Annotated in this window: 48 protein-coding genes; 33 read left to right on the top strand and 15 right to left on the bottom strand. The window is 68.8% G+C overall.

The features are described from left to right. Positions 1–46: 46 nt before the first annotated feature. From AC07XP_RS22850 to AC07XP_RS22830, 5 genes are all read left to right on the top strand, one after another. Complete coding sequence (locus AC07XP_RS22850; RefSeq protein ID WP_139140389.1) at positions 47–790, top strand: enoyl-CoA hydratase/isomerase family protein; 744 nt, start codon at positions 47–49, stop codon at positions 788–790. Then, positions 787–2,604, top strand: coding sequence for an acyclic terpene utilization AtuA family protein (locus AC07XP_RS22845; RefSeq protein WP_495265945.1), 1,818 nt, complete (start codon positions 787–789; stop codon positions 2,602–2,604). The genes AC07XP_RS22850 and AC07XP_RS22845 overlap by 4 nt, the downstream gene beginning before the upstream one ends. An 86-nt stretch (positions 2,605–2,690) precedes the next feature. Next, positions 2,691–3,794 (top strand): alkene reductase, encoded by a 1,104-nt coding sequence (locus AC07XP_RS22840; protein ID WP_307696841.1) that lies wholly within the window; start codon positions 2,691–2,693, stop codon positions 3,792–3,794. A gap of 78 nt (positions 3,795–3,872) precedes the next feature. Further along, a complete protein-coding gene (locus tag AC07XP_RS22835; RefSeq protein ID WP_493194838.1) occupies positions 3,873–4,358 on the top strand; it encodes a RidA family protein in 486 nt (161 codons plus the stop codon). Then, positions 4,355–4,831 carry a GNAT family N-acetyltransferase gene (locus tag AC07XP_RS22830; RefSeq protein ID WP_495265944.1) on the top strand — a complete coding sequence of 159 codons (477 nt, stop codon included), beginning with the start codon at positions 4,355–4,357 and terminating at the stop codon, positions 4,829–4,831. The genes AC07XP_RS22835 and AC07XP_RS22830 overlap by 4 nt, the downstream gene beginning before the upstream one ends. A gap of 4 nt (positions 4,832–4,835) precedes the next feature. Here the strand turns inward: AC07XP_RS22830 and AC07XP_RS22825 are convergent, their stop codons facing one another. Next, positions 4,836–6,221 carry a sensor histidine kinase gene (locus AC07XP_RS22825; protein WP_495265943.1) on the bottom strand — a complete coding sequence of 462 codons (1,386 nt, stop codon included), beginning with the start codon at positions 6,219–6,221 and terminating at the stop codon, positions 4,836–4,838. A gap of 8 nt (positions 6,222–6,229) precedes the next feature. After that, positions 6,230–6,919, bottom strand: a complete 690-nt coding sequence (locus AC07XP_RS22820) for a response regulator transcription factor (RefSeq protein ID WP_056574813.1) — start codon at positions 6,917–6,919, stop codon at positions 6,230–6,232. Positions 6,920–7,034: 115 nt separating this feature from the next. Here AC07XP_RS22820 and AC07XP_RS22815 point away from each other — a divergent pair, with 115 nt between their 5' ends. The 4 genes from AC07XP_RS22815 (at position 7,035) to AC07XP_RS22800 (ending at position 10,099) form a co-directional block, all read left to right on the top strand. Next, a complete protein-coding gene (locus AC07XP_RS22815; RefSeq protein WP_495265942.1) occupies positions 7,035–7,916 on the top strand; it encodes an alpha/beta hydrolase in 882 nt (293 codons plus the stop codon). 17 nt (positions 7,917–7,933) lie between these two features. Continuing rightward, positions 7,934–8,221: a phosphopantetheine-binding protein gene (locus AC07XP_RS22810; protein WP_095948423.1), complete on the top strand. Its 288-nt coding sequence runs from the start codon at positions 7,934–7,936 to the stop codon at positions 8,219–8,221. Continuing rightward, entirely contained in the window at positions 8,218–9,510 is a 1,293-nt protein-coding gene (locus AC07XP_RS22805; protein ID WP_495265941.1) for a beta-ketoacyl-[acyl-carrier-protein] synthase family protein, read from the top strand. Before AC07XP_RS22810 ends, AC07XP_RS22805 begins: the two co-directional genes overlap by 4 nt. 100 nt (positions 9,511–9,610) lie before the next feature. Next, positions 9,611–10,099: a GNAT family N-acetyltransferase gene (locus AC07XP_RS22800; RefSeq protein ID WP_495265940.1), complete on the top strand. Its 489-nt coding sequence runs from the start codon at positions 9,611–9,613 to the stop codon at positions 10,097–10,099. A gap of 12 nt (positions 10,100–10,111) precedes the next feature. Here the strand turns inward: AC07XP_RS22800 and AC07XP_RS22795 are convergent, their stop codons facing one another. Beyond that, positions 10,112–12,373 carry a heavy metal translocating P-type ATPase gene (locus AC07XP_RS22795; protein WP_495265939.1) on the bottom strand — a complete coding sequence of 754 codons (2,262 nt, stop codon included), beginning with the start codon at positions 12,371–12,373 and terminating at the stop codon, positions 10,112–10,114. A 161-nt stretch (positions 12,374–12,534) separates the two neighbouring features. On the opposite strand from AC07XP_RS22795, the gene AC07XP_RS22790 reads away from it, so the two are divergent. Both AC07XP_RS22790 and cueR read left to right on the top strand, forming a co-directional pair. Beyond that, a complete protein-coding gene (locus AC07XP_RS22790) occupies positions 12,535–12,729 on the top strand; it encodes a heavy-metal-associated domain-containing protein (RefSeq protein WP_062473802.1) in 195 nt (64 codons plus the stop codon). Further along, positions 12,729–13,148: a Cu(I)-responsive transcriptional regulator gene (cueR, locus tag AC07XP_RS22785; protein WP_062473804.1), complete on the top strand. Its 420-nt coding sequence runs from the start codon at positions 12,729–12,731 to the stop codon at positions 13,146–13,148. Before AC07XP_RS22790 ends, cueR begins: the two co-directional genes overlap by 1 nt. A gap of 113 nt (positions 13,149–13,261) precedes the next feature. On the opposite strand, the gene AC07XP_RS22780 is transcribed toward cueR, so the two are convergent. After that, positions 13,262–14,209 carry a YcjF family protein gene (locus tag AC07XP_RS22780; RefSeq protein ID WP_095948419.1) on the bottom strand — a complete coding sequence of 316 codons (948 nt, stop codon included), beginning with the start codon at positions 14,207–14,209 and terminating at the stop codon, positions 13,262–13,264. Between the two features lie 569 nt (positions 14,210–14,778). On the opposite strand from AC07XP_RS22780, the gene creB reads away from it, so the two are divergent. Together creB and creC are read left to right on the top strand one after the other, a co-directional pair. Continuing rightward, positions 14,779–15,573 (top strand): two-component system response regulator CreB, encoded by a 795-nt coding sequence (creB, locus tag AC07XP_RS22775; RefSeq protein ID WP_495265938.1) that lies wholly within the window; start codon positions 14,779–14,781, stop codon positions 15,571–15,573. After that, positions 15,570–17,012 carry a two-component system sensor histidine kinase CreC gene (gene creC / locus AC07XP_RS22770; protein WP_062473809.1) on the top strand — a complete coding sequence of 481 codons (1,443 nt, stop codon included), beginning with the start codon at positions 15,570–15,572 and terminating at the stop codon, positions 17,010–17,012. Before creB ends, creC begins: the two co-directional genes overlap by 4 nt. On the opposite strand, the gene AC07XP_RS22765 is transcribed toward creC, so the two are convergent. The 4 genes from AC07XP_RS22765 to creD all read right to left on the bottom strand — a co-directional run bounded on the left by AC07XP_RS22765 (position 17,006) and on the right by creD (position 22,882). Continuing rightward, the gene (locus AC07XP_RS22765; protein ID WP_062473812.1) at positions 17,006–17,611 is read right to left on the bottom strand and encodes a hypothetical protein; all 606 of its coding nucleotides are present in this window, start codon (positions 17,609–17,611) and stop codon (positions 17,006–17,008) included. The genes creC and AC07XP_RS22765 overlap by 7 nt on opposite strands. 99 nt (positions 17,612–17,710) lie before the next feature. Continuing rightward, the gene (locus AC07XP_RS22760) at positions 17,711–20,104 is read right to left on the bottom strand and encodes a penicillin-binding protein 1A (RefSeq protein WP_307582474.1); all 2,394 of its coding nucleotides are present in this window, start codon (positions 20,102–20,104) and stop codon (positions 17,711–17,713) included. Between the two features lie 10 nt (positions 20,105–20,114). Then, a complete protein-coding gene (locus AC07XP_RS22755) occupies positions 20,115–21,407 on the bottom strand; it encodes a glycoside hydrolase family 3 N-terminal domain-containing protein (protein ID WP_495265937.1) in 1,293 nt (430 codons plus the stop codon). Then, positions 21,404–22,882, bottom strand: a complete 1,479-nt coding sequence (creD, locus tag AC07XP_RS22750) for a cell envelope integrity protein CreD (protein ID WP_495265936.1) — start codon at positions 22,880–22,882, stop codon at positions 21,404–21,406. The genes AC07XP_RS22755 and creD overlap by 4 nt, the downstream gene beginning before the upstream one ends. Positions 22,883–23,098: 216 nt before the next feature. On the opposite strand from creD, the gene AC07XP_RS22745 reads away from it, so the two are divergent. The 8 genes from AC07XP_RS22745 to AC07XP_RS22710 all read left to right on the top strand — a co-directional run bounded on the left by AC07XP_RS22745 (position 23,099) and on the right by AC07XP_RS22710 (position 31,565). Next, complete coding sequence (locus tag AC07XP_RS22745; protein WP_495265935.1) at positions 23,099–25,171, top strand: VIT and vWA domain-containing protein; 2,073 nt, start codon at positions 23,099–23,101, stop codon at positions 25,169–25,171. Positions 25,172–25,188: 17 nt separating this feature from the next. After that, positions 25,189–26,121: an exosortase Q gene (gene xrtQ / locus AC07XP_RS22740; RefSeq protein WP_495265934.1), complete on the top strand. Its 933-nt coding sequence runs from the start codon at positions 25,189–25,191 to the stop codon at positions 26,119–26,121. Next, on the top strand, positions 26,102–26,671 hold the full coding sequence (locus AC07XP_RS22735; RefSeq protein WP_495265933.1) for a hypothetical protein: 570 nt from the start codon (positions 26,102–26,104) through the stop codon (positions 26,669–26,671). Before xrtQ ends, AC07XP_RS22735 begins: the two co-directional genes overlap by 20 nt. A gap of 13 nt (positions 26,672–26,684) precedes the next feature. Then, a complete protein-coding gene (locus AC07XP_RS22730; RefSeq protein ID WP_495265932.1) occupies positions 26,685–27,953 on the top strand; it encodes a biosynthetic peptidoglycan transglycosylase in 1,269 nt (422 codons plus the stop codon). Between the two features lie 2 nt (positions 27,954–27,955). Next, positions 27,956–28,720 carry a GNAT family N-acetyltransferase gene (locus tag AC07XP_RS22725; RefSeq protein WP_495265946.1) on the top strand — a complete coding sequence of 255 codons (765 nt, stop codon included), beginning with the start codon at positions 27,956–27,958 and terminating at the stop codon, positions 28,718–28,720. Between the two features lie 72 nt (positions 28,721–28,792). Further along, positions 28,793–29,686, top strand: coding sequence for a pirin family protein (locus tag AC07XP_RS22720; protein ID WP_062480448.1), 894 nt, complete (start codon positions 28,793–28,795; stop codon positions 29,684–29,686). Positions 29,687–29,763: 77 nt separating this feature from the next. Further along, positions 29,764–30,837, top strand: a complete 1,074-nt coding sequence (locus tag AC07XP_RS22715; protein ID WP_095948407.1) for a flavodoxin family protein — start codon at positions 29,764–29,766, stop codon at positions 30,835–30,837. Positions 30,838–30,986: 149 nt separating this feature from the next. Beyond that, positions 30,987–31,565: a Spy/CpxP family protein refolding chaperone gene (locus AC07XP_RS22710; RefSeq protein ID WP_369645728.1), complete on the top strand. Its 579-nt coding sequence runs from the start codon at positions 30,987–30,989 to the stop codon at positions 31,563–31,565. Between the two features lie 104 nt (positions 31,566–31,669). Here the strand turns inward: AC07XP_RS22710 and AC07XP_RS22705 are convergent, their stop codons facing one another. Next, positions 31,670–32,044: a serine/threonine protein kinase gene (locus AC07XP_RS22705; RefSeq protein ID WP_307695332.1), complete on the bottom strand. Its 375-nt coding sequence runs from the start codon at positions 32,042–32,044 to the stop codon at positions 31,670–31,672. Positions 32,045–32,253: 209 nt separating this feature from the next. On the opposite strand from AC07XP_RS22705, the gene AC07XP_RS22700 reads away from it, so the two are divergent. From AC07XP_RS22700 to AC07XP_RS22685, 4 genes are all read left to right on the top strand, one after another. Beyond that, positions 32,254–33,051, top strand: coding sequence for an endonuclease/exonuclease/phosphatase family protein (locus AC07XP_RS22700; RefSeq protein ID WP_062480435.1), 798 nt, complete (start codon positions 32,254–32,256; stop codon positions 33,049–33,051). 14 nt (positions 33,052–33,065) lie between these two features. After that, positions 33,066–34,343, top strand: a complete 1,278-nt coding sequence (gene clsB / locus AC07XP_RS22695; RefSeq protein ID WP_159274228.1) for a cardiolipin synthase ClsB — start codon at positions 33,066–33,068, stop codon at positions 34,341–34,343. Next, positions 34,340–35,317: a lysylphosphatidylglycerol synthase domain-containing protein gene (locus AC07XP_RS22690; protein WP_495265931.1), complete on the top strand. Its 978-nt coding sequence runs from the start codon at positions 34,340–34,342 to the stop codon at positions 35,315–35,317. The genes clsB and AC07XP_RS22690 overlap by 4 nt, the downstream gene beginning before the upstream one ends. A 117-nt stretch (positions 35,318–35,434) precedes the next feature. Continuing rightward, complete coding sequence (locus AC07XP_RS22685; RefSeq protein WP_307582449.1) at positions 35,435–35,935, top strand: polyhydroxyalkanoate granule-associated phasin; 501 nt, start codon at positions 35,435–35,437, stop codon at positions 35,933–35,935. 12 nt (positions 35,936–35,947) lie between these two features. On the opposite strand, the gene AC07XP_RS22680 is transcribed toward AC07XP_RS22685, so the two are convergent. The 3 genes from AC07XP_RS22680 to AC07XP_RS22670 form a co-directional block, all read right to left on the bottom strand. Beyond that, on the bottom strand, positions 35,948–37,144 hold the full coding sequence (locus tag AC07XP_RS22680) for a metallophosphoesterase (protein WP_495265930.1): 1,197 nt from the start codon (positions 37,142–37,144) through the stop codon (positions 35,948–35,950). A gap of 184 nt (positions 37,145–37,328) precedes the next feature. Continuing rightward, positions 37,329–37,841, bottom strand: coding sequence for a hypothetical protein (locus AC07XP_RS22675; RefSeq protein WP_369630742.1), 513 nt, complete (start codon positions 37,839–37,841; stop codon positions 37,329–37,331). A gap of 112 nt (positions 37,842–37,953) precedes the next feature. Beyond that, on the bottom strand, positions 37,954–38,478 hold the full coding sequence (locus AC07XP_RS22670) for a hypothetical protein (RefSeq protein WP_070063968.1): 525 nt from the start codon (positions 38,476–38,478) through the stop codon (positions 37,954–37,956). 408 nt (positions 38,479–38,886) lie between these two features. Between AC07XP_RS22670 and AC07XP_RS22665 the strand changes: the two genes are divergently transcribed. Then, positions 38,887–40,050, top strand: coding sequence for an ABC transporter substrate-binding protein (locus tag AC07XP_RS22665; protein ID WP_495265929.1), 1,164 nt, complete (start codon positions 38,887–38,889; stop codon positions 40,048–40,050). 85 nt (positions 40,051–40,135) lie between these two features. Here AC07XP_RS22665 and gyrB read toward each other — a convergent pair whose 3' ends face one another. The 3 genes from gyrB to dnaA form a co-directional block, all read right to left on the bottom strand. Next, positions 40,136–42,757 (bottom strand): DNA topoisomerase (ATP-hydrolyzing) subunit B, encoded by a 2,622-nt coding sequence (gene gyrB / locus AC07XP_RS22660; RefSeq protein WP_062480420.1) that lies wholly within the window; start codon positions 42,755–42,757, stop codon positions 40,136–40,138. 134 nt (positions 42,758–42,891) lie between these two features. Then, entirely contained in the window at positions 42,892–43,998 is a 1,107-nt protein-coding gene (gene dnaN, locus AC07XP_RS22655) for a DNA polymerase III subunit beta (RefSeq protein WP_495265928.1), read from the bottom strand. Between the two features lie 89 nt (positions 43,999–44,087). Continuing rightward, positions 44,088–45,467, bottom strand: a complete 1,380-nt coding sequence (gene dnaA / locus AC07XP_RS22650; RefSeq protein WP_062480418.1) for a chromosomal replication initiator protein DnaA — start codon at positions 45,465–45,467, stop codon at positions 44,088–44,090. A 308-nt stretch (positions 45,468–45,775) separates the two neighbouring features. Between dnaA and rpmH the strand changes: the two genes are divergently transcribed. The 7 genes from rpmH to AC07XP_RS22615 all read left to right on the top strand — a co-directional run. Next, the gene (gene rpmH, locus AC07XP_RS22645) at positions 45,776–45,910 is read left to right on the top strand and encodes a 50S ribosomal protein L34 (RefSeq protein WP_007834827.1); all 135 of its coding nucleotides are present in this window, start codon (positions 45,776–45,778) and stop codon (positions 45,908–45,910) included. Positions 45,911–46,011: 101 nt separating this feature from the next. After that, positions 46,012–46,434: a ribonuclease P protein component gene (locus tag AC07XP_RS22640; protein ID WP_062480416.1), complete on the top strand. Its 423-nt coding sequence runs from the start codon at positions 46,012–46,014 to the stop codon at positions 46,432–46,434. Further along, entirely contained in the window at positions 46,431–46,718 is a 288-nt protein-coding gene (yidD, locus tag AC07XP_RS22635; RefSeq protein ID WP_056574909.1) for a membrane protein insertion efficiency factor YidD, read from the top strand. The genes AC07XP_RS22640 and yidD overlap by 4 nt, the downstream gene beginning before the upstream one ends. Next, complete coding sequence (gene yidC, locus AC07XP_RS22630) at positions 46,715–48,397, top strand: membrane protein insertase YidC (RefSeq protein WP_095948401.1); 1,683 nt, start codon at positions 46,715–46,717, stop codon at positions 48,395–48,397. Before yidD ends, yidC begins: the two co-directional genes overlap by 4 nt. A 74-nt stretch (positions 48,398–48,471) precedes the next feature. Further along, positions 48,472–49,884 carry a tRNA uridine-5-carboxymethylaminomethyl(34) synthesis GTPase MnmE gene (mnmE, locus tag AC07XP_RS22625; RefSeq protein WP_495265927.1) on the top strand — a complete coding sequence of 471 codons (1,413 nt, stop codon included), beginning with the start codon at positions 48,472–48,474 and terminating at the stop codon, positions 49,882–49,884. Between the two features lie 101 nt (positions 49,885–49,985). Further along, positions 49,986–50,447, top strand: coding sequence for a Crp/Fnr family transcriptional regulator (locus AC07XP_RS22620; RefSeq protein ID WP_095948399.1), 462 nt, complete (start codon positions 49,986–49,988; stop codon positions 50,445–50,447). Between the two features lie 96 nt (positions 50,448–50,543). Next, positions 50,544–50,787, top strand: a 244-nt coding sequence (locus tag AC07XP_RS22615) for a zinc ribbon domain-containing protein (protein ID WP_495265926.1), incomplete at its 3' end; no start/stop codon positions are given.

The following is a 50,787-nucleotide window of genomic DNA, read 5'->3' as shown; positions in this document are numbered from 1 at the left end:
CCCTTCTTCCCCCTCTTCCCCTTTCTCCGTCGAGCTGCGCGAAGAGATGCGCGGGCCCGTCATGTGGCTCACCATCGATCGCCAGGAACGCCGCAACGCCATCAACGCGGCCGTGCTCGAGGGCCTGTCCGATGCGCTGGCCCGCGCCAACCGCGACACCGCCGTGCGCGCCGTGGTCCTCACCGGCGCCGGCACGCGCGCCTTCTGCGCCGGCGCCGACCTGCAAAGCGGCACCTCGTTCAAGTTCGACTACGCCGCGCCCTATCAGGGCATCGCCAACCTCTTTCGCCAGGCGCGGCAATCGACCGTGCCGCTGATCGCGCGCGTCAACGGCGCCTGCATGGCGGGCGGCATGGGCCTCATGGCGATGTGCGACCTGGCCGTGGCCAGCCGCCAGGCCGTGTTCGGCCTGCCCGAGGTGAAGGTCGGCGTGTTTCCCGCGCAGGTGCTCAGCGTGCTCGGCGGCCTGCTGCCACGCCGCGTGCTGGCCGAGATGTGCATCACCGGCGAACCGATCGACGCGGCCCAGGCGCTCGAGCTGAAGCTCGTCAACCGCGTGAGCGACGACGTCGACGACAGCGTCGACTGGCTGCTGGGCCGCCTGCTCGACAAGTCGCCCGCCGCCATCCGCCGCGGCTTGTACACGATGAAGAAGATCGAGGCCATGGCTTTCGAGGAGTCGATGGCCTTCACCGAAAGCCAGATCGGCCTGTTCGCGCTCACCGAAGACGCGGCCGAAGGCCAGCTCGCCTTCCGCGAGAAGCGCAAGCCGCAATGGAGCGGACGATGAACAGCAGCAACAGCAATCGCGTCGTCCGCATCGGCGGCGCCTCCGGCTTCTGGGGCGACAGCAGCGTGGGCGCGCCGCAGCTCGTGGCCAGCGGGCAGATCGACTACCTCGTGTTCGACTACCTCGCCGAGCTCACCATGTCGATCCTCGCGGGCGCACGGCTCAAGAAGCCCGAGCTGGGCTACGCGACCGACTTCGTCTCCGTCGCGATGAAGGCCGTGCTGAAAGACGTCGTGAAACAGGGCATCCGCGTCGTGAGCAACGCGGGCGGCGTCAACCCGCAAGGCTGCGCCGATGCGCTCGCGGCACTGGCCGCCGAGCAAGGCGTCTCGCTGAAGATCGCCGTGGTGAGCGGTGACGACGTGTCGCCGCTGCTGCCCGAGCTGCGCGCCTCGCAACCGCCCGTGCGCGAACTGCAGAGCGGCGCGCCGCTGCCCGAGCGCGTGCTCAGCGCCAACGCCTACCTGGGCGCGCGCCCGGTCCAGGCCGCGCTCGACGCGGGCGCGCAGGTCGTCATCACCGGCCGCTGCGTCGACTCGGCCGTCACGCTCGGCGTGCTGATGCATGAATTCCAATGGCAGCCCGGCGACCACGACCTGCTCGCCGCGGGCAGCCTCGCGGGCCACATCATCGAGTGCGGCTGCCAGGCCACCGGCGGCCTGCACACCGACTGGGACACCGTGCCCGACTGGCCGAACATCGGCTACCCCATCGTCGAATGCGCCGCCGACGGCAGCTTCGTCGTCACCAAGCCCGCGGGCACCGGCGGCAAGCTCACGCCCGCCGTGGTCGGCGAGCAGATGCTCTACGAAATCGGCGACCCCGCCGCCTACCTGCTGCCCGACGTGGTGGCCGACTTCACGCAGGTGCGCATCGAACAGGCGGGCGAACACCGCGTGCGCGTGCACGGCGCGCGCGGCCGCGCACCCACCGGTAGCTACAAGGTCTGCGCCACCTACGTCGACGGCTTCAAGACCGCGGCGCAACTCACGATCGTCGGCTTCGACGCGGTGGCCAAGGCGCGGCGCACCGGCGAAGCGATCCTCGCGCGCACCGGCGCCCTCTTCGCGCAACAGGGCCTCGGGCCCTACAGCGGCACGCAACTCGAAGTGCTCGGCGCCGAGTCCTGCTACGGCCCTCATGCGCAGACGCAGGCACAGCAGATCCGCGAGGCCGTGCTGCGGCTCGCCGTGACGCATCCGCGCAAGGACGCGCTGGAGCTGTTCGCGCGCGAGGTCGCGCCGGCCGGCACCTCGTGGGCGCCCGGCACCACGGGCGCGGGCGGCGGGCGCGCCTCGGTGTCGCCGTCGATCCGGCAGTACGCGTTCCTGCTCGACAAGGCGCGCGTGAGCCCGCAGGTGCGCGTCGATGGGCAGACCGTCAATGTGCCCGCGACGCACGCCACCAGCGACGACCCGCCCGCCGTGCGCACCAACGATGCACTGCCTCTTGCCACGCCCGGCGACGACGCCATCGAGGTCCCGCTGATCCGCCTCGCGTGGGCCCGCAGCGGCGACAAGGGCGACACCTCGAACATCGGCGTCATCGCGCGCCATCCCGAGCTGCTGCCGCTGCTGCGCGCGCAACTCACCGAGGCGCGCGTGGCCGCATGGCTCGCGCACCTGGTGCAGGGCCGCGTCACGCGCCACGAGGTGCCCGGCATCCACGCCTTCAACTTCGTCTGCGAACAGGCGCTGGGCGGCGGCGGCATGGCCTCGCTGCGCAACGACCCGCTCGGCAAGGGCATGGGACAGATCCTGCTGGCGCTGCCCGTGCGCGTGAGCCCGGCGCTGCTGGCGCGGCTGCTTCCTTAGCACCAATCGGGACAACCGTGTGACAGCAGGGTTGAGACGGGCGGCTTAGCCTTGCGCCTGTTTCAACTCTGCCCCCTCAATCCACGATGTCCACCCTTTTCGACCCCGTCCAGGCCGGCGACCTCCAGCTCGCCAACCGCATCGTGATGGCGCCGCTCACGCGCAACCGCTCGCCCAACGCGATCCCGCCCGACATCGCCGCCACCTACTACGCCCAGCGCGCCAGCGCCGGCCTGCTCATCACCGAAGCCACCGCCATCAGCCACCAGGGCCAGGGCTACGCCGACGTGCCCGGCCTCTACGGCACCGAGCAGCTCGACGCCTGGAAGCGCGTGACCGACGCCGTGCACGCCGAGGGCGGCAAGATCGTCGTGCAGCTGTGGCACGTGGGCCGCGTCTCGCACACCGAACTGCAACCCGGTGGCGGCAAGCCCGTCGCGCCCTCGGCCATCACCGCCAAGACCAAGACTGTGCTCATCAAGGACGGCGTGCCCACCTTCGTTGAAACGTCCGAGCCGCGCGCGCTCGACGCGGCCGAACTGCCCGGCATCGTCCACGCCTATGCCGCGGCCGCACGCAACGCCGTCGAGACCGCGGGCTTCGACGGCGTCGAGCTGCACGGCGCCAACGGCTACCTGCTCGACCAGTTCCTGAAAGACGGCAGCAACAAGCGCACCGACGACTACGGCGGCTCCATCAAGAACCGCGCGCGCCTGCTGCTCGAATCCACGCGCGCCGTGGTCGACGCGGTCGGCGGCGGCAAGACCGGCATCCGCCTGTCGCCCGTCACGCCCGCCAACGACGTGCACGACAGCGACCCGCAGCCGCTGTTCACCTACGTCGTGCAGCAGCTCGCGCCGCTGAACCTGGCCTACATCCACATCATCGAAGGCGCCACCGGCGGCCCGCGCGAGATCGCCGACCGCCCCTTCGACTACGAAGCCCTCAAGGCTGCCTACCGCGCCGCAGGCGGCAAGGCCGCCTGGATGGTCAACAACGGCTACGACCGCCCCCTGGCCGAAGAAGCCGTGAAGGAAGGCGACGACCTCGTGGCCTTCGGCAAGCCCTTCATCTCGAACCCCGACCTGGTGCGCCGCCTGCGCGAGCACGCGCCGCTGAACGAGCTGGACAAGGCGACGATGTATGGGGGCGGGGTGAAGGGGTATACGGACTATCCGGCGTTGGGCTGAGCCCACGGCGGCCCCTGAGGGCCATGGCAAGATGCGGCGGACCTCTTCATCAACGTCCGCCTGCAGGAGCGCAACGCCATGGCCCGCATCGAACAACGGCTTGCAGCACTCGGCCTCGTGCTGCCGCCACCGGTCACGCCCCCACCCGGCGTGGTCCTCCCCTTCCAGTTCGTCCGCCTCATCGGCCGGCGCGCGATCGTCTCAGGCCACGGCCCGCTCACGGCCGATGGCCGCATCGCTGCGCCGCTGGGCAAGCTCGGCGCAGAGCTGACAGTCGACCAAGGCTACGCCGCCGCGCGCCTCACCGGCCTCGCGATGCTCGGCAGCCTGCAGCGCGCGCTCGGCGACCTGGACCGCATCACCGCATGGACGCGCGTGTTCGGCATGGTGGCCTCGGCGCCCGGCTTTCAGCAGCAGCCGGCGGTCATCAACGGGTTTTCCGACCTGATCCTTGAGCTCTTCGGTCCCGAGGTCGGCGCGCATGCGCGCAGCGCCGTGGGCATGGCCGAGCTGCCTTTCGGCATCCCGGTCGAGATCGAGGGCGAGGTCGAGTTCGACGCGTGAGCGACAACGCTGCACCCTGGCATCTGCGTCGCGCCACCGACGACGACGTGGCGGCTGTCACCGCATGCGCGGTCGAGGCCTTCCGCACCTACATCCCGCGCCTGGGCCTTACGCCGCGACCGATGACGCGCGACTACGCGCAGGCCATCGCGCACCTGCAGGTGTGGGTGGCCGAGCGGCCGGAGCAACAGATCGGCGCGGCGCTGTTGCTCGACGTGACCGACGAAGGCTTCCTCATCGACGTGATCGCGGTTCACCCCGACCACCAGGGCAGCGGCGCGGGCCGCGCCTTGCTCGAACTGGCCGAGCGCGAAGCGCTGCGCCAGGGCCACGCATCGATCTACCTGTTCACGAACGAAAAGATGACCGAGAACCTCGCGCTCTACCAGCGCATCGGCTATGTCGAGTTCCGGCGCGAATCCCTCGACGGGCGCACACGCGTCTATCTGCGCAAGCCACTGACACGCGCGTGAACGGTCAGGCGTCGTCCCCGAAGGTCACGCTCACGCGCAGGCCCGTAGGCTCCGCGGCGTCGAGCCGCAACTCGGCGCCCAGCAGCTCGGCATAGCGCGCCACGATCGACAGCCCCAGCCCTGCACCCTGCCCCAGCTTCTGGCCCGCGGGCCCTTGCGCCCAGCGTTGCATGAGGTCGCGCTGCGCCTCGAGCGGAATGCCGGGTCCGTCGTCGATCACGCTCAGCGTGCGGCCCGCGAGTTCGACGGTAATCGTGCGGCCGCCGTAGCGCAGCGCGTTGTCGATCAGGTTGTCGAGGATGCCCTCCACCAGCGCTTCGTTTGCAAGCACCGTCACGCCGTCGTCGAGGCCACGCGCCCCCAGGTCGACGCCGCGCGCATCGGCGCGCGCCAGGTGGCGCAGCACGGTCTGCTCGGCCAGCATGTCGAGCGACACGGGCGTGCGCTGCAGGTCGGTGCGCGCCTCGTCGGCCAGCGCGAGCGCAAGCAGCTGGTCGATCAGGTGGCTCGCACGCGCCTGCCGTTCGGACACACGCGTCAGCTGTTCGCGCCACACCTCGGTGTCGTGCTGCGCGAGCCCGTACTCGGCCAGCGCGCGAATGCCCGCGAGGGGCGTGCGCAACTCGTGCGCCACGTTGCCCACGAACTCGCGTTGCGCGCGCACGCTGTGGCGCAGCCGGTCGAACAGCGCGTTGACGGCATCGCCCAGGCGTTGCAATTCTTTCGAGGTCTGCGCCACGGTCACCGGCGAGAGGTCGCGCACGTCGCGGGTGTCGAGTGCACGCTGCAGCTCGCCGAGCGGTCGCAAGTCGCGTCGGATGCCATGCCAGAGCCACACGGCCAGCAGCACGAGCAGCAGCACCTGCGGCGCCATGGCATAGAACAGCAGTCGCTGCACCAGTGCGGCGCGGCTCAGCGTGGTTTGCGCCACGATCACGCGGTAGGGCATGTGCAGGCCGGGCTCGGCGTCGTGGTCGAGCACCACCGCGCGCAGCACGTTCCCGTCGTAATCGATATCGGAAAAACGGTAGCGCGAACCTTCGTCGGGCAACGGCGCCTTCAGGTCGCCCCTGCCGGAGATGAGCGTGCCGTCGAGCCGCTGCACCGAGAAGTAGACCTTGTCGGTCTGGTCGAACAGCACGGTTGCCACTTCGCGCGGCGTGAGCAGCAGCTCGATGCCGCGTTCGCCGGCCTGCACGTTGGCCGACAGCGCATAGGCGTCGTCGAGCATGCCGCGGTCGAAGGCCTGCTCGGAGAAGTAGTTGGCGATGACCAGCGCGATCACCGCACCGGCCATCCAGGTGAGCGCCAGCGGCACCAGCACGTTGCGCAGCACGCGCCGCGTGAGCGAAGGTGCAGTGCGCGTGACCGGTGGGGTGGCCTCGCTCACGGGCGGCCTCACACCTCGGCTTCGAGCAGGTAGCCGATGCCGCGCAAGGTGCGGATGCCCGCGCCCGAGCCGAGCAGCTTCTTGCGCAGGCGCGAGATGAAGGCCTCGAGCGCGTTGTCGCCCAGCGATTCGTCAAAGCCCGAGAGCTTGTCCGACAGCGCCCGCTTGCTCACGGTGCGGCCCGGCGGGCTCATGAGTTCCCACAGCACCTCGAACTCGCGCGCCGGCAGATCGAGCGGTGCGTTCGCGACCGCGAAACGCCGCGCCTTGCGGTCGAGCTTGAGCTGGCCGAGCACCACGATGTCTTCGGTGCCCTTGGCGCGCCGCACCAGCGCGCGCAGGCGCGCCTCCACCTCGGCGAGGTCGAAGGGCTTGCCCAGGTAGTCGTCAGCGCCCGCGTCAAGCCCGGCGATGCGTTCTTCGGTGCGACCGCGCGCCGTGAGCACGAGCACCGGCGTGCGGTCGCCGCGCGCACGCGCCTGTCGCAAGGCCGTGAGGCCGCTCGCCAGGCCGCTGGTGGGGCTGGCGGTGGCGGGCAGGTTGAGGTCGAGCAGCACGGCATCGAAGGGCTGCACGCGCCACAGGTGGTCGGCATCTTCGACGTTGGTCGACACGTCGACCCGGTGGCCCGCGTCGGCGAGGCTGCGCAGCATCACGTCGCGCAGCACGGTGTCATCTTCCACAAGCAGGATTCGCATGGTGAGTGAATGAGTGGTGGGTGGATTTGTGGGTCTGCCCTGGCGATGGACGCGTCAGCGGCCGGTCAGTCGCTCACCGCGATAAACGCGACATGAGCATACGACACACCTTCCGATGAGTGCACGCGATCCCTCCGATCCCTTGAGCCTGGTGTCCCCCGCCGTGCAGCGCACCGCGGTGGTTCTGCTGCATGGTTTATGCAGCACGCCTGACGAGCTGCTGACCGTGCAATCGACCCTGCAGCGCCACGGGTATGCGGTGCAGCCGCTGTGCATCTCCGGCTACTCGTTCGACGCCGCCGCGCCGCTGCAGCAGGCTGTGCCTTTCGAACGCTGGCTCGACACCCTCGAGGCGCACGTGAAGGCGCTGCGGTGCACGCACGACCGCGTGATGCTGGTCGGCATCTCGGCCGGCGCCTCGCTGGCCCTGGGCGGCGCCATCCGCTGCGGGCGCGAGGTGGACGCGCTGGTGCTCATGTCGACCACGCTGCGCTTCGACGGCTGGGCCGTGCCGCGCACGCGCTTTCTGCTGCCGCTGGCCTTCTACACGCCGCTGGGCCGCCTCTGGCAGTACCGCGAACGCCCGCCCTACGGCGTGAAGAACGAGCGCGTGCGCACCTGGATCGAGCGCGAGCTGCGCCATCGCCAGGTCTCGCGCGCCGGCAGCGCGGTGATCGGCGTGGGCCACCTGCGCGAGCACGACCGGCTGATCCGCCACGTGCGACGGCGCCTGAACGACGTGCAGTGCGAGCAGGTGCTGGCGCTGCATGCGCGCGAGGACGAGGTGGCCAGCCTGTCCAACCTCGACCTGCTCGTGCGCGGGCTGCGCTGCGCCTCGCTGCGCACCGTGGTCCTGAACAACAGCTACCACATGATCAGCATCGACAACGACCGCCAGCAGGTCGTGCGCGAGACCCTCGCCTTCGCCGAGACCGTGGCCCACGGCCCGGTGCCCGAACCCGTGTTCCGCGTCCGCGGACTTGCTCTTCACGCCTGAAAGAAAGGAACCTCCTCATGTCTTCCTCTCCCACCTTCAACAGCATCGCCACCATCCTCGAGACCGACTTCCGCGTCGCGCGCACGGCCATCTCGCCGGCCACCGCGCTGTCGGACCTCGGCCTCGATTCGCTGGCGCTCATGGAGTTCGTCTTCGCGGTGGAAGACGCCTTTCACCTGCGCATTCCCGAAGACCGGCTCGACCCGCGCGAAGCCGGCATCACGCTGCAGCGGCTGTGCGAGGTGATCGACGCCGAGGGCGAGGCCGCCGCCGCACGCGCGGAACCCATGGCAGCCGCCGCATGAGCAGCGGCGCCGCCCATGCCGTGCTGGCGGCCACCGCCACGGCCCACACCGCCGCCGCGCCCGTGCACGTGAGCGGGCTCGGTTTCATCACGCCGCTCGGACGCAGCATCGAGGCCTTCGACGACGCGCTGTTCGCCGGTCGCTCCGCGGTGCGCGCGCAGACCCTCGAGATTCCCGGCATGGACCCGATGGCCATCGCCGCCGCCACCTGCGATTTCGACGCCAGCAGCGTGCGCAGCGCCTCGCGCCTGCCGCTGGACCGCGGCACCGCGATGGCCCTGGCCGCCGCGCAGGACGCCGCGGCCGATGCCGGTCTGGACCTCGACGCCATCGACCGCGACCGCCTCGGCGTCTTCTGGGGCAGCGGCCTGGCCGGCGCCGGCACTTTCGACGCCACCACGCGCGCGCTCTACGGCGAACAGCGCCGCATGCGCCCCACCACCGTGCTCACCGTGATGCCCAACGCCGCGGTCGCCGAACTGGCGCTGCACTTCGGCGCGCGCGGCGCGGCGCTGGCCTATGCCTGCGCCTGTGCTTCGTCCGCAGTGGCCATCGGCGAAGCCATGCGCGCCATCCGCGGCGGCTGGATCGACATCGCCATCGTCGGCGGCCACGACGCCATGCTCACGCCCGGCGTGATGGCCAGCTGGCACGCAATGCGCGTCATGGCGCCGCCGCCGGCCGATGCGCCCGCCTCCGCCTGCCGACCGTTCTCGGCCGACCGCGCGGGCTTTGCCATCGGCGAGGGCGCGGCGGCGCTGGTGCTCGAATCGGAGGCGCATGCACGGGCACGCGGCGCCGGCGCGCAGCCCTTCGTTCTCAGTGGCTACGCCAGCAATTGCGACGGCACGCACATCACCAACCCTGACTCTGCCGGCCAGGTGCGCGCGATGCGTGCGGCGCTGCGCGACGCCGGGCTCGTGCCGTCGGACATCGGCCACATCAGCGCCCACGGCACGGCCACGAGCGCGGGCGATGCCGCCGAGGCCGCGTCGATCGGCGAACTGTTCGGCAACGCCGCGCCCGTCAGCGCGACCAAGGCGATCCACGGCCATGTGCTCGGCGGCGGCGGCGCCATCGAACTCGTGGCCGCGCTGCGCGCACTGGCCCGTGAGACCCTGCCGCCCATTGCCCATCTGCAGACGCCGGATGCGGCGTTCGCCAACGTGGACTTCGTGCGCGGCGCGGCACGCGAGGCGCGCGGGCTGCGCCATGTGCTGTCGAATTCTTTCGCCTTCGGCGGCACCAACGCGGTGATCGTGGCGAGCCGGCGCTTCCCGGAGGGTTGAACTTCGGGGGAGGAAAAAAGCGGGGCGGTTGTCAGCACCGCCTTGCCATGGCTATGCTCGGCCGCATCCATCCTTGCGGACCTCATAGAAGAAGCGCGACATGCCCCTGCACCGCCTCGCCACCCCCTCCGATTTCGACGCCGTCTTCGATCTCTACATGCATGAGCGGGTCGTGCCCTACCTGGGCTACGACCCGATGCCGCGCGACGACTTTCGCCCGATCTTCCAGGGCTTGCTCGACAGCGGTGCGTTCTTCATCTTCGACGTCGATGGCCAGGTCGCCGGCTTCTATCGCGTCACGCGCTACCCGGGCCGTGCGCAGCATGTGGCGAGCCTGGGCACGCTCGCGGTCGATCCCACATTGCATGGCCGCGGTGTCGCGCAGACCATGGTGAGCGACGTGCTCGCGCGGCTGAAGGCCGAAGGCGTTCGCCGCGTCGAGCTGATGGCCGAGAGCGACAACGCCACGGCCCTGCGTTTCTATGCCCGGCTGGGCTTCGTGCAGGAAGGCACGCTGCGCCAGTTCTACCGCCGGGCCGGTGAAGCGGACTTCATCGACGAGCACCTGATGGCGCTGCTGTTCGACTGATCCGCTGTCGGATCAATGTTGTTGGTGCTTCGGCTTCCAGCGCCGCAGCAACAGCGCATTCGCCATCACGCTCACGCTCGACAGCGCCATCGCCGCGCCGGCCACCACCGGGCTCAGCAAACCGAAGGCCGCGAGCGGGATGCCGGCCACGTTGTAGGCGAAGGCCCAGAACAGGTTCTGCCGGATCTTCGCCACCGTACGGCCTGAGAGCTCGAGCGCTTCGGCCACGAGCGCGAGGTCGCCGCGCATCAGCGTGATGCCGGCCGCTTCCATCGCCACGTCGGTGCCGCCGCCCGACGGCGCCATCGCGATGCCCACGTCGGCCGCGGCCAGTGCAGGCGCATCGTTCGCGCCGTCGCCGACCATCGCGACCACGTGGCCGTTCTTGCGCAGCGCGCTCACCTGCTCGGCCTTGTCGGCCGGCAGCACGTCGGCGCGCACGTCCTCGGCCGGAATGCCAAGCCGCGCGGCCATCGCCTGTGCCGCGCGCAGGTTGTCGCCCGAAATCATCACCACGCGCAGGCCGCGCCCGCGCAAGGTGCGGATCGCTTCGGCAGCCTGCGGCTTCGGCTCGTCGGCGAAGGCCAGCAGCGCCTGCACATGCGCGGAGCCGGCGTCGTCGAAGCGCAGCAGCGCGGACACCGTGGCACCCTGCGACTGCAGGCGTTCGATGTCGGCCTCGGCCGGCATCGCGTCGAGCTCACGGCACCAGCGCAGGCTCGCGATGGCCCAGGTCGCGCCGTTCACTTCGCCGCGCACGCCGCGCCCCGGCATCGCCTGCATCGCACCGAGCGGCGGCGCCTGCACGCCGCGTTCGGCAGCGGCAGACAGCACGGCGCGTGCGAGCGGATGCTCGCTGCCGCCTTGCAGGCTGGCGGCCGTGGCGAGCAGGTCGTTCTCCTTCGCCAGCGCACCGGCCGCGGGCAGCAACGCCGTGAGCACCGGACGGCCCACGGTCAGCGTGCCCGTCTTGTCGAAGGCGACGGTGTCGACGCGGTGCGCAATTTCCAGGGCCCGTGCGTCCTTGATGAGGATGCCGTGCTTCGCGGCCACGCCCGTGCCCGCCATCACCGCGACCGGCGTCGCGAGGCCCAGCGCACACGGACAAGCGATCACGAGCACCGCCACCGCATGGATCAGCGCGGTCTCGACGCCGGCACCCGCGACCATCCAGCCCGCGAAGGTGACGAGCGCAATCACCAGCACCACCGGCACGAACACCGCCGCCACCTGGTCGACCATGCGCTGGATCGGCGCCTTCGCGGCCTGCGCGTCCTCGACCAGCCGGATGATGCGGGCCAGCACGCTCTCGGCGCCGACCGCGCGCACTTCGATCACCATGCGGCCGTCGCCGTTCACGGCGCCGCCGGTCAGCATGTCGCCGGGGTTCTTGGCCACGGGCAGCGGTTCGCCGGTGAGCATCGATTCGTCGACTTCGGACTGCCCTTCGAGCACGCGCGCATCGGCCGGCACGCGTTCGCCGGGGCGCACGGCGAGGCGGTCGCCGACCATCACGTCGGCCAGCGGCACGTCGCTTTCCTTGCCGCGTGCGTTGATCAGGTGCGCCACTTCGGGCCGCAGCTGCTGCAGCGCGCGGATCGCCGAGGTGGCCTGGCGCTTGGCGCGCGCCTCGAGCCACTTGCCCAGCAGCACCAGCGTGATCACCACCGCCGAGGCTTCGAAGTACAGGTGCGGCACCATGCCGTGCCCCGCATGCTCGCCGGTGGCGGCGCGCCACCACAGCCACAGCGACAGGCCGAAGGCCGCGCTGGTGCCCAGCGCCACCAGCAGGTCCATGTTGCCGGTGCGGGCCCTGGCTGCATGCCAGCCCGCGCGGTAGAAGCGCGCGCCGAGCCAGAACTGCACCGGCGTCGCCAGCAGCAGCTGCACCCAGGGCGGCAGCATCCAGCTCTGGCCGACCAGGTCGCCCAGCATCGGCGCCATCAACGGGATCGACAGCGCCAGGCCGATGGCCACGGGCATGAAGCCGTGCCAGGGCGACAGCGCGGCGGCCTCGTCCTGCGCGGTGCTTTCGGCGCGCGGCTCGTAGCCGGCGGCGCGCACGGCGCGGCGCAGCAGCAGGGCCATGTCCTCGCCGCCGGTGGCCACGATGCGGGCCGACTCGGTCGCGAGGTTGACGCTCACGTTCTGCACGCCGGGCACGTTCTTGAGCGCGCGCTCCACGCGCATCACGCACGAGGCGCAGGTCATGCCGCCGACCGAGAGGTCCAGCGTGGCGGCGGCCGCGGAAGGTTGAGGCTGAATGTGTTCCATGGTCCCGAGGCTAAAGCCTGACACCATGGCAAGGTCAAGCGCGGTGGCTTCAAAGCCCTTGGCTGGACGTTGACATCGTGAGAGGGTTGAAACTGGCGTTGTCCCCGATTCGGGTGTTCAATCCTTCCACCCTTCATTCATTCCGACAAGGAGCAACGACGATGAGCCAGAAATTCCAGGTCTCCGGCATGAGCTGCAACCACTGCGTGGAGGCGGTGCAGGACGCAGTGCAGACGGTCGACCCGCACGCGCAGGTCACGGTCGATCTCGAAACCGGTCATGTGGACGTGTTGAGCCAGCAGCCGCGCCAGGACATCGTGGTCGCGATCGAGAACGCCGGCTACACCGTTCAATGATGACGGCGACCTCCGCCCACGGCCGCCAGGTCGCCATCGGCGAGGCCGCGCGGCTGTCGGGCGTGTCGGCGCGCATGGTGCGCCACTACGAAGGCCTGGGCCTGCTGCCCGCGGTGGCGCGCACCGAGAGCGGCTACCGCCAGTACAACGACGCCGACATCCACACGCTGCGCTTCATCAAGCGCTCGCGCGATCTCGGGTTCTCGATGGAAGAAATCGCCGAACTGGTCGGCCTGTGGCACAACCGCCGCCGCGCCAGCTCGAGCGTCAAGCGCATCGCGCAAAAGCACCTGGGGGAACTGGAACAGCGCATCGCCGACATGCAGTCGATGCGCAGCACGCTCGCGCACCTCGTGCATTGCTGCCACGGCGATGCGCGGCCGGATTGCCCCATCCTCGACGACCTGAGCCAGGTCTAGAGTCCAGGTACTCCCCCAGGCTTCGCGCACTTCGTGCCGCTGCGCCAACCCCCTCGCCGGGGGCTATACCGGTGGCCCGGCAAAGCCGGTTCCACGGTATCCCTGGAAAAAAATCAGGCGTTTTTAACCAGCGAGAGGACCTGGCTCGTGTCCAGCGTGCGCGCGCGTTCCTGGATCGCCGGCAGGTACTGCGTCTGCAGGCCCTGCCCTTCCTTCACCACGCTGGAGAACGCGTCCTTCAGCATCTGCGTGGAGAGCGTGCGCCCGCCCGCGTAGTAGCGCTTGGCCACGTGGCCCAGCGCATAGGTCGACGCGAAGCTCATGCCCGAGCTCACGGCCTGCTTGCCCAGACCGCCCAGCAGACCGCCGCCGACCTTGCCCAGCAGGCCGCCGAGCAGCTTGCGCCCCGCCTGCTCCAGGTACTGCGAGGTCAGGCCCACGCCCACGGTGGCCAGGAAATCCTTGATGTGGCCGGTGTCCAGCTGGTAGCCGTGCGCCTGCCCGATGCGGTAGACCAGCTTCATCTGCAGCGGAATGATCGCCATGGTCGACAGCGTCTCGGGCAGCAGCTCGAGCGCGCCGTTGAGGATGGCGGCGTTGAGGATCGCGCGGTCGAGCTCGGTGCTGTCGGGCGCCTGCGGCGCCGCGGGGGTTGCCGCGGTCGCGCTCGTCGCCACCGCCGCCGGCACCGCGGCGGCGATGTCTTCCGCCCGCTGCGAGAACTGCGCCGCCGAGGCGTCCAGGCCGAGCGAGCTGCGCACGTCCATCAGGAAGAGCCGCTCCGGCTCCGACTGCACGCCGTCGGCGTCGCACATGCACACCGCCATCTCGTACGCCAGCTGGCGCGACTCGGCGCTTTTCAGCTCGCCGGCCACCGAGGCCAGCGACACCCGCTTCATCAGCACGTCCTGGTAGATCGTCGGCAGGTTCACGCCGTCGGCCTGCGACAGGCCCTCGGCAATGCGCTTGATCTCGGCACGCTCGCGCTCGTGCTTTTCGCCATCGACGAAGGCCGCCAGCAGGCTCAAGGTGACGATCGCTTTTGTTTCAGAAGGTGTCATGTTCGAGTTTTTTCGTCATGTGAAGGAGCCGATTGGGTCCGCGCAGCGCCCGAAGGTTCCTCCACGCGTTCTCCCCACAAAACTGGGGCAACTCTGTGGATAACCCCGGCACTGCTCTGTAGGGGTGTTGCAAGTCGTTGATTTACAAAGGAAATTTACAACCTGCTCAATTAACAGGCAATGAATTTCTCGACCCGAAAACCGCCTTTCGCAGAATTCCGGAAGGCTGTCAAAGGACAACTCTGGGGAGAGTTTTTGCACAAGCCATCGGTTATCCACAGGGCCGGCGGGTTACCCCAGGTTGTCCAAGTTGCGGGTACACCACGGAAGCGCGGGTGCGCACAGTGACGCGGGCATGACAAGTCGTTGTCACGTCAAGGAAAAAGCGACCTTTCCACAGACCGGTGCGACCCTTATCTACTACTACTAATTTGAATAAGAAGAATAAGAAGACAGGAAGAGGAAAAGCCGCGCCCGAAAAAAAAGGCCGCGAAAGGCCGCGCCGGTCGCCGGCGCCTCGGGCGGAAAACCGGGCACGGGTCGTCCGTGGCCCTCGCTAACATCGCCGGATGAGCTTCAAACCCCGGATCCTGATTGCCGAAGACGAATCGGGCATCGCCGACACGCTCCAGTACGTTTTGAGCAGCGACGGTTTCCAGCCGATCTGGTGCGCCACGGCCGAAGAAGCCATCGCGCAGTTCGCGCAGGAGCGCCCCGCCCTCGCGATCCTGGACATCGGATTGCCCGACCTGAACGGCTTCGAGCTCTTCAAACGCCTCCAGGCGCTGAACCAGTCGATGGGCGGCCCAGAGGTACCGATGGTGTTTTTGACGGCCCGCAGCGACGAAATAGACCGCGTGGTGGGCCTCGAGCTGGGTGCGGACGACTACATTGCCAAGCCGTTTTCACCCCGTGAGCTGGTCGCCCGCGTGCGCACCATCCTGCGGCGCAGCGCCAGAAACGGCCCAGGAAGCCCGCCAACGGCCGCAGCGCCGATTCATGGGGTACCCCATCAAAATGCGCCGGGGCCGCCTTCAGCGGCGCCACAGACCCCCGCAACCCCCTTTGCGCTCGACAGCGAGCGCATGCAGATCCGGTACTACGGACGGCTGCTCGAACTCTCGCGCTACGAGTACGGCCTGCTGAAACTCATGGTCCAGCGCCCGGGGCGCGTGTTCACGCGCGACGAACTGCTGCAACTCGTCTGGGACGACGCCAGCGACAGCTTCGACCGCACGGTCGACGCGCACATCAAGACGCTGCGCGCCAAGCTCAAGACCATCGCGCCGGAGGTGGAGCCGATCCGCACCTTGCGCGGCACCGGCTACGCGCTGCACGAAGATCTGCCCGCCAGCAGGGAATGACCCGCCGGACCCGGATCTTCATCGGCATCCTGCTGATCTACACGGCGGGCATCGCCTTCCTGCTGTACCGCGTCGTTTCCGACATCGACCCGCGTTACCGCGAGTCGGCCGAGGAATCCTTGGTCGAGACCTCGCAGCTCATGGCCAGCCTGGTCGAGCAGGACGTGATCGCCGGCGCCATCAACACGGCGCGGCTGGAGCCGCTCTTTCGCAGCGTCTACACGCGCGAGTTCTCGGCCCAGATCTACAACCTGCACAAGAGCCGGGTCGAACTGCGCGTGTACGTCACCGATCGCACCGGCCGCGTGATGTTCGATTCGCTCGGCCGCCACCTGGGCAACGACTACTCGCAGTGGAGCGACGTGAAGCGCACGCTCGGCGGCCTGTACGGCGCGCGCACCTCGCGCGACGTCGACGGCGACCCGCGCACCTCGGTGATGTACGTCGGCGCACCCATCCGCTGGAACGACGAGATCGTCGGCGTCGTCAGCGTCGGCAAGCCGGTGCAGAGCTTCGGCCAGTTCGTCGAAGACGCGCGCGTGCGCACCATCTGGGTCGGCGTGGGTTCGGCACTGGCGCTGCTGCTGCTCACCGTGATCGTCTCGGTCTGGCTGGTGCGGCCCTTCGGCCTGATCCGCGACTACTGGACCTGGGTGCGCGCACAGCGCAGCCTGAGCCTGTCGCGCATGGCGCGGCGCGCGGTCGATGCGGTGCGCACCGGCTTCGGCGAAATGCGCGACGCGCTCACCGGACGCAACTACGTGGCCGACTACGTGCAGACCTTCACGCACGAAGTGAAGAGCCCGCTCTCGGCGATCCGCGGCGCGGCCGAGCTCCTGCAGGAGCCGCAGATGCCGCACGACCAGCGCGAGCGTTTCCTGAAGAACATCGAACGCGAAACCCAGCGCATCCAGGAAATCGTCGACCGCATGATGGAGCTCACTGCGCTCGAGACGCGGCGCACGCTCGACCGCACCGAACCGGTGGCGCTGGGCCCGCTCATCGAAGACATTGCCGCCAGCGCGCAACCCGCCGCGTCGCGACGCAACATCCGGTTGATCGTGAATATTCGAGAGCCTGCGCGTGTCGAGGGCGATCCGTTTTTGCTGCGCCGCGCGATCAGCAACCTGCTCGACAACGCGCTCGATTTTTCACCGCCCGACAGCGAGGTGCTGCTGACGCTGGAAACCACCTCGCGCCTGGCGCGCATCAACGTGCGCGACCACGGCCCGGGCATTCCGGACTACGCGCAGGAAAAAGTCTTCGAGAAGTTCTATTCGCTCGCCCGGCCGCACAGCCAGAAGAAGAGCACGGGGCTGGGCCTGGCGTTCGTGAAGGAAATCGCGACCCTGCACCGCGGTCGCATCGACCTGGGCAATGCGACGCGCGGCGGCGCCGTGGCGACGCTCACGCTGCCGCTGCTGTCAACGCATCACTGACCCACGAGCGCGCGGTAGGCCTCGCGCGTCTCGGGGCTCACAGCGTCGAGCAGCTGCTCGTACGAAGTCTGGTGCCGCGCCAGCATGCGTGCCGAGGCCACGGCCTTCGACTTGCAGAACCAGTGGCAGGTGTGCTGCATCAGGAACAGCTCGGCCGACATCGTGAAGGCCTTCGATTTCGGCGAGCGGCCCGCCGCATTTTTCGCCACGCCCGCGATGCCGCGCGCATGAATGCGCAGTGCTTCGCGCAGGTCGAAGCTCGCGGAAGGGAACAGCGTGGTGGCGAACGGCAAGGCCACCGGCAGGCGGCTCACGCGCGTGTCGGCTTCGGGTTCGCGCGCCAGCTCGGCGGCGAAGGTCTCGAACTGGCCCGCGAGCTTTTCCTCGGTGGCGTCGAGCAGGTGCCAGATCTGCTGGCGGCGCTCGGCGTCGTCTTCGCCGAGGCAGCGCAGGTAGCCCTGGGTCAGGCTCTCCATCAGCTTCTCGATCTGGTAGCGGCCCAGATGGCGACCGAGCAGCGCGATGCGCTGGCGCTGTTCCTTGGACTTGAGGATGTAGAAGCCGGCGGCGATCAGGGCCACCAGGGTGAGGATTTCCATGGATGCGAAAAAAGGGAGAGACAAAAAAAGAAGCGGGGGCCGCGGCACCGAGTGTAGGCACCGCGCGTCCCCCGCGTCTTTGGGTGATCTCGCCGCTGGCTAGCGGAAGAAATCGAGGATGCGGTTGCGTTCCTCGGGCGGTGGCGGCGCACCCACCGGCGCGCCCGTCAGCACTTCCACCGGCTGTATCGGCTGCTCGGCGCTTTCCAGGCCCAGGCTCGCCACATTGTGGCCCGGCGTGAAGTCGTCGAAGTACCACTCGCCGTCGACGTTGACCACGCCGGGCGGTTCGGCCGGCAGGGTCACGGGCACGCCGCGCAGCGCCGACTGCATGTAGCCGATCCAGATCGGCAGGCTCAGGCTGCCGCCGGTCTCGCCGCGCACGCCGAGCTGGCGCGGCGTGTCGTAGCCGACCCAGGCGATGCCCACGCGCGTGGGCTGGAAGCCCGCGAACCAGGTGTCGAAGGAGTCGTTGGTGGTGCCGGTCTTGCCGTACAGGTCGTCGCGTTTGAGCGCCTGGTAGGCCTTGAAGCCGGAGCCGCCCTTGACCACGCTCTGCAGCAGCGATTCCATGATGAAGGCGTTGCGCGCGGGAATGGCGCGGCGGCTTTCGTCGAGCACCGGGGGCTCGGTTTCCATCAGCACCTTGTCCTTGAGGTCGGTGACGCGCGTTACGAGGTACGGGTTCACGCGGTAGCCGCCGTTGGCGAACACCGAGTAACCCACCGCCATCTGCATCGGCGTGACCGAGCCGGCGCCCAGGCCCATCGGCAGGTTGGCCGGGTGCTTGTCCTTGTCGAAGCCGAACTTGGTGACCCAGTCTTGCGCGTAGGGCGCGCCGATCGACTGCAGCACGCGCAGCGTGACCAGGTTCTTCGACTTCATGAGCGCGTTGCGCAGCGGCATCGGGCCTTCGAAGCCGCCGTCGAAGTTCTTCGGGTCCCAGGGCTGGCCGCCGTTGGCGGCGGCATCGAACACCAGCGGCGCGTCGTTCACCACGGTGGCGGGCGTGAAGCCCTTTTCGAGCGCGGCCGAGTAGATGAAGGGCTTGAAGCTCGAGCCCGGCTGGCGCCAGGCCTGCGAGACGTGGTTGAACTTGTTCTTGCCGAAGTCGAAACCGCCGACCAGCGCCGTGATGGCGCCGGTGCGCGGGTCCATGCCGATGAAGGCGCCCTCCACTTCGGGCAGCTGCGTGATTTCCCAGGTGTTCTTGGGCGTCTTCGCGACGCGGATCACGGCGCCGCGGCGGATCTTGATGTTCGGCGGCGCCTTCGCGGCCAGGCCGGACTGCGCGGGCTTGAGGCCCTCGCCGGAGATCTCGAAGGCTTCGCCGTTGGCGCGCACCGCGGTCACTTCTTTCGCGCTGGCTTCCAGCACCACGGCCGAGATCACGTCGCCGTTGTCGGGGTGCTCGGCCAGGGCTTCGTCGACGGCCTCGTCGATTTCCTTTTGGCCGCTGGCCGGCAGGTCGACGAACTTCTCGGGGCCGCGGTACACCTGACGGCGCTCGTAATCCATGATGCCCTTGCGCAGCGACTTGTACGCTGCCGCCTGGTCGGCCGCCACCAGCGAGGTGTAGACCTTCATGCCGCTGGTGTAGATGCTGTCGCCGTACTGCGCGTACATCATCTGGCGCACGGTCTCTGCCACGTACTCGGCATGCAGGCGGTTCGGGTCGGCGGCGTCGCGCAGGTGCAGCTCTTCCTTCTTGGCTTCGGCCGCCTGTTCGGCGGTGATGAAGCCGGTCTCGTGCATGCGGTCGATCACGTAGAGCTGGCGCGCCCGCGCGCGACGCGGGTTGGCCACCGGGTTGTTGGCGCCGGGCGCCTTCGGCAGGCCGGCCAGCATGGCGGCCTCGGCGATGGTCACCTGCTGCAGCGGCTTGCCGAAGTAGGCCTCGGACGCGGCGGCGAAACCGTAGGCGCGGTTGCCCAGGTAGATCTGGTTCAGGTAGATCTCGAGGATCTGGTCTTTGCTGAGCTGCTGCTCGAGCCGGAAGGCCAGCACGATCTCCGAGGCCTTGCGGCTGAGCGTGCGCTCCGAGCTCAGGTAGACGTTGCGCGCCACCTGCATCGTGATGGTCGAGGCGCCCTGCTTGCGCCCGCCCTTGAAGCTGGCCACGGCCGCGCGCGCGAAGCCCTTGTAGTCCACGCCGCCGTGGTCGTAGAAGCGCGCGTCTTCCACGGCCAGCACAGCGTCCTTCATGACCTTCGGAATGTTGGCGAAGGGCGTGAGGTTGCGGCGCTCCTCGCCGAACTCGCCGATCAGCGAGCCCTCGGCCGTGTACACCCGCAGCGGCAGCTTGGGCCGGTAGTCGGCCAGCTCGGAAATGTCGGGCAGCTTCGGGTAGATGGCGACCACCCCCACGATGGCGGCGCCCAGCAGTGCAACGGCGCCGGCACCGGCCGCGATGGCGCTCCAGCCGGCGATGCGTTTCCACGGGAGCTGGCGCAGCGCACCGGCGGGTTGGGAAGGGCGAGGTTCTTGGGACATGGGATGGGGGCTAGCGAAGAGGTTGGAGCCGTGGCGCGCGCGGGCGTTCCGTCACCCGGGGATCGAGCGCGCCGCGCCGCACGCCTTCCAGCGCGCAGTGCATGGCATCGAAATACTTGTCGTGGTCGTAGGCGATGAGCAGCAGGTCCACCCCGGCGTCGAGTGCGCCCAGCGTGGCGTTGCAAAGACCTCGGTTGTAGGCCCCGCCCATCGTGAGGTCGTCGGTGACGAGCAGGCCCTGAAAGCCCCATTCGCCTCGAATCACCTGCCGCACGATTTTGCGTGAGAAAGAGACCGGCGCGTCCGCGTCGAGTTCCCGAAGGATGACATGGCCGAGCATGATCGCGGCATCCGAATGTTTCGACACGTCTTGAAACGGCTTCCAGTCGTGCGCGGCCAGCCGGGCCACGGGCGTGCGCAGTTCGGCACCCATGTGGTGCGTGTCCTCGGTCACGCCGGCCAGGCCGGGAAAGTGCTTGAGCGTGCCGCGCACGCCAGCTGATTCAAGGCCTTGCTCGTAAGCGAGCGCCACCTGCGCGGTGACGTCGGGGTCGCTGGAAATGGCGCGTTCCTCGATGCGGGTGTGCAGGTCCCAGCGGCCCGGGGCGCGGCCGGGGCGCAGGTCGACCACCGGGCTGAAGTTCAGCGTGATGCCCAGCGCGGCGAGCGCCCCGCCCTGCTGCGCGCCGTAGGCGCGGGCACGTTGCAACAGTTCGTGTGCGGGCACGTCGGCCTCCAGCAGGCTGGCGAGTGCCGGCTGGCGGGGCACCATCGGCGACAGGCGCGAGACGCCGCCGCCTTCCTGGTCGGTCGCCACCACCAGCGGCGGCAGACCGGCCGCCAGCCGTAGCGCCTGCAGGCTGGCAATTTCCGCGCGCAAGGTGTCGGCGCTGCGGCCCTTCACATTGCGGCCGGTGACGAAGATGCCGCCGATCAGGCCCCGGCGGGCCAGCTCGCGCAGGTCGTTCGCGTCGTCGTAGCCGACGATGAAGCGCGCGCCCAGTGCCTGCGCCACCGGGCCCGAGGCCGCGTTCACTTCCAGCCGGTGCTGGCGCGAGGCCAGCTCGTGGCCCAGCGCCGTCAGCGTCGCGCCCACCGTCAGGGCCAGCGCCACGACACGGCGCGCACCACGCGCGCTGCGCCAGGCGATCGCGGCGGCGGCGCACAGCGCGGCGAGCAGCAGCGGGAGCTCTTCATAGCGCAGGAAGCGCAGGTGCGGGTCCTTGAGGTGCCAGGCCCAGGCGCACAGCACGGCCAGCAGCAGCCAGCCGAGCACGCCGGGGATGGCGCGCAGCAGTCTCATGCGTCCACCGTGGCCGCCGGGGTGGCCGGGGCGGGTTCGCTGCGACGCGACAGTGCATACCAGTCGACCTTGCGCGTCACGAGCATCAGCGCGGCCAGCATGCCGAAAATCAGCAGCGCGCCCAGCAGCAGCGCATTGCTTTCCGAGGCCAGCAGGCCGTAGAGCGCGCCGTACAGCAGCGCCACGAAAGCAGCGAACGACAGGCCGCGGCGCCAGCCTTCGAGCACCGCGCTGAAGTACACGGCCAGCAGCGCCACGCTGGCAGCGGCCGCGCCTGCATAGGCCATCCAGAAGGCGAACTTCTCCGACAGCGCGAGCAGCAGCAAGAAGAACAGCGCGATCGACAGGCCCACCAGCCCGTACTGCACCGGATGCAGGCGCAGCTTGCGGAACAGCTCGAACATGAAGGCCGCCATCAGCACCAGGCCGATGAAGAGCGCGCCGTACTTGCCGGCGCGCGTGCTCATCGAATACACGTTGACGGGCTGTGCGAGCGACACGTCGAAGGTCTGCAGCGGGCCCGAGGCATGGCGTGGCGGGGGCGCGGTGCGCACGACGGCCGCCGCGGCGTTCTGCGCGGCATCGCCTTCACCGGCCCACAGGCCGGCGCGCACCTGTTCGCGCGCCGTGGTCACGAGCGAGGACACGCGCCAGTGCGCGTCGAAGCCCTGCGGCGTCACCTCGCGCTGCGTGGCCAGGAAGCGACCGCCGAAGCTGGGGTGCGCCCACGGCGAACGCAGGTGCGCGGTGGTTTCCTCGGCGATCGGCACCATCGAGAGCGTGTCCTGGCCCACCAGCGAGAGCTTCATGTCGAAGGCCAGCGGCTTGCCCGTCTGCCAGGCGGCGAGCGCGGCGCCCGTGAGCGACGCATGGATGCCGTCGGCGTACGTGGCGTTGTCGGGCAGGCCGGGCACGCGCTGGCGAAAGCGCAGCGCCTCGCCGTTGACGGTGAGCGCGGGCGAGCCGTCGAGGCCGCGCAGGTCGCTCACGTGGAAGGCGACGAACGGCGGGCGGAACTCGATCGACGAGCCGCTTTCGCTGTGCGGCACGGCCTGCGGGTCGAAGCCCGCGAAGCCGCCGCCGAGCGCGGCCGTGAGCGTGTAGAACGGAATGCGGAAGATGCCGCGGTAGCGCTCCTGCGGCGCCATGTCGCCCTCGATGTGCAGCTTGTCGGGGAACACGGCGTGCACCATCTCCTTGCTCTGCGGGGCCTGCCCGATCACCTTGCCCTGCGCGTCGCGCAGCGGCTCCATCCAGCGCTCCACGTACGGCACCAGCAGCAGCGGGCCGACCATGGCCTGCGGCCCGGCATAGGACTCGGCCAGTTCGCGCGCGGCCTCCTGCTGGCTTTCGCCGCGGGCGCGGTTCAGGTCGTCGATCCGTGCCAGCGGAATGCACAGCACCAGCAGCAGGAAGAACAGGCCGGCCACCTTGACCAGCACCGAAGCCTGCAGGGCCTTCAACAGTTGAAGCATGGGTTTCTCCCCTCTTTTCCGGGTTTTTTCGTGATGAGGCGCCGATGCTCTCCGGCCGATCCGAAGACCGTATGAAGCCGCCGCGCCGCGCACTTCACACAGACTTCACACAGCGGCGCCTCCGGTTGTGGCGACTTCAACGCGCCTTCCAACTGCCTTCTCGCACGCTCACGACAGTGAGGGCCGTGCAAGTTCGCACGCAGAAGGACACCCGCCATGGACACCCCCACCACCCCACGCCCCGGCCGTTGGCTCTGGCTCGCCACCGTGAGCCTGGCCACCGTGGGTTTCATCGCCATGGGCGCCCGCCCGGTCCACGCGCAGGAAGCGCCCGCCGGTCCGCGCCTGAAGACCGAGAGCCCGTATTTCTTCGTCAAGAGCGATGACCCCTCGGTCGACCGCCTGCCGCTGAAGGGCACCGAGGTCTCGGTCAAGATTTCGGGCGTGATCGCCGACGTGACGGTCACGCAGACCTACCGCAACGAAGGCCAGCGCGCCATCGAGGCGAAGTACGTGTTCCCCGGTTCCACCAAGGCGGCGGTGAGCGGCCTGAACGTGCGCCTGGCCGACCGCCTGATCACGGCGCAGATCCGCGAGAAGCAGCAGGCGAAGATCGAATACGACGCCGCGAAGAAGGAAGGCAAGACCGCCGCGCTGCTCGAGCAGCACCTGCCCAACGTGTTCCAGATGAACGTCGCCAACATCCTGCCGGGCGACGACGTGAAGGTGGAGCTGCGCTACACCGAGCTGCTGGTGCCGCAGTCGGGCAACTACCAGTTCGTGTTCCCGACCGTGGTCGGCCCGCGCTACAACTCGCCGCAGTCGCAGAACGCGCAGGCCCAATGGCCGGCGCAGCCCACGCTGCGCGCCGGCGTGGCACCGAGCACCAGCTTCAAGCTCACGGCGAGCATCGACACGCCGATGGGCCTGAAGGAAATCCGCTCCGCCACGCACACCATCGACGTGAAGAAGCGCGACGAAGACCAGCACGCCGACATCACGCTCGGTGCCGACGGCCGCCCCGCCGACAACCGCGACTTCGTGCTCGACTACCGCCTGGCGGGCGAGAAGATCGAATCGGGCCTGATGCTCTACAAGGGCCAGGGAGACAACGCCGAGAACTTCTTCCTCGCCATGGTCGAGCCGCCCAAGGCCGTGACCGCCAGCGCCATCTCGCCGCGCGACTACATCTTCGTGGTCGACATCTCGGGCTCGATGCACGGCTTTCCGCTGGACACCGCCAAGACCGTGCTCGAGCGCCTGATCGGCGGCCTGCGCCCCAGCGACACCTTCAACGTGCTGCTGTTCTCGGGCAGCAACAAGATGCTGTCGCCGCAGTCGGTGCCGGCCACGCGCGCCAACATCGAGCAGGCGCTCGCCACGATCAAGAACTACAGCGGCAGCGGCAGCACCGAGCTGATCCCCGCGCTCAAGCGCGTGTACGCCGAGCCCAAGGCCGCGAACGTGTCGCGCACCGTGGTGGTGGTGACCGACGGCTACGTGACGGTCGAGCGCGAAGCCTTCGAGCTGGTGCGCAACAACCTGTCGAAGGCCAACGTGTTCGCCTTCGGCATCGGCTCGTCGGTGAACCGCAGCCTCATGGAAGGCATTGCACGCGCCGGCATGGGCGAGCCCTTCATCATCACCGACCCGGTGCAGGCACCCGAGCAGGCCGCGCGCTTTCGCCGCATGGTGGAGTCGCCCGTGCTCACGAACGTGAAGGCCACCTTCGGCGGCCTGGACGTGTACGACGTGGAGCCGCAGGCGCTGCCCGACGTGCTGGGCGAGCGCCCGGTGATCGTGTTCGGCAAGTGGCGCCCGGATTCGAATGGACAGCCCAAGGGCCGCGTGATCATCGAAGGCCAGGCCGCCACCGGCCCGTACCGCGAGGAAGTGCGCATCACGCCGCAGACGCGCCAGGACACCGCCGCGCTGCGCACGCTGTGGGCACGCCACCGCATCCAGAGCCTGAGCGACCAGGAAGCGCTCGAAGGCAGCGCGGCCTTCAAGGACCGCATCACCGAGCTGGGCCTGAAGTACAGCCTGCTCACGCAGTACACCAGCTTCATCGCGGTGGACAAGGTGGTGCGCAACGTCGCGCCGCAGAACAGCGTGGACGTGAACCAGCCGCTGCCGATGCCCCAGGGCGTGAGCGACCTGGCGCTGGGCGCCGAGGTGCCGAGCACGCCGGAGCCGGAAACGCTGGGCGCGATCGCCGTCGTGCTGTCGATGCTGGCCATGCTGCGCCGCCGCGCGCGCCGCAACGACCCGCGCCGCTTCACGGCTTGAACACAGGACGCACGACCATGTCTCTGGCAACCCTGGCCCACCACCATCCGCGCGTCGTGGACTGGGCCATCCGCATCGACCGCACGCCGGCCTTCGGCTGGCTCGCGCTGCAGTGCGCCGCGCTCGCGCCCACCTGGGCCTGGATGGCGCGCCGCCTGCAGGACGGTTCCGACGATCCGCTGGGCCTCGTGGCGCTGGTCGCCCTGGCCGCGCTCGCCTGGCAGTGCCGGCGCGAGCTGCGCGCCTCGCCGCGCCTGGGCTGGCTGGCGCTGGCCGGCGTGGGCACCGTGCTCGCCACGCTGCTGCGCACGGGCGGGGGTGGCCTGCCCGCGCTGCCGCCGCTGGCCTCGGGCCTGGTGGCGGTGCTCTCGCTCGCGGCCGGGCTGCTTGCCTTCCTGCCGCGCGGCGTGGCGGCGCTGCCGGTGGCCGGGCTGTCGGTGCTGGCGCTGCCGCTGCTGTCGTCGCTGCAGTTCTACGCCGGCTACCCGCTGCGCGTGGTGACGGCCGAAGCCAGCCGCTGGCTGCTCGCGCCGGGCTTCGAGGTGGCGCGCGAAGGCGCCACGCTGATGGTCGACGGGCGCCTGGTGATCGTCGACGCGCCCTGCTCGGGCGTGCAGATGGTGTGGCTGGGCTATTTCACGGCCTGCGCGGTCGCACTGTGGGCGCGGCGCAGCGACCGCGCCTTCCTGCGCCGCCTGCCGGCCGTCGGCCTGCTGGTGCTGGCCGGCAACATCGTGCGCAACAGCGTGCTGATCGCTTTTGAAGGCGCCGGCCACGCGCTCGCGCCGTGGGCGCACAACGCGCTGGGGCTGGTGCTGCTGGCCGTGGTGTGCGGCGCCATCGCGCGCCTGATGGTGCCGGCGCGCGCTGTACCGCGCATCGACCTCGAACGCCCGCTGCCGGGCCTGATCACCGCCGAAGGAGGCCGCCGTGTCGATACCGTTCGTTGAGCGCTGGTTCGCCAACCATTTCATCAACCGCGTGGGGCACAAGAGCGCCTTCGCGCTGGCGATGCTGCTGTGCGTGCTCTGGTCGGCCGCCGCGGCGCTGAGCGCGCCGACGGCCGAAGCCGATGCCGTGGCTTCCCACGAATGGCCCAGCCAGTGGGACGGCGTGCCGCTGCGCCCGCTGGCGCTGAGCGAGGTCGAGCAGCGCTTTGCCGATCGCTTCCCGGGCGCCATCGGCCGCATGACCGACGGCCCGCAGACGCTGGTGATGCGCGCCGTGAACCGGCCCACGCGCATGCTGCATCCGGCCGCCGACTGCTACCGCGCGCTGGGCTACCGCATCGAACAGGCGCGGCTGGAACGCGACGCGCAAGCGCGGATGTGGCGCTGTTTTGTGGCGCAACGGCACGGTACGGCAAATTTCCGCGTCTGCGAGCGCATCGTCGACGCCCAAGGCACGGCTTTCACCGACACTTCGGCTTGGTACTGGGCGGCGGCCAGCGGCCAGTCGCACGGTCCGTGGCAAGCTGTCACCGTGGCAAGACCGATGTGATGAGAACGTGTTTGTGAAGAAGACCCTGCGATTCGTGCTTTTCGGGCTGCTGGCCCTCGTCCTGACCGCCCTGGTGGCCATCTTCCTGATCGCCAAGATCGCCCTTGCGCCGGCGGCGGGCGAATGGAGCACCACGGTGAAGGCCGGCCCGCTCTCGTTCGAGATCGGCGTGCCCACCGCGGTGCGCCTGGCCACTTCGTCCTGGTTCGCGCCGCGGCTGGACGGCCACGCGCTCGACACCCGCTTCGGCACCGTGCATTTCACCTGGGACGAGAAAACCGGCCAGCAGCAGATGCGCTGCGCGCCGTGCAGCGCCGACGTGCCTGCGCTCGGCACGCAGCCGATCAAGGTCGAGCGGCTGGTGGCCACCGTGCGGCGCGACGGCAACACGCTGGCCGGCACCTTCGAGGCCACGCCCCAGGCGGCGGACAGCAACGCCCTGCTCCAGGGCACCTGGACCGGCCGCCTCGCGCCGAAGAACCTGCAGCTGGACGTCCGCGTGCAGGACGCGCCCATCGCCCGCTGGTATGCCGTGCTGGTGCCTGCGCTGCCCGAGCTGCAGCGCGCCCGCATCGGCGGCACGCTGGCGCTGCAGGCGCAGCTGCTGCTGCCCGACGCCACCTTCGCGGTGCAGCCGACCATCGGCCAGTTCACCGTCGAAGGGCTGGGCACCGAGGCCATGCTGGGCGCGCGCACCAGCTGCGGCCCGTCGGGCAAGCTGGCCAACGACAGCTGGCTGGCGCGCGCCGTCATCGCGGCGGAAGACCAGCGCTTCTTCAGCCACGCCGGCTACGACCTGACCGAAATCCTCGCCTCGATCGACCACAACCAGAAGCCCGGCCAGACCCGGCGCGGCGGCAGCACGCTCACGCAGCAGCTGGCCAAGCTGCTGGTCACCGGCAGCGACCGCACGGCCGAGCGCAAGCTGCGCGAGCTGCTCTATGCGGTCGAGATGGAGCAGACGCTGGGCAAGGCCCGCATCCTGCAGCTGTACCTCGACAACGCCCCGTGGGGCGGCAACCTCTGTGGCGGCGAGGCTGCGGCGCGGCGCTACTTCAAGCGCAGCGCGCGCACGCTCGAACCGGCGCAGGCGGTCTGGCTCGCGGCCATGCTGCACAAGCCGCAGGCCGTGCTCGAGCAATGGCGGCGCGACGGCCACATCGATGCCGACCGCACCAAGTGGGTGGCCGAGAGCGTGCGCGGCATCAGCCGCAACCAGCGCGAGGCCCTGCTCAAGAGCGTGGCCGCCGCCAAGTACGCGCCACCGGAGGCCGTGCAGTGACGATGAACGTGGCCCCGCCCGACATCGAGGCCATCGAACGCGCCACCGTTGCCGCGGTGGCCCCCGAGGCCTGCGAGGAACTCGACGGCTGGCTGCTGCCCTTCGACCGCGGCACCGTCAAGCGCGCCCGCTCGGCCGTGCCGCTGCACCGCGACCCGGTGGAAGCCGCCACGCTCGACCGCATCGAGGACCGGTATGACAGCCGCCAGGTCGCGCCCGCGCTGCGGCTGGCCGACGCCGCCTGCTTCGACACGCTGCGCGCCGAACTCGCGCGCCGGCACTACATGGCCGACAGCCCGACCTGCGTGCAGATCGGCTCGGCGCGGCGCATGCGCGACCTCGTCGCGGCGGACGCGCGGCTGGCCGACGTCGACGCGACGCCCGATCCGGACTGGGCCGCGCTGTTCCTGGGCGAAGGCTTCGACCCGGTCGACGGCGTGCACCGCGTGCGTTCGCTGTCGCGCGCCACGGGCTCGCTCTTTGCCAGCGTGCGCGAAAACGGCGCCACCGTGGCCGCCGGCGCCATGGCCTTCGGCCACGGCTGGGCCAGCGTGCATGGCATGCGCACCGAACAGTCGCAGCGCGGGCGCGGCCTGGCCGGGCGCGTGCTCGCCGGCCTGGCGCAGGCGGCGCTGGCACGCGGCGTCGAACGGGTGTTCCTGCAGGTCGATGCGCAGAACCAGCCGGCGCTGGCGCTGTACCGCCGCGCGGGCTTCGAGACGCGCTGGCAGTACTGCTACTGGCAGCGCCAGCAGTGGCCGCGCTGAGCTGAACGGCATCCGGCCGGCGGGCACCCCCACCGGTGGCGCGGTCGGGGCTTTGGTGCCACCATGGGCGGCATGACGAACGTTCATGCCCACCACCACCCCACCGATCCCGTCGCCACCCCGCGCGGCATCGACCACATCGTGGCCGGTGTTTCCACCAGTGACGGCGACGGCGTCAAACTCACCCGCGTGCTGCAGCAGCCGCTGCAGAAGCGGCTCGACCCCTACCTGATGCTCGATGCCTTCGGCAGCGACAACCCGGGCGACTACATCGGCGGCTTTCCGAACCACCCGCACCGGGGCTTCGAGACGGTCACCTACATGATTGCCGGGCGCATGCGCCACCGCGACAGCGCGGGCCACGAAGGCCTGCTCGAGAACGGCGGCGTGCAGTGGATGACGGCCGGCCGCGGCCTCGTGCACAGCGAGCTGCCCGAGCAGGAAGAAGGCCTGATGGAAGGCTTTCAACTCTGGCTCAACCTGCCCGCCAAGGACAAGATGCGCGAGCCCTGGTACCGCGACATCCGCAGCAGCGAGATCCCCGAGTTCACCACCGCCAGCGGCGCGCACGTGCGCGTGATCGCCGGCACCAGCCACGGCGTCGTGGGCGCGGAGCAGCGCGCGCACACCCACCCGCTGTACCTGGACATCACGCTGCCGCCCGGCGCCGAGTTCGCGCAGCCGCTGCCGCCCGACCACAACGCGCTGGTCTACGTGTTCCGCGAATCGCTGTGGATCGCGGGCAGCGAGGTGCCGACGCGGCGCATGGCCATCCTCGCGAACGACCCCGGCAGCGACGGCACGGTGCTGCGCGCCGGCGCCAGCAACCACAGCCCGGCGCGCGCGCTGCTCATCGCGGGCCGTCCGCTGAACGAGCCCATCGCGCAGTACGGGCCCTTCGTGATGAACACGCCCGAGCAGATCAAGCAGGCGGTGCACGACTTCCAGAACGGGAAACTCGGCTGAGCCTGTAGTCGCCCGCCTACCGCAAGTCGGCGTCGCGTGCGGTTCGCGCCGGCCGGTGCGCGGCCTAGATTGCGGTCATGCCTCCCACGATACGCAAGGGACAGGCGCCGCCGATGCTGCAGCGCGCCGAGTTCCACGACCGCTTCATGCAGAGCTTCCACGACCCGGCGTTCCGGGCCGAGACCGAGGCGCTGCGTCGCCTGGAAGACATCGCCTGGCAAGCCTACGACGAAGGCCGCAAGGCGCCCGTCACGCGCCGCGCCGGGCCTGGCTATGCCGACCCCGACTACGAGCTCTCGGTCGACTGGCTCGACGCCCGCGCGCGCATCGACGCGGCGCAGGACGCCTGGGGCCGGCCCGAGACGCGCTCGCGCGTGCTGCTCGTCAACGGCTCGCCGCGCAACGACGGCACCTGTCCCGGTGAAATCTCCAAGACCTGGCGCCTCACGCAGTGCGCGCGCGAGGTGCTCGAAGGCGGCGGCATCGAGGTCGACGTGCTCGACCTGAGCCGACTCACGTCGGACTACGGCCGCCACATCCACCCGTGCAAGGGCTGCGTCTCCACCGCGATGCCGCTGTGCCACTGGCCCTGCAGCTGCTACCCCAACCACGCGCTGCGCCAGACCGGCGACTGGATGAACGAGATCTACGAACGCTGGGTGGCCGCGCATGGCGTGATCGTGCTCACGCCCACGCACTGGTACCAGGCCGCGAGCCCGCTGAAGCTCATGATCGACCGCCTCGTGTGCGCCGACGGCGGCAACCCCGACCCCACCAGCACGCACGGCAAGAAGCCCGACGAGGCCAAGGCGCTGGAGCTCGAAGGCTGGGGCTACCCCAAGCACCTGGAAGGCCGCGTCTACGGCGTGGTGGTGCACGGCGACGTGGCCGGCCCCGAGGGCCTGCGCCGCAACCTCACGGACTGGCTCGACTGGATGGGCCTGGTCGACGCGGGCGCGCAGGCGCGGCTGGACCGCTACATCGGCTACTACGCGCCCTACGCCACCAGCCACGAGGCGCTCGACGCCGATGCCGACGTGCAGGAAGAGGTGCGCAACGTTGCGCGCGCCGTGGTGCTCGCGGTGGCCGCGCTGCGCGCCGGCAAGCTGCAGGTGCCCGACCGCGGCTTGAAGGCGCCCCGGCCCAAATAAGTCACGCTGCAGGCCACGGGCCCGCGCTGCGGTTCATGCTTCTTTACGCACGCTCACGTTCGGCTCACGGACGCGTTACAGAGGCGCTCCACACTTCGTCTCACCCGCTGCCCTTTGGTGGCGGACTTCTTCGAAAGGAAGCGACTCTCATGATCTCTCTTCGCCAACGCATCGTCTGGGCCAGCCTGCTGGGTTCGGCCGCCCTCGCCTCTTCGGGTGCCTTCGCTCAGGCGCCGGCCGCCACCGCGCCGTCGAGCGCCGCACCCACGGCCGCCACGGCCCCCGCCGATGCCACCGCCGCACCCAAGGCGCAGCACAAGCGCATGGACCCGGCCCAGCGCATGGAGCGCATGAAGGAGCACCGTGCCAAGCGCCTGGCCGCGCTGAAGGACAAGCTCAAGCTCACCAGCGCCCAGGAAGGCGCGTGGAGCAGCTTCACCGAGGCCAGCCAGCCGCCGGCCGGTGCCGCCCGCCCGCAGCGCATGGACCGCGCCGAGTTCGCCAAGCTGACCACGCCCCAGCGCCTGGAGCACATGCAGGCCCGCCAGGCCGAGCGCAGCGCCCGGTTCGCCAAGCGCGCCGAAGCGACCAAGACCTTCTACGCCGCGCTGACGCCCGAGCAGCAGAAGACCTTCGACGCCGAGACCGCGAAGTTCGCGGGCCACGGCCATCGCTTCCATCGCGGTGGGCATGAAGGCCACCACGGTGCAGCGCCTGCCAAGAGCTGACGACCGGGCGGCCGGCTGAAGGGAGCCGGCCTCCAGGAAAGGGCAAAAAAAGCCCGCGATGCGCAAAGCATCGCGGGCTTTTTCGTGGACGCGTGCAGTCAGCGTTACTGCGGCGTGCCCGTCTTCTCGGTCGGGTTGGTCGGCACCGCCGGACGCTCGCCCGGCTGGCCGAAGCGCGGCTTCACGTGCTGCGTCTCGGCGCGCACCTCGGCGCGCGAGCGCTCGCCGGTGGGCGACGGCATCGCGTTGGGCTGGTGGTTCACGGTGGTGCTGGCTTCGCCCTTGGGTACCACGCTGTTGGCGTTGTTGCGGTTCTGCGCGCGGGCCTCGGCCTTCACGGCTTCGCGCGAGACGGGCATCGAGCTGTCGCCCGCCATCGGTTCGACGGGCGTCGGTTTCTGGGCCTGGGCGAGGCCCGCGCCCAGCAGGGCGGCGAGCAGCGCGGTGGGGATCGTCAGGCGTTGCAGGGTGGTCATCATGGAAAGCTCCTTTGCAGATGAAAAAAGGCACAAAGCCGAGCGCGTTGGCATCGGCTTTGAAACCACCGTAGGAGCCTCGTTTCGGGCGCTGTGTGGGGGTGCGGCAGGCCTGCCTGTAGGAGCCCGCCGCCCTTGCGTGAAAGGCACGCGAAGAAGGTGGCGCGTTCCTACAGTCGGCGCGGGCGCGGCCACGTACAACGGGAACACCGATGTCCTCCCCCATCACTTCCCCGCTGCCCGAGGCCGCTGTCGCCGCCGCACCGGCCTCGCTCAAGGTCATGACCGTGAACACCCACAAGGGCTTCACGGCGCTGAACCGTCGCTTCATCCTTCCGGAGCTGCGCGACGCGGTGCGCACCGTGGGCGCCGACGTGGTGTTCCTGCAGGAGGTGATGGGCACGCACGCGCGCCATTCGCGCACCGTGAACAACTGGCCGGAGGCGCCGCACTACGAATTCCTGGCCGACACCATGTGGCCGCAGTTCGCCTACGGGCGCAACGCGGTGTATCCGAAGGGGCACCACGGCAATGCGGTGTTGTCGAAGTTTCCGATCGTGCATTTCCGCAACCACGACGTGTCGGTGAGCGGCCCCGAGAAGCGCGGCCTCCTGCACTGCGTGCTGCGCCTGCCCGGGCGCACGGTCGACGTGCATGCGATCTGCGCGCACCTGGGTCTGGCCGAGGCGCACCGCCAGCAGCAACTGGAGCTGCTGTGCCACATCGTGCGCGACGAGGTGCCGGCCGACGCGCCGCTGATCGTGGCGGGCGACTTCAACGACTGGCGCGCCCGCGCGCACGACGTGCTGGCCGAAGGCGCGTCGCTGCGCGAGGTGTTCGTGCATGCCCACGGCCGCGCCGCGCGCACCTTCCCGGCGCGCCTGCCGTTGCTGCCGCTGGACCGCATCTACGTGCGCAACGCGGGCGCGCACGCGCCCGTGGTCCTGCCGCGCCGGCCGTGGTCGCACCTGTCGGACCATGCCCCGCTGGTGGCGGACATCGACCTGTGAGCAGCGAGGCCCCCATGCGCGACACCCCCGAGCGTGCCGGCCACTGGACCGGCGGCAACCGCATCGACCTGCTGGAGAACGGCGAGGAATTCTTTCCGCGCGTGTTCGAAGCGATTGGCGCGGCGCGGCGCGAAGTGATCATCGAGACCTTCATCCTGTTCGAGGACAAGGTGGGCCTGGCGTTGCATGCGGCCATGCGCGCGGCGGCGCAGCGCGGCGTGAAGGTCGACCTGATGATCGACGGCTTCGGCTCGCCCGATCTCTCGCACGCGTACCTCGAGAGCCTGGCCACGGCCGGCGTCAAGGTGCGCGTGTTCGACCCGGGCCAGCGCTTCCTGGGCCAGCGGCTCAACGTGTTCCGCCGCATGCACCGCAAGATCGTGGTGGTCGACGGCGAGCGCGCCTTCGTGGGCGGCATCAACTACTCCGAGGACCACCTGCTCGACTTCGGTCCCAAGGCCAAGCAGGACTACGCGGTCGAGCTGGCCGGGCCGATCGTGGCCGAGATCCACCAGTTCGTGCTGCGCGCGATTGCGGTCGGCGGCAAGGGCGTGGGCTGGTTCCGGCGAAGGCTGAAGCAGGCGCCGCCCGTGTCGCAGCTGCAGGCCGCAGCGGGCGAGGCCGACGCGATCTTCGTCACGCGCGACAACCGCCGCCACACCAACGACATCGAGCGCCACTACCGCGCCGCGATCCGCGCCGCGCGCGAGCGCATCGTGATCGCCAACGCGTATTTCTTTCCGGGCTACCGGCTCATCAAGGAGCTGCGGCGCGCGGCGCGGCGCGGCGTCGATGTGCGCCTCATCCTGCAGGGCGAGCCCGACATGCCCATCGTGAAGACGGCCGCCGGCATGCTGTACCACCACCTGCTGCATGCGGGCGTGCGCATCTACGAGTACTGCGACCGGCCGCTGCACGGCAAGGTCGCGCTCATGGACGACCGCTGGAGCACCGTGGGCTCGAGCAACCTCGACCCGCTGAGCCTGTCGCTGAACCTCGAGGCCAACGTGGTCGTGCGCGACACCGCGTTCAACAAGGTGCTGTGGGAGCGCATGGACCATCTCATGCAGCACAGCTGCAAGCAGATCGGCACGCACGACCTGGCCAGCGAATGGAGCGGCTGGCGGCTGGTGCGCAGCTTCTTCGTCTTTCACTTCTTGCGCTGGTACCCGTCGTGGCTCAACCGCCTGCCGCGTCACGCGCCGCGCCTGACGCCGGCCGAGGCGACCGATCTCATGGCGCAGCAGAAGAAGCGCGGCGACGAGGGCACGGCGCGCACGGAGACGGCATGAGCGCATCCCTGGCCCTCACGCACCGGCCCTGGTGGCCGTGGGCGCGGCGCGCGGCGATCTGGGCCTTCTTCGGCGCCATCGCCTGGCTGCTGCTGAAGCAGGCGCGCACCATCGACTGGGCCGAGGTGTTCGCCGCACTGCGCGCGCTGCCGGCCCTCACGCTGCTCGCGGCCGGCGCGCTGGCCGCCGCCAGCTTCGGGCTCTACAGCACCTACGACCTGCTCGGGCGCCACCTCACGAAGCACCGGCTCGGCGCGGGCACCGTGGTCGGCGTGACCTTCATCAGCTACGCCTTCAACCTCAACTTCGGCTCGCTGGTGGGCGGCGTGGCCTTCCGCTATCGGCTGTACTCGCGCCTGGGGCTGGGCAACGAGACCATCACGCGCGTGCTGGGCTTCAGCATGCTGACCAACTGGCTCGGCTACCTCGTGGTGGCCGGCGCCGCCTTCTGCTTCTGGCCGATGGCGCTGCCGCCCGACTGGAAGATCGACGGCGGCGGCCTGCGCATGCTCGGCGCGGTGCTGCTCATGGTGTCGCTGGCCTACCTGGCGCTGTGCGCGTTCTCCGATGGCCACGTCTGGCGCGTGCGCGGCCATGCGCTGCGCACGCCGAGCTTGCCGATGGCCTTGCTGCAGCTGGCGATGTCCTGCGTCAACTGGTCGCTCATCGGCGGCGTGATCTGGGTGCTGCTGCAGGGCGAGGTCGGGTATCCGCAGGTGCTCGCGGTGCTGCTGGTCGCCGCCGTGGCGGGCGTGGTCACGCACGTGCCGGCGGGGCTCGGCGTGCTGGAGGCCGTGTTCGTTGCGCTGCTGGCGCACGAGGTGCCCAGCACCCGGCTGCTGGGGGCGCTGCTGGCCTACCGCGCGCTGTATTACCTGCTGCCGCTGGCCGTGGCGCTCGTCGCTTACCTCGTCACCGAGGCGCGTGCACGGCGCTTGCGCGCGGATGCCGGCAACAACCACAACAAACGTTAAATATTGCCCGCAGAAAGCAATCGATCGGTGAAATGACGGTCAGGAATTGTTGCACTGCAACAATTTTCACTTTGCAGGCCTATAGTGGCCCTCTGTTCCCCTACGTGCCCTCTTCCCATGTCGTCCTTCAGTACCACCGCCCGCGTGGCCAGCCCGCTGATGCAATGGGTCGACCTGGCCCTCAAGACCCACGAGACCCTGCTGTCGTCCGGCACGGTGATCCGCATGCGCACCGAGCGCATCGCGAAGGCCGGGCTCACGCCCAGCGCCGCCGACCTCGCGGAATTTCATTTGATGGGCCACGAAAAGCTCGCCGCGGCGAGCGAGTCGGGCCTGGCGATGGCCCGGCAGTGGCACAGCAGCCAGGCCTCGCTGGCCCAGCGCGCGTGGCAGCAATGGCTGCAGGGCGCCACGGCGCTCTTCTCGCTGGCCGGCAGTTTCACGCCGGCGCAGGCGGCCACGCATGGCGACGCGCTCGTGCAGGCCACGGCGCGCGGTGCCAGCACGGCGGGTCAGCTCACGGGGGTGGCGGTGCGCATTGCGCGCGAAGGCCTGAAGCCGATCCACGCGGCCGCCACGTCGAACGCGCGGCGACTGCTGGCCGAACTGCAGGCCTGACGCCGCTGCGTTTCAGGGTTGCGCCGGGACCAGCGTCACCAGCGTGATTTCCGACGGCGCGCCGAAACGCTTCGGCGGCCCCCAGTAGCCGGTGCCCCGGCTCACGTAGATCCACATGTCGTGCAGCTTGTGCAGGCCGGCCGTGAACGGCTGCTGCATCGGCACGAACAGGTTCCACGGGAAGAACTGGCCGCCGTGCGTGTGGCCCGACAGCTGCAGCTGGTAGCCGGCCGCTGCCGCCACCGGCGCGCTGCGCGGCTGGTGCGCCAGCAGCACGCGCGTGTGCACCAGCGGCGGTGCGTCGTACAGCGCCAGGTGCGGGTCGCTCGCGTGCGCGGCGTCGAAGTGGCCGGCGGTGAAGTCGGTCACGCCGGCCAGCACCAGGGCGCTTTCGAACAGCTCTTCGTCGGTCTGCGCGCCGCGCACGTTGCGCGTCTGCAGCACCACGTGTTCATTGAGCAGCACCTTCAGGCCGAGGCGGCGCAGTTCGTCGATCCAGGCGTGCGCGCCCGCGTAGTACTCGTGGTTGCCCGTGACCACGAAAGTGCCGTGGCGCGCGCGCAGACCCGCCAGCGGCGCGATGTGTTCGCGCAGCTCGGGCACGCTGCCGTCCACCAGGTCGCCGGTGATTGCGATGGCGTCGGCACCGAGCCGGTTCACCGCGTCGACGATGCGCTGGATGTAGCCGTTGCGGATCGTCGGGCCCACGTGGATGTCGCTGAGCTGGGCGATCGTGAAGCCGGCCAGCGCCGCGGGCAGGCCGCGAATGGGCACGTCGACCTGCTTCACGCCGGCCGTGCGGCGCGCGTTGACGAAGCCGACCAACGACACGCCCGTGGCCAGCGCCAGCACTGCCAGCGCGCTCCAGGGCCCGACCTTGTTCCAGGGCACTTGCAGGCCGCCGAGCGCGCTCGCCAGCCAGGCCAGCAGCAGGCCGAGGTCGCGCACCAGCGTGAGCACGAACAGCGAGGAGAACCAGCCCATGCTGATCAGGCCGATCCAGTGCAGCGTTTCGCCCGCCGGCTTCGCCTTGCGGTCGGCGCGGTGGGTGCGCGCCACGAAGGGCAGCGGCATCGTGACCGCCGACACCGCCAGCAGCACGAGCGCCAGCGGCCACGCAGGCGTGAGCGACGCCAGCGCAGGCAGCAGGCGCAGCGCGATGTAGACGTGCAGCAGCGCGGTCAGGACGCTCAGGGGACGGATCGGCATGAGGACTGGGGGGACGCGGGCATCGCCCGGGACACGTCATCTGCAAGGCGCATGCCGCGCATTCAAGGCGTCGAAAGCTGCCGGGGTCGCTATTTTTTCTATAGCGCAGGGCAACCGGATAGCGGGCGTTGGGGCGTCGCGGGCGCGCCCGTTCGGCACCGCCCGCGGCGCGATGCCGCCTCGCTTACCGCACCGTGCGCGTGCCGGCCGACGCCATGTCGGTGCCCGCCGGCCATTCGAAGAGCGCCTTGGCCGGCGCACCGGGCGACACCAGCAGCGTTTGCTTCAGCGTCTGGCCGCCGATGCGAGCCTCCACTTCGTAGCGACCCGGCTCAAGCCGCGCCACCATGAACGGTCCGCCCGAGACCACGTTGTCGAGCAGCGCCGTGCCGTGGCTGTCGCGCACGGTGACGTGCACGCCGGCCGCGAAGTCGGCGCGGCGGCCGTCCTTGATCGCGAATTCGAAGCTCGCGGGCCAGCGCGGCGACACGGTTTCCATCAGCTGCGCCTCGTCCTGGCCGATGCCGCCGCTCATGTACTCGACGCCGTGCGCCATGAGGATCGGCGGGTTCATCGCGGCCTGGGCCGGCTGCGCCGAGAGCGCGCCGCCGAGCAGCACCAGCAAGGCGGCGCCGGCCGCCGCGGCCACGGGCCGGGCGTGCGAGAACAGAAACAGGGGGTTGGTGGTGAGAGACATCGGAGCCTTCCTTTCCGGGCGGTGGTGGCGACACGCCACGCAGGAAGGCACTGTGCCGGGCACGACTTAAGGAAGACTTAACTGCGCGCGGGCCGCAGCGGCCCGCGTCGGGTCAGCGCGCGGCGGTTTGTGCCAGCGCCTGGGGCAGCGGTGGTGCGACCGAGGCCATGTCGAAGTTCGACGGCCAGACGAACGAGGCGCGCGCCGGAATGCCGGCGATCACGACCAGTTGCTGCGTGAGCGTGAGCCCGCCCAGCGTCACGTCGACGTCGTAGGCGCCCGGTTCAAGTCGCGCGAGCATGTAGGGCGCCTGCGTCTGCACTTCCATCACCGTCTGGCCCGTGTACTTCTGGCGGATCTGGATCGCTGCCTTGGCCGGGAAACCCGCCTGCTGTGCGCCCTTGCCGTCGTTCACGCGCAAGTCGATGGTCGCGGCCCAGCGCGGCGCGACCATTTCCAGGAAGGCGGCTTCGCCCTTGGCGGCACCGCCGCACATGTATTCGATGCCCTGCGCGACCTGGATCGGCGGGTTCGAGAACGCATGGGCCGGCGACACGGCCACGAGGAAGGCCGCGGCGACCGATGCGGCGCCCAGAACCAGTGCAGCCACGGGCTGTTGGAAACGCTTGGGGTTCATTGCTCTGTGTGTCCTCGATCTTGCGTGACAGGAAATCCGTCAGGAATTTTGCTTAGCAAGAGTCGGGCTAGATATAGCGTTTACGAGGAAGCTTCTGCGTTGCGCAGGTGAATGCTATTGTTTTCATAGCTGGTGACGCCCGTGTGACGGGCGCCGGTCGCACTTTTCGGGTGTCTTTCATCGGAAACCCTGAGACGGGGCTCGCGGGCGCGCCGCGCACGAGCGCGTTTCGGGCCGTCGCCGGCCCCGCGGCCTGTGCTGAATTGGCAACAAAAGACGGAATTGGTGCGCAATTGACTGGGCATTCCCTAGCTATTGGAGGGCGGGCAAAGAAATTAGGCTCGGCGCTTCCTTTCAAAGCGCGCAAACCAAATGCTTCATTCAAATCGCCGATTCGTTTTTTTGCTGATGGGTTTGGGACTGGCCGCCCAGGCAAGCGCAGAGCAGCCGGTGCCGATCCGCATCGGCGTCATCGGCCCTTTCACCGGGCCGTCGGCCGATTTCGGCCTGCCCATGCTCAACGGCGTGAAGATGGCCGTCGACGAAATCAATGCCGTGGGCGGGTATCTGGGCCGCTCGCTCGAACTGGTGATCAAGGACGACCAGGCCAATCCGGACACCGGCCGCTCGCAATCCCAGGCCCTCGTCAATGAAAAAGTGGTCGCCACCATCGGCTTCTGCAATACCGGCGTGGCGATGAATTCATTGGCCGTTTTCAATGACGCGAAATTGCCGTTGATCGTGCCCTGCGCCACCGGCTCGCCATTGACGTCGACCTATCCGCCGGCCACGAGCTATGTATTTCGCACCTCGCCCAAAGACAGCATCCAGGCCCCTTTCGTGGTCGACGACCTGCTGGGGCGCGGCTGGAAACGGGTCGCCGTGCTGCACGACAGCACCGGCTACGGCGAGGCGGGCGCCAAGGATGTCGAGAAGGCGCTGGCGGCCAAGCACCTCAAGCCCGTGTACGTGGGGAGATTTCCGCTTGGGGTGAAAGACCTGACGAAGGAGCTGTCGGAGGCCAAGGCGGCCGGCGCGGACGTCATCTTCAGCTACACCGTGGGCCCCGAGAACGCCGTCATCGCGCGCAGCCGGCAGGCCTTGAACTGGAAGGTGCCGCAGGTCGGCGCCTGGACGCTGTCCTTCCCGTCCTTCATCGAGGGCGCCCGCGAAGCATCCGAAGGCGCGCTGATGGCGCAGAGCTTCATCGCCGAACCGAGCAACGAGCGGCGCTCGTCGTTTCTCTCCAACTACGCGCGCAAATTCAACACGAAGCGCATCCCGGTGCCGATGGCCGCCGCGCAGGCCTACGACGCCACCTACCTGCTGGCCCACGCGATGTTCAACGTGCCCAGCGGCAAGCTCGAAGGCCCGTTCATCAAGGCCGCGCTCGAGCAACCCAAGCGGCCCTACTACGGCGTGGTCACGACCTACGACAAGTCGTTCTCGGAAAACGACAAGGACGCGCTGTCGCCCAACATGCTGGTGATGGGCGTGGTGCGCAACGGGCAGATCAGCTTCGCGTACCCGGAGGACGCCAAGCGCAACCTGTTCGTGCAGCGCAAGCAGTAAGAGGAATCAAAAAAAAGGGGCGCTTGCAGGCGCCCCCTTGGTGAACAGCGCGACACCGCCCGGTGCCGCGCCATCGATCGATCGATCAGACGTCGATGTTCGCCGCGCGCAGCGCGTTCTGCTCGATGAACTCGCGGCGCGGTTCCACCTCGTCGCCCATCAGCATCGTGAACACGCGGTCCGCTTCGATCGCGTCGTCGATCTGCACGCGCAGCAGGCGGCGCACGGTCGGGTCCATGGTGGTTTCCCACAGCTGCTCGGGGTTCATCTCGCCCAGGCCCTTGTAGCGCTGGCGCGAGGTGGCGCGCTCGGCTTCGCCGATGAGCCACTTCATGGCCTGGCGGAAGTCGTCGACCTTTTCTTCCTTGCCGCGTTCGCCTTCGCCGCGCTTGACCAGCGCGCCTTCGGCGCTCAGCAGGCCGCGGAAGGTGTTGGCGGCCTGCGCCAGCGCGTCGTAGTCGGCGCCGTGCACGAAGTCCTGCGAGATCACGCTGGACTTGATGTTGCCGTGGTGGCGGCGGCTGATGCGCAGCAGCGGCTTGTCGGTGCGGGCGTCGAACTCGCTGCTCACCTCGGCCGGCACGCCGGTCGTGTTGAGCTCGCGCAGCTTGGCCTGCAGCGCGACGGCCGAGGCCTCGGCGGCGGCCGGCGTGTCGAGGTCGAGCGCGACGCCGTCGGCGATGGCGCGCAGAGCTTCGGCGTCCATGAAGTTGCGCAGGCGCGCAATCACGGCCTCGGCCACCTGGTGCTTGCGCGCCAGCTCGGCCAGGGTGTCGCCCGACAGCGTGGTCGAGGCGGCACCGCCGGTCTCGATGCTCGCGTCCTTCAGTGCAACCTTGAGCAGGAAGGCGTCGAGCGCGGGGCCGTCCTTCAGGTACTGCTCTTCCTTGCCGACCTTCACCTTGTACAGCGGCGGCTGCGCGATGTAGATGTGGCCGCGCTCGACCAGCTCGGGCATCTGGCGGTAGAAGAAGGTGAGCAGCAGCGTGCGGATGTGCGCGCCGTCCACGTCGGCGTCGGTCATGATGATGATGCGGTGGTAACGCAGCTTGGCGACGTTGAAGTCGTCCGCGCCGCCGCCCGCGGTGGTCGCACCGGCGCGGCCGATGCCGGTGCCCAGCGCGGTGATCATCGTCAGGATTTCGTTGCTGGTGAGCAGCTTCTCGTAGCGGGCCTTCTCGACGTTCAGGATCTTGCCGCGCAGCGGCAGGATGGCCTGGAACTTCCGGTCGCGGCCCTGCTTGGCGGAGCCGCCGGCGGAGTCACCCTCCACCAGGTAGACCTCGCACAGGGCGGGGTCCTTTTCCTGGCAGTCGGCCAGCTTGCCCGGCAGGCCCATGCCGTCGAGCACGCCCTTGCGGCGCGTCATTTCGCGGGCCTTGCGGGCGGCTTCGCGGGCGCGTGCGGCTTCGACGATCTTGCCGCAGATGATCTTGGCGTCGTTCGGGCGCTCCTGCAGGTAGTCGGTCAGCAGGCGGCCGACGATGTCTTCCACCGGCGCGCGCACTTCGCTGGACACCAGCTTGTCCTTGGTCTGGCTCGAGAACTTGGGCTCGGGCACCTTCACGCTCAGCACGCAGCACAGGCCTTCGCGCATGTCGTCGCCAGTGACTTCGACCTTCGCCTTTTTCGCGAACTCGTTCTCTTCGATGTACTTGTTGATGACGCGGGTCATCGCGGCGCGCAGGCCGGTGAGGTGGGTGCCGCCGTCACGCTGGGGGATGTTGTTGGTGAAACAGAGGACCTGCTCGTTGTAGCCGCTGTTCCACTGCATCGCCACTTCGACGCCGATGTGCGTGCCGGGGATGCCGCCGTAGGTGTCGGCCGGCTTCTCGCCCGCGGCGTAGAACGAGTTCGGGTGCAGGACGGTCTTGCCCTTGTTGATGAACTCCACGAAGCCGCGCACGCCGCCGGCGCCGGAGAAGTCGTCTTCCTTGCCGGTGCGTTCGTCGAGCAGGCGGATGCGCACGCCGTTGTTCAGGAAGCTCAGCTCGCGCAGGCGCTTGGAGAGGATCTCGTAGTGGAAATCGTTGTTTTCCTTGAAGATTTCCGTGTCGGGCAGGAAGTGCACCTCGGTGCCGCGCTTGTCGGTGTCGCCGATGACCTTCATGGGCGAGACCTCGAAGCCGTTCACGGTTTCGAGCAGGCGGTTCTGCACGAAGCCGCGGCTGAATTCGAGTTCGTGGATCTTGCCTTCGCGGCGCACGATCAGGCGCAGCTTCACGCTCAGCGCGTTCACGCACGAGACGCCCACGCCGTGCAGGCCGCCCGAGACCTTGTAGCTGTTCTGGTTGAACTTGCCGCCGGCGTGCAGTTCGGTGAGCGCGATTTCAGCGGCTGAGCGCTTGGGCTCGTGCTTGTCGTCCATCTTCACGCCGGTCGGGATGCCGCGGCCGTTGTCGGTGACGGAGATCGAATTGTCGGAGTGGATCGTGACGACGATGTCGTCGCAATGGCCCGCGAGCGCTTCGTCGATGGAGTTGTCCACCACTTCGAACACGAGGTGGTGCAGGCCCGTGCCGTCGGAGGTGTCGCCGATGTACATGCCCGGGCGCTTGCGCACGGCTTCCAGACCTTCGAGGATCGTGATCGCACCTTCGCCGTAGCTGGAGTCGGCGGGGACGCCTTCGGGCGCCACGATCTGGATTTCGGGGGTATAGACCGGCTCGGTGTGCGGCACGTCGGGCTTGTTCTCTTCTGCACTCATTCGGATATTCCTCTGTCTCTCACGGGTTTCCCGTGATTTTTCGGGCTCTCAAAAGCTCAATTCGCCGCCTCTTGAAAGCGCAAACCCGCGGGGGGCCGCGGGTCGTGTGCGCAAGGCGCTGTGTTTTCCAGGGTCTAGATGCGCATCGGCATCACGACGTACTTGAAAGATGCGTTCTCGGGGATGGTTAACAAGGCCGAGCTGTTGGAGTCGGCCAGGTCCAGCTTGACCATGTCCTGGTCCATGTTCGACAGCGCGTCGATCAGGTAGGTGACGTTGAAGCCGATCTCGATGCTGTCGCCGCCGTAGTCGATGTCGAGCTCGTCCTGGGCTTCTTCCTGCTCGGCGTTGTTCGACGCGATGCGCAGCGTGCCCGGCTCGATGTTCAGGCGCACGCCCTTGAACTTCTCGCTGGTCAGGATGGCGGTGCGCTGCAGGCTGGCCAGCAGCGGCGCGCGGCCCAGCGTGACGGTGTTCTTGTGGTTCTTGGGAATCACGCGGTTGTAGTCGGGGAACTTGCCCTCGACCAGCTTGGTGACGAACTCCATGCCGCCGAAGCTGAACTTGGCCTGGTTGTTCGCAAACTGCATCTCGATGGCGCCTTCGGCGTCGGACAGCAGGCGCTGCATTTCGAGCACGGTCTTGCGCGGCAGGATCACTTCCTGGCGGGGCACTTCGACGTCGAGCATGGCCGACGAGAACGCCAGGCGGTGGCCGTCGGTGGCCACCAGGCTCAGTTGCTTGCCTTCGGCCACGAACAGGATGCCGTTCAGGTAGTAGCGGATGTCGTGCACGGCCATCGCGAACGAGACCTGCGAGAGCAGGTCTTTCAGCGTCTTTTGCGGCACGCTGAACACGGGGCCGAAATTGGCGGCTTCCTGCACCAGCGGGAAGTCTTCGGCGGGCAGCGACTGCAGCGTGAAGCGGCTCTTGCCGCCCTTGAGCACGAGCTTGCTGGCGCTCGATTCGAGGCTCACGGTCTGGTCGGCCGGCATGGTGCGCAGGATGTCGATCAGCTTGCGCGCGCCGATGGTGGTCGTGAAGTTGCCCTCGCCGCCGCCGAGCTCGGCGGTGGTGCGGATCTGGATCTCGAGGTCGCTGGTGGTCAGCTGCAGCTGGCCGCCGGTCTTGCGGATCAGCACATTGGCCAGGATCGGCAGGGTATGACGCCGCTCCACGATGCCGGCCACCGACTGCAGCGCGGCAAGAACTTTGTCTTGGGTTGCCTTCAAAACGATCATGTCTTCTTCCTCTTCTCTTATCTCTTTGAATCAGCTTTCAGGACGCCATTCTCCGCTGTCGCGAGGGGCGTTCTTGATGACATTCGGCTTCAGCCTTTGAGGGTCTGTTCGAGGACGTGCAGCTGCTGGTTGAGTTCGGTGAGCTGCTGGCGCTCGCCCGAAATCTTTCGCACTGCGTGGAGCACCGTCGTGTGGTCGCGACCGCCGAACAGCTCGCCGATTTCCGGCAGGCTCTTCTGCGTGAGCTCCTTGGCCAGGTACATCGCGATCTGCCGCGGCCGTGCAATGCTGGCCGGGCGTTTCTTGCTGTACATGTCGGCGACCTTGATCTTGTAGTAGTCGGCCACCGTCTTCTGGATATTTTCGACCGAGATCTGCCGATTCTGGATCGACAGCAGGTCGCGCAGCGCCTCGCGCGCCAGGGCGATCGAGATCTCCTTCTGGTTGAAGCGCGAGTACGCCAGGATCTTGCGCAGCGCGCCTTCGAGCTCGCGCACGTTGGAGCGCACGTTCTTGGCCACGAAGAAGGCGACTTCCTCGGGCATTTCGGTGCCTTCGACGCGGGCCTTGTTGATCAGAATGGCCACGCGCATCTCGAGCTCGGGCGGCTCGATCGCCACCGTGAGGCCCGAATCGAAGCGCGACACCAGCCGCTCGTGGATGTCGGCCAGCCCCTTGGGGTAGGTGTCGCTGGTCATCACGATGTGCGACTTCTTGGCCAGCAGGGCCTCGAAGGCGTTGAAGAACTCTTCCTGCGTGCGGTCCTTGTTGGCGAAGAACTGCACGTCGTCGATCAGCAGCAGATCGAGCGAGTGGTAGCGTTCCTTGAACTCATCGAAAGTCTTGCGCTGATAGGCCTTGACCACATCCGACACGAACTGCTCGGCGTGGATGTAGAGAACTTTGGAATCGGGCCGGTCGGCCAGCAGCCGGTTACCCACAGCGTGCATCAGGTGGGTCTTGCCCAGGCCGACGCCGCCGTAGATGAAAAGCGGGTTGTACAGGTGGCCCGGCATGCCGGCCACGTGCATGGCCGCGGCGCGCGCCATGCGGTTGGCCGTGCCCTCGACCAGGGTGTCGAACGTGAGCCCCGAATTGAGCCGGTTCTTGAAGCCGGCGGCCGCCGGTTCCTCGCCCGGGCCGGCCACGTCGCGCGGCACATCCGTTTCGGCCATGATGGCCATGGGTGCAACACGGACGGGGGTTTCGCGAGGAGCGAGCGCTAACTCGATGGTGACCGGCTGGCCGTACATCTTCTCGGCCATGGCCGCGATCTTGCCCGCGTACTGGGCCCGAATCCAGTCGAGCTTGAAGCGGTTGGCGACGAACACCGTCATGCGCGAAAGGTCGTCGGCGACCTGCGCGGTGAGGGGCTTGATCCAGGTGTTGAACTGCTGCTCGGACAGCTCCTGCGCGAGCTGGTCGACGCAGGCCTGCCACAGGCTTTCGCCGATGCCGTCAGTCGACATGGGCGCTTGAAAAAGTGATGGAACCCTCGGGCATTTCTTGTATAGGTATTGTGGATATTCTCTGCTGGAAGGCGCCGGGCATTCTAACTTGTCAAAACCTTATCCACATGCTGCGCTGCACATGGAAAGGCCCGCAAATCCAGTCGAAGATTGTTCCGGCGGCCAATGTTTGCGATAATTGCGGGTTTCCCTGAAAAGCCTTCACAGCGTCTTTCGGGGGCCATCCGAAACTCGCTCCCCCAGCGCTCGCCGGGTTTTTGCATGCCTTCATGCGGAAACCGGCGCAAACAGGGAATCAGGAAACCATCATGAAACGCACTTACCAAGCATCCAAAGTCCGCCGCGCCCGTACCCACGGCTTTCTGGTCCGCATGAAGACCCGTGGCGGCCGCGCCGTGATCAACGCACGCCGCGCCAAGGGCCGCAAGCGCCTGGCCGTCTGACGGCACCCCACCTGCCGTTGTCAGCCGCCGACACGTCCGCGCAGGCTCCTGCAGCCTCTGCGCCTGGCCCCGCCAGCAGCGACGTCCGCGGCCCGGCTTCCTTGCAGCGGCTCAAGACCCGCGCGCAATTCCAGGCCGTCCTCGCAGGTGCCACCGTGGCGCGCACTGCCCATTTCGCATTGCACCGCTGTGCGCTCGATGTTTCCCCATCGGGCGCCGCTTCGCTGTTTCCGTCCGATGAGGTCTGGCTGGGCGCCATGGTGCCCAAGCGCTGGGCACGCCGCGCGGTGACGCGCAACGCCATCAAGCGCCAGATCTACGCCGTGAGCGCCGCGCCCGGCGTCGTGTTGCCGCGTGCCGCGCACGTGGTGCGTCTGCGCGCCGGTTTCGATCGCAAGGCGTTCGTGAGCGCCTCCTCGGACAAGCTCAAGGCCGCCGTGCGCGCCGAGCTCCAGCAATTGCTGGCGCGCGCCGGGCGTCCGCCGGCACCGGCTGCCGCCTCCCCCGCACCTGCCTCCGCATGAAACGCCTGCTGATCGGCCTCGTGAAGGGCTACCGCCTGCTGCTGAGCCCCTGGCTCGGGCAGTCGTGCCGCTTCACGCCGACCTGCTCCGTGTACTCGATCGAGGCGCTGGAAGTGCACGGAGCGCTCAAGGGCAGCTACCTGACTCTGCACCGCATCGCGCGCTGCCAGCCTTGGTGCCAGGGCGGCCACGATCCGGTTCCACCGAAATCTCAGCGTCGCACTGACAAGTCAGGATCGCTGTTTTCGTCTCTTCTCTCCTCCGACAAGAAGTCTTCGTCATGAACGATATCCGCCGCACGATCCTGTGGGTGATTTTTGGTTTCTCGCTCGTGCTGCTGTGGGACCAATGGCAGGTCTTCAACGGCAACAAGCCGACCTTCCTGCCGTCGACCAAGCCCGCCGCCACGGCGCCGGCCACGGGCAGCGCTGCCAACAACGGCGTGCCGACCGCGGCTGCCGCAGCCGGCGGCACCGCGGGCGCCGTGCCCACGCAGGCGGCCCCGGCCGCGCCGCGCGAGCAGGTCGTGGTGACCTCCGACCTGTTCAAGGCGACGATCGACAGCGAAGGCGCCACGGTCAACCACCTCGAACTGCTCAAGTACGACGAAGCCGACCGCACCAAGCGCGTCGTGCTGTTCGAAAACGGCTCGCCAGCCACGCGCTACGTGGCGCAGACCGGCCTGCTGAACCCCGTCGCCGGCGACGCCTTCCCCAACCACCTGACGGCCATGACGCCCAAGGCCGGTCCGCGCACGATGGCCGACGGCCAGAACACGCTCGAAGTGAGCTTCGAAAGCGCCCCGGTCGGCGGCCTGAAGTACATCAAGACCTACGTGTTCAAGCGTGACGACTACGTCATCGGCGTGCGCCACGAAGTGGTCAACGTGAGCGACCAGCCGCGCGACGCGCAGCTGTACATGCAGCTGCTGCGCCACGGCACCGTGGCCGCCGGCACCATGTTCGGCACCAACACCTTCACCGGCCCGGCCGCGTACACCAACGAGAAGAAGTTCCACAAGCTCGACTTCAAGGACATCGCCAAGGGCAAGGTCGAGCCGCCGCCGCCGGCCAACGACGGCTGGATCGCGATGGTGCAGCATTACTTCGCGTCGGCCTGGCTGCTCAAGGGCGACCCGGCCAGCGAACAGCTGCGCCGCGAATTCCGCGTGAAGGACCTGGGCGACAACCTCTTCACCGTGGCCATGGTCGCCACGCTGCCGAAGATCGCCCCGGGCGCCACGCAGGTCGTGAACAGCGCGCTGTTCGCCGGCCCCGAAGAAGAAAAGAAGCTCGAAGCCATCGCCCCCGGCCTGGACCTGGTGAAGGACTACGGCATCTTCGCGATCATCTCCAAGCCGCTGTACTGGCTGCTCACGCAGCTGCACGGCATCCTGGGCAACTGGGGCTGGGCGATCGTGGCGCTCGTGGTGCTGCTGAAGGCGGCCTTCTACTGGCTCAACGCCAAGGCCTACGCCAGCATGGCCAAGATGAAGGCCATCAACCCGAAGATCATGGAAATGCGTGAGCGGCTGAAGGACAAGCCGCAAGAAATGCAGCAGGAAATGATGCGGATCTACAAGACCGAGAAGGTCAATCCGATGGGCGGCTGCTTCCCCATCGTGATCCAGATCCCGGTGTTCATCGCGCTGTACTGGGTGCTGCTGTCGTCGGTTGAAATGCGCCACGCCCCGTGGATCGGCTGGATCACCGACCTGTCGGCACCCGATCCCTGGTACATCCTGCCGATCGTCATGACGGCCACCTCGCTGTTCCAGACCTGGCTCAACCCGACGCCGCCCGATCCGATGCAGGCCAAGCTGATGTGGATCATGCCGCTCGCGTTCAGCGTGATGTTCATCTTCTTCCCGGCCGGCCTGGTGCTGTACTGGATCACGAACAACGTGCTGTCGATCGCGCAGCAGTGGTTCATCAACAAGCGACTGGGCGTGCTCGGCAAGTAAGCCCGCCGGCCTCCGCCACCCGCAAAGGGCCGCATCCGCGGCCCTTTGCTTTTTGCTGAAAGAATCGCGCTGTCATGACCCTCGCCCGCACCACCGATCCCATCGTCGCCATCGCCACCGCCCCGGGGCGCGGGGCGGTCGGCATCGTTCGCGTGTCGGGCGCCCGGCTGGCGCCGCTGGTCCAGGCGCTGTGCGCCCGCGCCCTCAAGCCGCGCGAAGCCACCTACCTGCCCTTTCGCGATGCGCAAGGCGAGCCGGTCGACCACGGCCTGGCGATCCATTTCCCGACGCCGCATTCCTACACCGGCGAAGACGTGCTCGAACTGCAGGCGCACGGCGGCCCGGTCGTGCTGCAGCTGTTGCTGTCGCGCTGCCTCGAGGCCGCGGCCGAAATCGATCCGGCCACCGGCCGCCCGCGCCTGCCCGGCCTGCGCGTCGCCGAGCCGGGCGAGTTCAGCCAGCGCGCCTTTCTCAACGGCAAGATCGACCTGGCCCAGGCCGAGGCCATCGCCGACCTGATCGACGCCAGCACCGAGGCGGCCGCGCGCAGCGCCGGGCGCTCGCTGTCGGGCGCCTTCTCGCGCGAGATCCACACGCTGCGCGATGCGCTGATCCACCTGCGCATGCTGGTCGAGGCCACGCTCGACTTCCCCGAGGAAGAGATCGACTTCCTCCAGAAAGCCGACGCGACCGGCCAGCTGCAACGGCTTCAGGCGCAGCTGGCCGCCGTGCAACAGCGCGCCAAGCAAGGCGCGTTGCTGCGCGAAGGCATCAAGGTGGTGATCGCGGGCCAGCCCAACGCCGGCAAGAGTTCGCTGCTCAACGCGCTGGCCGGCGCCGAGCTGGCCATCGTGAGCGCCATCGCGGGCACCACGCGCGACGTGGTCTCGCAGACCATCCAGATCCACGGCGTGCCGCTGCATGTGGCCGACACCGCCGGCCTGCGCGACAGCACCGACGAGGTCGAACAGATCGGCGTGGCGCGCGCCTGGGGGCAGATCGAAAGCGCCGATGCCGTGCTGTTCCTGCACGACCTCACGCGCGCCGGCCAGCCCGACTACGCCGCCGCCGACGCCGAGATCCTGGCCGGCCTGCAGCGCAAGCTGCCGGCGAGCGTGCCGGTGCTCGATGTGTGGAACAAGCAGGACGCGGCGGGGTCGGCCGCGCCGCCGTCCGAAGGCATCGCCCTGTCGGCCAAGACCGGTGCGGGCATCGAGGCGCTGCGCGACCAGCTGCTGGCAATGGCCGGCTGGCAGGCCGTGCCCGAGGGCGTCTACCTGGCGCGCGCACGCCACGTCCAGGCACTGGCCCGCGTCGAGACGCACCTCGCGCTGGCGGCCGCCCACCTGGCGGCGCAGGCCCAGCTGCTCGACCTGCTGGCCGAGGAGCTGCGGCTGGCGCAGAACGCGCTCAACGAGATCACCGGCGAGTTCGGCGCGGACGACCTCCTGGGGGTCATCTTTTCGCGCTTCTGTATCGGGAAATAGCGACACATGCGTGCGCTTCGCTGGTGAAAGCGTAAACAGTTGTAGCCGAACCTCGGGGCCTTCGCGGATACTTCGGATCACTTGCGGGGGTCGAGAAAAACATGTCCATCCAGAACCTGAGCCGCTCCATCGCGGAGAACCTGAGCGCCGACGCGTTCGCGCTGACCTTGAGCGTCGCGCAGTGGGACACGCTCGCGGGTTATCTGCAGCCCATCGAGACCGGTGTCGGCGACGTGCTGATCTCCCAAGGCACGCACGACCGCTCGGTGTTCTTCGTCGAAAGCGGCGCCATCAGCGTGCACCGCGTCAGCAGCAAGGAACAGATGCGCCTGGCCGTGCTGTCGCCGGGCTCGGTGGTGGGCGAAGGCTCGTTCTTCTCGCGCGAGCCGCATGCGGCCAACGTGGTGGTCACCGGCGCGGGGCGCGTGTGGCGCCTCACGGCCGTGCGGTTCTCCGAAATGTCGAACCGTCAGCCCAACATGGCGCTGGACATCGCGATGGCGCTCGGCGCCGTGATCGCCAAGCGCATGGCGCACCGCTCCAAGCGGGTGGCCGTCACCTGAGTCGAGTGGAGCCTTCCGGCTCGCCGCGCGCTGCCAGCCGCCGCACAACAACAAGAACAAGTCTTCGTTTCCGATCCCGAGAATTGCTGGTGAGCCATGGCCTTGATCTGCCCGGTCTGTGACGCGGACAACCGCGAGGGTGCCAATTTCTGCAGGAACTGCGGTGGCCGGCTGTCGGCCGCCGACCGCGTGCCGCCCCCGGCGCCCAGCCCTGCCGACCGCGAATGGGCCACCACCGCACCGGCCCAGCTGCGCGCGCCGACCATTCCCGCGCCGCTGTTCGACCCCGCCGAGTCGAAGCGCGCGTCGTCGCCGGCGTCCAACGGCTGGAGTCCCGAGC

It is taken from the genome of Variovorax sp. GW531-E2, assembly GCF_059423125.1.
The sequence above is the reverse complement of the archived record's forward strand: the minus strand, read 5'-3'. Positions and strand labels throughout refer to the sequence as shown.

Bases quoted from the DNA above. Each gene is read 5' to 3' on its own strand.
- AC07XP_RS22725 (WP_495265946.1), top strand. From the start codon at position 27,956: ATGAACGTGGCCCCGCCCGACATCGAGGCCATCGAACGCGCCACCGTT.
- dnaN (WP_495265928.1), bottom strand. From the start codon at position 43,998: ATGATCGTTTTGAAGGCAACCCAAGACAAAGTTCTTGCCGCGCTGCAG.
- yidD (WP_056574909.1), top strand. From the start codon at position 46,431: ATGAAACGCCTGCTGATCGGCCTCGTGAAGGGCTACCGCCTGCTGCTG.
- AC07XP_RS22835 (WP_493194838.1), top strand. From the start codon at position 3,873: ATGGCCCGCATCGAACAACGGCTTGCAGCACTCGGCCTCGTGCTGCCG.
- AC07XP_RS22820 (WP_056574813.1), bottom strand. From the start codon at position 6,919: ATGCGAATCCTGCTTGTGGAAGATGACACCGTGCTGCGCGACGTGATG.
- AC07XP_RS22850 (WP_139140389.1), top strand. From the start codon at position 47: ATGCGCGGGCCCGTCATGTGGCTCACCATCGATCGCCAGGAACGCCGC.
- AC07XP_RS22620 (WP_095948399.1), top strand. From the start codon at position 49,986: ATGTCCATCCAGAACCTGAGCCGCTCCATCGCGGAGAACCTGAGCGCC.
- dnaA (WP_062480418.1), bottom strand. From the start codon at position 45,467: ATGTCGACTGACGGCATCGGCGAAAGCCTGTGGCAGGCCTGCGTCGAC.
- AC07XP_RS22800 (WP_495265940.1), top strand. From the start codon at position 9,611: ATGCCCCTGCACCGCCTCGCCACCCCCTCCGATTTCGACGCCGTCTTC.
- AC07XP_RS22670 (WP_070063968.1), bottom strand. From the start codon at position 38,478: ATGAACCCCAAGCGTTTCCAACAGCCCGTGGCTGCACTGGTTCTGGGC.
- AC07XP_RS22680 (WP_495265930.1), bottom strand. From the start codon at position 37,144: ATGCCGATCCGTCCCCTGAGCGTCCTGACCGCGCTGCTGCACGTCTAC.
- AC07XP_RS22665 (WP_495265929.1), top strand. From the start codon at position 38,887: ATGGGTTTGGGACTGGCCGCCCAGGCAAGCGCAGAGCAGCCGGTGCCG.
- creB (WP_495265938.1), top strand. From the start codon at position 14,779: ATGAGCTTCAAACCCCGGATCCTGATTGCCGAAGACGAATCGGGCATC.
- AC07XP_RS22720 (WP_062480448.1), top strand. From the start codon at position 28,793: ATGACGAACGTTCATGCCCACCACCACCCCACCGATCCCGTCGCCACC.
- AC07XP_RS22845 (WP_495265945.1), top strand. From the start codon at position 787: ATGAACAGCAGCAACAGCAATCGCGTCGTCCGCATCGGCGGCGCCTCC.
- AC07XP_RS22710 (WP_369645728.1), top strand. From the start codon at position 30,987: ATGATCTCTCTTCGCCAACGCATCGTCTGGGCCAGCCTGCTGGGTTCG.
- gyrB (WP_062480420.1), bottom strand. From the start codon at position 42,757: ATGAGTGCAGAAGAGAACAAGCCCGACGTGCCGCACACCGAGCCGGTC.
- AC07XP_RS22685 (WP_307582449.1), top strand. From the start codon at position 35,435: ATGTCGTCCTTCAGTACCACCGCCCGCGTGGCCAGCCCGCTGATGCAA.
- AC07XP_RS22815 (WP_495265942.1), top strand. From the start codon at position 7,035: ATGAGTGCACGCGATCCCTCCGATCCCTTGAGCCTGGTGTCCCCCGCC.
- AC07XP_RS22715 (WP_095948407.1), top strand. From the start codon at position 29,764: ATGCCTCCCACGATACGCAAGGGACAGGCGCCGCCGATGCTGCAGCGC.
- AC07XP_RS22745 (WP_495265935.1), top strand. From the start codon at position 23,099: ATGGACACCCCCACCACCCCACGCCCCGGCCGTTGGCTCTGGCTCGCC.
- rpmH (WP_007834827.1), top strand. From the start codon at position 45,776: ATGAAACGCACTTACCAAGCATCCAAAGTCCGCCGCGCCCGTACCCAC.
- cueR (WP_062473804.1), top strand. From the start codon at position 12,729: ATGACGGCGACCTCCGCCCACGGCCGCCAGGTCGCCATCGGCGAGGCC.
- AC07XP_RS22705 (WP_307695332.1), bottom strand. From the start codon at position 32,044: ATGATGACCACCCTGCAACGCCTGACGATCCCCACCGCGCTGCTCGCC.
- AC07XP_RS22700 (WP_062480435.1), top strand. From the start codon at position 32,254: ATGTCCTCCCCCATCACTTCCCCGCTGCCCGAGGCCGCTGTCGCCGCC.
- AC07XP_RS22755 (WP_495265937.1), bottom strand. From the start codon at position 21,407: ATGAGACTGCTGCGCGCCATCCCCGGCGTGCTCGGCTGGCTGCTGCTG.
- AC07XP_RS22790 (WP_062473802.1), top strand. From the start codon at position 12,535: ATGAGCCAGAAATTCCAGGTCTCCGGCATGAGCTGCAACCACTGCGTG.
- AC07XP_RS22840 (WP_307696841.1), top strand. From the start codon at position 2,691: ATGTCCACCCTTTTCGACCCCGTCCAGGCCGGCGACCTCCAGCTCGCC.
- AC07XP_RS22780 (WP_095948419.1), bottom strand. From the start codon at position 14,209: ATGACACCTTCTGAAACAAAAGCGATCGTCACCTTGAGCCTGCTGGCG.
- AC07XP_RS22765 (WP_062473812.1), bottom strand. From the start codon at position 17,611: ATGGAAATCCTCACCCTGGTGGCCCTGATCGCCGCCGGCTTCTACATC.
- yidC (WP_095948401.1), top strand. From the start codon at position 46,715: ATGAACGATATCCGCCGCACGATCCTGTGGGTGATTTTTGGTTTCTCG.
- AC07XP_RS22690 (WP_495265931.1), top strand. From the start codon at position 34,340: ATGAGCGCATCCCTGGCCCTCACGCACCGGCCCTGGTGGCCGTGGGCG.
- xrtQ (WP_495265934.1), top strand. From the start codon at position 25,189: ATGTCTCTGGCAACCCTGGCCCACCACCATCCGCGCGTCGTGGACTGG.
- creC (WP_062473809.1), top strand. From the start codon at position 15,570: ATGACCCGCCGGACCCGGATCTTCATCGGCATCCTGCTGATCTACACG.
- mnmE (WP_495265927.1), top strand. From the start codon at position 48,472: ATGACCCTCGCCCGCACCACCGATCCCATCGTCGCCATCGCCACCGCC.
- AC07XP_RS22805 (WP_495265941.1), top strand. From the start codon at position 8,218: ATGAGCAGCGGCGCCGCCCATGCCGTGCTGGCGGCCACCGCCACGGCC.
- AC07XP_RS22795 (WP_495265939.1), bottom strand. From the start codon at position 12,373: ATGGAACACATTCAGCCTCAACCTTCCGCGGCCGCCGCCACGCTGGAC.
- creD (WP_495265936.1), bottom strand. From the start codon at position 22,882: ATGCTTCAACTGTTGAAGGCCCTGCAGGCTTCGGTGCTGGTCAAGGTG.
- AC07XP_RS22810 (WP_095948423.1), top strand. From the start codon at position 7,934: ATGTCTTCCTCTCCCACCTTCAACAGCATCGCCACCATCCTCGAGACC.
- AC07XP_RS22675 (WP_369630742.1), bottom strand. From the start codon at position 37,841: ATGTCTCTCACCACCAACCCCCTGTTTCTGTTCTCGCACGCCCGGCCC.
- clsB (WP_159274228.1), top strand. From the start codon at position 33,066: ATGCGCGACACCCCCGAGCGTGCCGGCCACTGGACCGGCGGCAACCGC.
- AC07XP_RS22760 (WP_307582474.1), bottom strand. From the start codon at position 20,104: ATGTCCCAAGAACCTCGCCCTTCCCAACCCGCCGGTGCGCTGCGCCAG.